We start from the raw sequence: 55804 nt of genomic DNA on the forward strand, positions 1-55804 counted from the left end.
TGAGCGGATCCGCAGATCGCAGCGTTTTCCGCCGACAGAACCAGGCAGGTGCCATGACCGACCCGTTCGCACCCCCTTCGCCCCAGGAGCCGCGAGGACCTCGCGAGACCCCGGAGCAGCCCACCGAGAAGGTCGACTACGAGCAGCCGACCACCCCGCTGCCCTACACCACCGGGTCCGCGCCCGAGACGCCGAGCACGTACCCGGCGGCGCCTCCACCGGCCGGCGCCTACGCGGCCGCCCAGTACCAGGCCACGCCCGCCGGCCCCACCGACGCGCGCGGCTGGGTCATCGCGGCCTTCCTGCTCTTCTGGCCGCTGGGCATCGCCGCGCTCTTCCCCTCCTTGCGGGCTTCCCGAGCGATCGGCGCGGGCGACCTGCGGACGGCGGCGGCCGAGGCCACGACGGCGAAGAAGCGCGGCATCATCGCGATCATCGTCTTCGCGGCGGCGTCCGTGCTCTCGATCCTCCTGTGGATCGTGGTCTTCGCCGCCCTGTACTCCCAGGTCGGCGACCTGGACGACGCGTTCTCCGGCTCGGACCCCTTCGCGTCCGAAGAGGCCGTCGATGACTTCACCGAGGAGGAGCCGGTCCTGACCGGGGACCCGGTGAGCCTCGAGGAGCTCGCCCTCGGCGACTGCCTCACCACCGTCCACAGCTTGATGGACCCTGAGACCGTGCGCGTTCCCTGTGACGAGTCGCACACCGGCGAGGTCTACGCGTCCTTCCCCGTGAGCAGCACGGATTTCGAGAACGAAGTCGCGATGGAGATCGCCATCAACGAGCGCTGCTACGACGAGTTCAGCACGTTCGTGGGGCTGGACTTCTACGACTCGGAGCTCGACTACTGGGTCGCCCCGGGCGCGACCTCGGGTGACGTCACCACCGTCGGGTGCATCGTCAGCACGACCCGGGGCGACACCATCAACGGCACCCTGCAGGGCGCCAACTACTGACCGCCGGTCGGGCGGGTCCGGGGCGAGGTCACGTGCCTCTCACCCGGACCCGCTACGATCGCGGCCCATGATCCTGGCCGTCGCGCTCGCGCCGACCTACGTCACGCCCGGCATGGTCCACCGCGCCGAGGGTACCTCCCTCCGCTGATCGAAGCCGTGACCGGCGTGCGCGTGGGGGGCGCGGAGGACCCGGTGCTCGCCGACCCGGACGAGCCGACGGCGGACACCGAGGGCAAGAAGAAGGCCTGAGCCACCTCGCTCCCGCCGGTCGACGGCCCCGCACGGACCACGGTCCGGATGGGGCCGTCGCCGTCCGCAGGAGGAGTGTCGGTAGTCGCTGCTATACATGAGCCATTGCGTGTGACGCCCGGCACATGACCTGAGCGGATCCGCAGATCGCAGCGTTTTCCGCCGACAGAACCAGGCAGGTGCCATGACCGACCCGTTCGCACCCCCTTCGCCCCAGGAGCCGCGAGGACCTCGCGAGACCCCGGAGCAGCCCACCGAGAAGGTCGACTACGAGCAGCCGACCACCCCGCTGCCCTACACCACCGGGTCCGCGCCCGAGACGCCGAGCACGTACCCGGCCGGCGGCGAACCTGTGCCGCCCGCGGGCCCGCCGTACGGGACCACGCCGTACGGGACCGCGCCGTACGGCGCCGGACCGTACCAGGCCACACCCGCCAGCCCCACCGACGGCCGCGGCTGGGTCATCGCGGCCTTCCTGCTCTTCTGGCCGCTGGGCATCGCCGCGCTCTTCCCCTCCTTGCGAGCGTCGCGCGCGATCGGCGCGGGCGACCTGCGGACGGCGGCGGCCGAGGCCACGACGGCGAAGAAGCGCGGCATCATCGCGATCATCGTCTTCGCGGCGGCGTCCGTGCTCTCCGTCTTCCTGTGGGTCGTGGTCTTCGCGGCCCTGTACTCCCAGGTCGGTGACTTGGAGGACGCGTTCTCGGACCCCTATGCGACCGAAGACACCGCCGATGACACCTTCACCGAGGAGGAGCCGGTCGTGACCGGGGACCCGGTGAGCCTCGAGGAGCTCGCTCTCGGCGACTGCCTCACGGGCGTCAGCCTCTGGTTCGAGGTTCCCGAGACCGTCGGCCGTGTTCCCTGCGACGAGCCGCACAGCGGCGAGGTCTACGCATCCTTCCCTGTGAGCAGCGCGGAGTACGAGAGCGAGGACGCGATGGACACCGCCATCGACGAGCGCTGCTACGCCGAGTTCAACACGTTCGTGGGGATGGACTACTACGACTCGGAGCTCGACTACTGGGTCGCCCCGGGCGCGATCTCTGGTGACGTCACCACCGTCGGGTGCATCGTCGGCTCGTACTCGGGCGACACCATCACCGGCACCCTGCAGGGCGCCAACTACTGACCGCCGGTCGGGCGGGTCCGGGGGGCGAGGTTCACCGGCCTCTCACCCGGACCCGCTACGATCGCGGCCCATGGCCCCCACCGAGCGCACGTCCCCGGACCCCGACGACACCGCCGGCACGGAGGAAGTGGCCACGCACGCGGAGGGGACCGTGCAGGCGGAGGGGACAGAAGCCGGGTCCCCGTCGCCCGTGCGTACGGGGTGGGTGGTCGCCGCCTTCCTGCTCTTCTGGCCGCTGGCGATCCCGGCCTTGCGGGCGTCGGTGCGCACGGCTCAGGCCAACGGCTCGGGCCACCACAAGGATGCTCGCCGGTCTTCGCAGCGCACCCTGGACTGGTCGCTGGGGGCCGTGTGCACCGGTGCCTTCGGGCTGCTCGCGGTGGTCCTGGCGGTCGCGCTCGCGCCGACCTACGTCACGCCCGGCATGGTCCACCGCGCGGAGGCGTACGTCCCGCCGCTGGTCGAAGCCGTGACCGGCGTGCGCGTGGGCGGCACGGAGGCCCCGGTGCTCGCCGACCCGGACGAGACGACCGACCAGGACGACCGCGACGCCGTCGGGCAGGACGACGAGGTAGCCGGCGGCTTGGACGCCGATCGCGGCGACGACGGCGGCGCGGGCGACCCTGACGCGACCCTGCCCGGCGGGCCGGAGGCCGACGGGACCGAGATCCGTGACCTGGCGGTCGGCGACTGCTTCGACACGACGGGGCTGCTCGGTCAGACCGTCCTGTACACGGTGCCGGTCGTACCGTGCGCCGAGCCGCACGGCGGCGAGGTGTTCGCGGAGACCGAGCTGGGCGACGAGGCGGGCGAGGGCGGCGCGCTCGCCGACGGCGGCGCGCTCCTCGACGCGGCGAACGCGTTCTGCCTGGAGCAGTTCAAGACGTTCGTCGGGGTCCCGTACGGCGACTCCGAGCTGCTGTACTGGCCGATCGGGCCGTCGGAGCAGAGCTGGGCGGAGGGCGACCGCCGCATCGCGTGCGTCGTCGAGTCCCCCGTGGACGTCACGGGCACGCTGGAAGCCGCGGGGCGCTGAGGTCACCGTCCCCGTCCAAAGCTGGCCATTGACCCGATGTTAACGTTGCCATAGCCTCGGCATGCCCTTTATGGGCGGTCTGCGCGCACCGGCGCGCGCAGGCGAGATCTGCACTAAGGAGTGTGGTCCCATGAGGCGCGCGTACGCGTTCGTCCTGGCCCTGTGCTGTGCCGTCCTGTCGCCGCTCGTCGCCACGAGCAGCGCCCAGGCCGCCCCGCAGACGATCCCCAACGGCACCCAGTTCACCGATACCTCCGGCAACCCCGTCCACGCGCACGGCGGCGGAGTGATCAAGGTCGGCAGCTACTACTACTGGTTCGGCGAGCACCGCAACGAGGACAACACGTTCCGTTACGTCGACTGCTACCGCTCGACGGACCTGAAGAACTGGGAGTTCCGCAACCACGTGCTCACCGAGTCGAGCGCGGCAGAGCTGGGGACCGCCAACATCGAGCGCCCCAAGGTGATGTACAACGCGTCCACCGGCCAGTTCGTCATGTGGATGCACAAGGAGAACGGCAGCGACTACAGCGAGGCCCGCGCCGCCGTCGCCGTGTCCAGCACGGTCGACGGGAACTACACGTACCAGGGCAGCTTCCGGCCGCTCGGCCAGCACATGTCGCGCGACATCGGCGTCTTCGTCGACACCGACGGCACGGGGTACATGTACTCCGCCGCGAACGAGAACTACGACCTGCACATCTACCGGCTGAACGCCTCGTACACGGGGATCGAGTCGCTCGCGGCGAACCCGTGGGCGGGCGGTCACCGGGAGGCGCCGGCCCTCTTCAAGCGCGGGAACGTCTACTTCATGCTCACGTCCGGCGCCACGGGCTGGAACCCCAACCAGCAGAAGTACGCGACGGCCACGAGCATCTCCGGCCCGTGGTCGGCCATGCAGAACGTCGGCGACTCGACGGCGTACGGCTCGCAGACCACGTTCGTGCTGCCGGTGCAGGGCACGTCGGGCACCAGCTACCTCTACATGGGCGACCGGTGGGGCAACTCCATCGGCTCCAACGTGAACGGGTCGAGGTACGTCTGGGCGCCGATCACCTTCCCGTCGAGCACGTCGATGAGCTTCTCCTACTACCCCGAGCTCGTCATCGATACGGCGGCCGGCACGATCACCGGCCAGGGCGGGCCGTTCCAGTCGCTCACCGCGCGGCACAGCGGCAAGTGCGCCGACGTGCCGAGCCACTCCGCGGCCGCGGGCGTCGCCATCACGCAGTACACGTGCAACGGCGGCGGCAACCAGAAGTGGTGGTTCAAGGACGTCGGCAGCGGGTACTACCAGCTCGTCGGCCTGGAGAGCGGGCTGTGCCTGCGGGAGAATGCCACCAACGTGACGCAGGAGGCCTGCGGGTCGGCCACGAACCAGCAGTGGTCCGTGACGACCTCCGGCTCCTACGTGAACGTCAGGGCGCGTGCCACCGGCGAGTGCCTCGACGTGAACGGCGCCTCCACCGCGAACTCGGCGGCGATCATCACCTACACGTGCAACGGCGGCCAGAACCAGCAGTGGACGCGGAGCTGACCGGCTGACTCACAGGCTGTCGGACGCTCCTCGGGGGGCGTCCGACAGCCCGGTGACGAGAGGCAGGGTCAGACGCCGGGGGCACTCACGCCCAGCACGAAGATCGCCGTCGCGAGGCTGGCGAACATCACCACGTCGAGCACGCGGCCGCGGATCACGATGCCCACGGGTCCCGGCCCGGAGACCACGGCCCGCGCCACGCCGCACGCGGCGAGCGTCGCGCTGACGCCGAGCACTCCCGCCCGGGAGCCGACGAGGACCCCGAGAAGGACGGACGCCACGACTCCGGCGAGGACCAGCCAGATCGCGAGGTTGCTGCGTGGCGCCGGAGCCGGCGTGCTGGACTGCGCGGCACCGGCGTCGTCCTGCGACGCCCAGCCCTCCTCGTCCCGCTGGTCGCGCTGCCCGCCGGGTTCCCCGGCACGAGCCTCGCCCACGTGGGGCCGGTCGGGCGCGAGCAGGGTGGCGGTCCCGCCTGTGGCGGGCTCTGTCCGGTCGTCGGTGCGCGTCGCGCGGAGATCCACGATCCGACTGTACCGCCGAAACGTCACGAGCCCGTGAACGGTGACCTCCTCGAAACCCAGGCCTGTCGGGCGTCACATTTCCGGCCGCGCCGGACGGCGGCTACCGTGAGGACCATGCCGTCGCAGCCGCTCCCCGAGCCGTCCGGCGTGGTCGTCGTGGGTGCCGGCCTCGCCGGCGCGCAGAGCGTCGCGGCGCTGCGACGGCACGGCTTCACCGGCCGCCTGACGCTCCTGGGCGCCGAGGGCCTGCCGCCCTACGACCGCCCCCCGCTGTCGAAGGAGCTGCTCAAGCGCACCGAGCCGGTGTGGCTCTCCGACGATCTCGGGATCGACCTCGCCGTGGCGGACGACGTCCGCCTCGACGACCCGGCCACCGGCCTCGAGGTGGACCGCACCGGCGTGACGGTCCGCACCCTGTCGGGCAGCGACGTGGCGGCCGACGCCGTGATCCTCGCGTGCGGCGCGCAGCCGGTCCGGCCGGTCGGCTGGGAGACGGCGGCCGTGCTCCACACGGCCGCCGACGCCGACGTCCTGCGGGCCGCGCTCGTCCCCGGCATGCGCCTGGTCATCGTGGGCGCGGGCTGGATCGGCGCCGAGGTGGCCGGTGTCGCCGCGGGTGCAGGCGTCCGCGTCACGGTCGTCGAGGCCGCGCCGACGCCGCTGGAGCGACAGCTCGGCGCCTTCGTCGGCGCCCGCCTCGCGCCGTGGTACGCCGACGCCGGGGTCACCCTGGTCACGGGCGTCGCCGTGAGCGACGTGCGGCCCGACGGCGTCTCGCTCGCGGACGGTCGGCACCTTCCCGCCGACCTCGTGCTCGCCGCCGTGGGCGCGCATCCGGCGTCGGGCTGGCTGCGCGGCACGCTGCCGCTGGACTCCCGCGGCGGGCTTCGCGTGAACCGCGCCGGCCGTCTCATGGGCCTGGCCTCCCCCACCGACCCGGCGGGCAGGCTGCACCTCGACGCGCTGCGACGCGTGTGGGCGGTCGGCGATGTGGCGACGCGAGAGCACCCGGTGTTCGGGCCGGTTCCCGGCGGGCACTGGTCCGCCGCCCTGCACGACCCGGACGTGACGGTGCGCGCGCTGCTCGGGATCGACGAGCGTGCCGCCGATCCGGAGCACGTGCGGGCCCGTCTCGGCCTGGAGCCGGTCCCCGTGCACGCGCCGTACGTGTTCTCGCAGCAGCTCGGGCACGACCTGGCGCTGTTCGGCGTGCCGTCGCCCTTCGACGAGGTGGTGGTCCGGGGCGATGAGGAGGTGCGCCCGGGTGAGCGGCCGGCGTCGGGCGGCAGGCCCTGGGCAGCGCTCTACCTCGAGAGCGCGCTCGACAGGCACCACCGCACCACCGCGGACGGTCACCGCGTGGCGACCGTCCGGGCGGCCCTGGTCGTCGACTCGCCGCGCGAGGTCGGCGCGGTGCGGCGCCTCATGAACCGCGCCGCACCGCTCGAGATCGACCTGGACGTCGCCCTCGAACCGGGCTCCCGCCTCAAGGACGCGGCCCTGTAAGGCCCCGCCCTACTTCTTCCGTTTGGGCGGGAACGTCACGACGTGCTCCAGCGCCCGGGCGGCCCAGCGGGCCCGCTCGTCGTCGGCCAGCCCGTCCGGGATCGACAGGTACCCGCTCATGGGCCGCTCCTCCGGGCCGAACGGTCCGCCACCCAGCGCGGCGAGCTCCTCCGCGGCGTCGGCGTCCAGCTTGAGACCCACCGAGCTGCCGAAGAGCCCGGCGAACATGTTCCCGTTCACGAACGCGCCGAGCTGGCCGAACATCGGCTTCACCTCGGCGCCCGGCAGGTCCGCGACGAGGTCGCGGAACGCCTCCTTGTCGGCCTCCGTGGCCTGCGGCATCTTCATCCGGACATCGTCGCCCCGTGCGGCACGGCCGGCGACCGGACTTCGCGGGAGGTCAGTGGGCGAAGTGGCGCGTGCCCGTCAGGTACATGGTGACGCCGGCTGCCTCGGCGGCCGCGATCACCTCCTCGTCGCGGATCGAGCCGCCGGGCTGGACGACGGCGGTGACGCCGGCGTCGAGCAGGACCTGCAGGCCGTCCGCGAACGGGAAGAACGCGTCCGACGCCGCGGCCGCGCCCCGGGCACGCTCCACACCCTCGGCGAGCGTGTTGGCGCGCTCGACCGCGAGACGGCAGGAGTCGACCCGGTTCACCTGGCCCATCCCGACGCCCACCGCAGCGCCGTCCTTCGCGAGGAGGATCGCGTTCGACTTGGCCGCTCGCACGGCGCGCCAGGCGAAGACGAGGTCGGCGAGGACCTCGGGCGACGCGGCCTGCCCCGAGGCGAGAGTCCACGAGGCGGGGTCGTCGCCGTCGGCGTGGAAGCGGTCGACCTCCTGGACGAGCAGGCCGCCCGACACCGGACGGGTCTCCACCCGGGACTGCGGCGCCGTCGGCACGACGAGGAGGCGCAGGTTCTTCTTCGCCTGCAGCACCTCGAGTGCGTCGTCGTCGAAGCCCGGCGCGACGACCACCTCGGTGAACACCGGCGCGATCTGCTCGGCCGCGGCCTTCGTGATCGGGCGGTTGGCCGCGATCACCCCGCCGTACGCCGAGACCGGATCGGTCGCGTGCGCCCGGGCGTGCGCCTCGGCCACGTCGGCGCCGACGGCGATGCCGCACGGGTTCGCGTGCTTGATGATCGCGACCGCCGGGTCCTGGTGGTCCCACGCCGCGCGCCACGCTGCGTCGGCGTCCACGTAGTTGTTGTAGCTCATGGCCTTGCCGTGGAGCTGGGTCGCCTGGGCCAGGCCCGTCACACCGTCGCCCCGCGTGTACAACGCTGCCTTCTGGTGCGGGTTCTCGCCGTAGCGCAGCACGTCCGCGCGGTCCCACGTGCCGCCGATCCAGGCGGGGAAGCCGGAGTGGCGCGCCTCGCCGTCGACCACCACCTCGTCCGTGGGCGACACGACGCTGCTCATCCACGAGGCGACGGCGACGTCGTACGTGGCGGTGTGCACGAACGCCTGGACGGCGAGCGCCTTGCGCTGCGCGTACGTGAAGCCGCCGGCGCGGACGGCGTCGGCCACCGCGGAATAGGCGCCCGGGTCGACGACGACCGCCACGCTCGGGTGGTTCTTCGCGGCCGCACGCACCATCGAGGGACCACCGATGTCGATCTGCTCGACGACTGCGTCCGCGCCTGCACCGCTCGCCACCGTCTGCGCGAACGGGTACAGGTTCACGACGACGAGCTCGAACGGGCGGATGTCGAGGTCCTCGAGCTGTGCGAGGTGGTCGGCCTTGCGCGAGTCCGCGAGGATGCCGGCGTGCACGCGCGGGTGCAGCGTCTTCACGCGGCCGTCGAGGCACTCGGGGAAGCCGGTCAGGTCCTCGACGCGGGTCACCGGGATGCCCGCGTCCGCGACCGTCGACGCGGTGGAGCCCGTCGACACGAGCTCGACGCCCGCGGCGTGCAGTGCCGTGGCGAGCTCGACGAGGCCGGTCTTGTCGTAGACGCTCAGCAGAGCGCGGCGCACGGGACGCTGAGAGTCATCAGAAAGCTGGACGACTGGGTCGGTCGAGGTGGCGGACGGTGCTCCGGACACGGGGTTCCTCCTGGAGATGGGCACGGGTCGGTCGTGTCACCCGGGCGCCCAGGCGGACGACGCACCAGCAGGTCCTTCGGGTCGCTCCCCGGTGGTTCACCACCCTCGCCAGTCGCGGCCCCGCGCCAGTCTATCGGCGCCCGACGGCGGCCCGCCCGGCCGCGGCGTGTGGTCCTGGTCTCCCCATGATCTGGTAGAAATCGTCCGCACCCTGGCACGCGGTGCGCACGCACCGAACCGAGGACCACCCATGTCAGACCCCGAGCTCGCCCCGTTCGCCCCACCCTCCGGAAGCTCGCCGATCCCGGTGCCGGTGCCGGTACCTGTGTCCGTGCCGGTGCCGGAGCGCCGGGGCGGATACCTGTGGGCGCTCATCGCCGGCGCGATCATCCTGACGACGGTCATCGTCGGCGGTGTCGTCTGGAGTGCGTGGACCCTCGCGCAGCACGTCGTGGCGGAGGGTCTGCTACCACTCGCGGACGACGTCGTCTCGGAGGACGACGAGGACGACGAGGACGTTCCCGTCCTGCGGACCGTCTACCCCGTGGAGCTCCGGGTCGAGGACTGCTTCGACTCGCGGGGCATGGACTTCGACGCCGAGAGCTACACCATCGACATCGTCGCCTGCGCGAACCCGCACACGAGCGACGTGTACGCCGACGTGACCCTGCCGGAGGGCGAGTTCCCCGGCGACCGCGCTCTCGATCTGCTCGCGGAGGACTACTGCACCGAGGAGCTCGACGCGCTGGAGGCCTACTACGGCGGGGACATGGAGGTCTCCGCGTGGTGGTACTGGCCGCTCGAGGAGTCCTGGACGTTCGACGCCGACCGCGTCATCACGTGCGTCGCCGAGACGGACTACGAGTTCATCGAAGGACCGCTCTACTACCCCGGCATCCTGGACGAGATGACGTCGTACGCTGCGCTGCGGCCGGGCGACTGCTTCGACTCCGACGAGCAGGAGCCGTCGGGCGCCTCGGCTGTGCTCGTGCCGGTCCGCCCGTGCGAGCGGTTCCACCTGAGCGAGGCGTTCGCGCAGGTGCCTCTGCCGTCCGAGGAGTTCCCGGGCGACGCGCGCAAGGAGCTCCTCGGGGACGAGGCCTGCCGCGCCGAGTACGAACGCCTCGGGCTGGGAGCGGGTGACGGCACCCTCGTGGTGGGCTCGATCTCGCCGGGCCGGGACCAGTGGGGAAGGTCGAGCTTCGACGTCGTCGCGTGCTATGTGGAGTCGAGCGAGACCCTGCTGCAAGGCAGCATCGTGGACGGCAGCCAGGTCTGAACCCGGCCGCCGGCGCCTACGGCAGGCGGACCTCGATGCCCAGGAGCTCCCAGGCTCGCGACGCGACCGCGACGCGCTCGTCCTCGGCCACGTGCGTCACGGCGGTGGCCACCATCGACACCGCGAGCAGCAGGTCACGCTCCGAGAGCTCCTGGCGCACCTCGCCCGCCGCGAGCGCCGCCGGCAGGTGCGTGGCGAGAGCCGCGGCGACCCGCGTGCCGAAGGCCCGGAGGCGGGCGTCCGGCGCGGTGGAGGAGCGGACGAGGTCGACGAACGCGGTGGAATCGATGGCGTTCCGGGTGACGATCCCCAGCAGGTCCGCAAGGCGGGCGCCCCGGTCCGCGGCGACGGCCTCGACGGCCTCCACCTGCTCCTCGAACACGGCGACGACGAGGTCGATCCGGTCGGGGAAGTGCCGGTAGAGGCTGCCCTGACCGACGCCGGCGCGCCGGGACACGGCGCTGAGCGGCGCGCGGATCCCGTCCTGGGCGAAGATCTCGCGAGCGGCGGCGAGGAGCGCAGCACGGTTGCCGGCTGCCGCCCGGGGGCCGAGGTTGCGGCCCGGGCGTGTCGTCGTTGGGCCCATTGGCGTACCCTACAACCGGACACAGATGTCCGGTCGGTCGAGGCTGTCCGGCCAAACCCGGCCCAACCCGGCGCGGCCGGGACCGCACCCCGCACAGAACCAAGGAGCACCTCATGGCACTGTCCGCCGCCTCGACCGTCGGGGAGTGGCTCGACCACCCCGTCGGCGGCCCCGTCTTCCGGAGCATCCTCGAGCGGGCCGGCACCTCCGCAGACAGCCTCACCCCTGCTCGCAGCGTGCCGCTGCAGCAGCTCGTCGCCCTCTCGCAGGGCAAGTTCCCGGCCGAGCTGGTCGACGCGCTCGTCGCCGCGTACCAGGCCGCGGCGCCCGCCGACGACGAGACCGCCGAGACCGCCACCGCCCCCGTCCGCTGGGCGGAGGACGTCACGCCGGGCCGCTTCGCCGGCCAGACCGTCATCGTCACCGGCGCCGCGTCGGGCATCGGCCGCGCCGTCGCCTCCCGCGTCGCGCGCGAGGGCGGCCGGGTCGTCGCCGTCGACCTCACCGCGGACAAGCTGGCCGACCTCGCGGCATCCCTCCCGGGCGCCGACGTCGTCACCGTCGCCGGTGACATCACGTCCGAGGACTCCGTCGCCGAGATCGTCCGCGCGGCCGGCGGCCAGATCCACGCTCTGGCCAACGTCGCGGGAATCGCCGACGACAACTCGGCGGTCCACGAGGTCAGCGACGCCCTGTGGGAGCGGGTGATGCGTGTCAACGTCGAGGGCGCCATGCGCCTGACCCGCGCCGTCGTGCCCGGCATGCTGGAGGCCCGGGAGGGCCGCATCGTCAACGTCGCGTCCGAGGCGGGCCTGCGCGGCTCCGCGGCAGGGGCCGCCTACACGGCCTCGAAGCACGCGGTCGTCGGCCTCACGAGGTCGTCGGCCGTCATGTACGCCGGCACGGGCGTGCGCGTGAACGCCGTCGCTCCCGGCGGCGTCCTCACCGGCATCCACATCCCGGGCAACGCCGAGTTCGGCGGCCCGCGCCTGGCCGCCTACCGCGGCAACATCCCCGGCCTCGCCACGGCCGAGGAGCTCGCCGCCTCGATCACCTTCCTCCTGTCGAAGGACTCGGTGAACATCACCGGCACGATCGTCGCGTCGGACGCCGGCTGGTCGGCGGTGTGACCATCCCGGCTGCTGGGTGGCAGCCGACGCGGCACTTCCCCGAGACTCGGCTCGCCGCTACGCTCGCCCGAGCGGACAACATTGTCCGGTTGCGCGAGTCGAGGAGGACCCGATGACGACATGGGACGAGGAGGTCGACGTCCTGGTCGCCGGCACCGGCGCCGCCGGCCTGAGCGCGGCGATCGCCGCCGCCGGCGCCGGTGCGAAGGTGCTGGTCGTGGAGGCGGACGAACGCTGGGGCGGCACCACCATGCGCTCCGGTGGCGGACTGTGGATGCCGGCCAACCCGGTGATGGCCCGCAAGGGCCTCGCCGACTCGGCGGCCGAGGCCCTGACCTACATGGACGAGGTGATCGCCGACGTCGGCCCGGCGAGCTCGCCGGAGCGGCGGCGCGCGTATGTCGCCGCCGTGCCCGAGGTCGTGACCACGCTGGAGCGGCTCGGGATCCGCTGGGCGGTCGCGTCGAAGTATCCCGACTACTACCCCGAGCGGCCGGGCGGCAAGACGGGCCGCAGCATCGAGCCCGAGCCGTTCGACACGCGCCGCCTCGGCGACTGGATGAAGCAGTTCCGGGTCAAGGACGGCCTGCCGTTGCCCGTGAAGAACGACGACTTCTACCTGCTCGGACGCGCCTGGTCCTCCCCCGACGGCTTCGTGCGCGGCGCGCAGCTCGTGTTCCGGACCCTGTGGGGTCTGGTCAGCGGCAAGAAGTACGTGGGCATGGGCACGTCGCTCGCCTGCTCCCTGATGATGATCGTGCGGGAGCAGGGCACGCCGATCTGGCTGTGGTCGCCCGTGGCCGAGCTCGTGGTGGAGGACGGCACGGTCGTGGGCGTGGTCGTCGGTGGGCCGGAGGGTCCGCGCCGCGTGCGGGCCCGCGGCGGCGTCGTGCTGGGCGCAGGAGGGTTCGCGCGCCGGACCGAGTGGCGCGAGAAGTACCACGGCATCCCCGGCTGGAGCGCTGCGGCCGACGGCGACCAGGGCACCGCGATCGAGGCGGGCGCCGCGGCGGGCGGCGCTCTCGCGCTCATGGACGACGCCTGGTGGGGCGCCGGCGTCGAGCTGGGCGACGGGCACAACTCGTTCGTCCTGAACGAGCGATCCATGCCCTACTCGATCGTGGTGGACCAGGCGGGCGACCGGTTCGTCAACGAGTCCACGAGCTACATCGACTTCGGCCACGCGATCCTCGAGCACGACAAGGTCACGCCCACCATCCCCGCCTGGCTGATCCTGGACGCCCGCGCCCGACGCCGGTACCTGTTCACCATCGGCCTCGTCGGCGGGAAGACGATGCGGGAGAACGGCACGATCGTCGAGGCGCCGACGCTCGCCGAGCTGGCCACCCGGACCGGCGTCGACCCCGACGGGCTGCGGGCCACTGTCCAGCGGTTCAACGGGTTCACCCGGACCGGGAAGGACGAGGACTTCGGCCGCGGCGACTCCGCCTACGACCGGTACTACTCCGACCCCGGCGTGAAGCCCAACCCCAACCTCGGCCCCATCGAGAAGGGTCCGTTCACGGCGGTCAGGATCGTCCCCGGCGACCTCGGCACCAAGGGCGGGCTCCTCACCGACGAGCACGGGCGGGTCGTGCGCGAGGACCTGTCGGTCATCGACGGGCTGTACGCGGCGGGGAACACCACCGCTACCGTCATGGGGCGCACGTACCCCGGCCCCGGTTCGACGATCGGCCCGGCGGTCGTGTTCGGCTTCCTGGCGGCGAAGCACGCCGCGGCCCGGGGGTCCGTGCTCGTGTGATCGGCAGCTTGTCGAGTGATCGGCAGCCCGGGCTGCCGATCACGCGACGAACTACCGGTCAAACGCGGCTGGGGGCGGCCACTCGATCGCGTCGCCGTCCCAGGTGTCGGGCAGGCCGATCCGCCACAGCGATCGCACCAGGAACATCGCCGCGAACAGCACGACCCATCCCGCGGCGAACACCCACATCGCGCTCCCGATGCCCAGGCCCTGCAGCAGGAAGCTGCCCACCAGCGGCGTCGTCGGCCCCGCCAGGACCGAGCCCGCCAGGATCCCGACGCCCATGTCCGAGGAGATCGTCGCGGTCATGGAGCGGTCGGCCGACGCCGGCGTCGCCGACGCCAAGGAGCACCCGAAGGCGCCCGACCGCCTGATCGACCGGATGGTCTACGCGCTGGGACCCTCGCAGTCGGCGCCCGTGGACGCGGGCGTCAGCCGATCGTGACCTGGCGGCCCGCCACGTAGAGGCCCTCGCGGGCGATGCGCCCGACGGTCTCGACGAGGAGTGCCCGCTCGGCGATCTTGATGCGCTCGTGCAGCATGCCCTCGTCGTCGCCGTCGAGCACGGGGACGGCGGACTGGGCGATGATCGGGCCGGTGTCGACACCCTCGTCGACCAGGTGCACCGTGCAGCCGGTGACCTTCACGCCGTGGGCGAGCGCGTCGCGCACGCCGTGCGCTCCCGGGAACGACGGCAGCAGCGCCGGGTGCGTGTTGACCAGCCGACCCTCGTAGCGCCGGACGAACGACGGCGCGAGGATCCGCATGAAGCCCGCGAGCACCACGTAGTCCGGCAGGAAGACGGCGACGGCCTCGGAGATCCCGTCGTTCCACGCGGAGCGGTCGTGGAAGTCCTTCGGCGAGACGACGACGGACGCGACCCCCGCGTCATGCGCCAGATCGAGGGCGCCCGCGGCGGGGTTGTCGGTCACGACGCCCACGACGCGCGCGCCGTACGCCGCGTCGTCGTGCGCGGCGAGCAGCGCGGCGAGGTTCGAGCCACCCCCCGAGGCGAGCACGACGAGGCGCTTGGCGGAGGTGGACTCGACGGGGTGACCGGACGGCGTCTGCACGGCGCCCAGCCTACGTGGACGGGGGGCCGTCCTGCGGGGGCGCCGGAGTGGCGTCCGGCTCCGGGAGGGTGGCGGCCGGTTCTGCCTCAGCCGGTTCGACCTCGGCCACCGCGCGGCGGTCCCGGCGGTCCGCCAGCCAGCCCGCGAGGTCGCGGCGCCGCGCGGCCAGGTCTAGCCGTGACCCGATGATGACCGCTCCCGCTCCCCCGCCCACCTCGGCGGCGACGAGCGCCCCGGTGAGCAGCGGGTCCGCCCCGACGTCGGCGAGGCGTCCCGGCCCGGCCGACCCCCCGGCGATCCACTGCAGCACTCCGACCACCACCCCGGCCGCCCCGGCGACGCCGCAGATGCTCCAGGCGACGTCGGACCAGCGCACCAGGTCGGGGTCGAGGCGGCGCCACACGAACAGGCCGGCGACCACGCCGCACGCCACGACCACCACCGGCGCCCAGGCGGTCACGGGGTTCGCCCAGTCCGGCCCGGGCAGGGCGCCGAGCAGCGGGAGCGCGGGCAGCGGCCCGGACTCGACCCCGAACACGCTGAAGCGCGTCCCGGTGCCGACGGCGAAGCCCGGCCCGGCGAGCCAGCCGACGGCCCACAGGACGAGGTCGGGCAGGACGGCGAGCTGCGCGATCGCGAGCACGACCCCCCCGGCCCAGCCGGGCGCGAGCGCCGTGACGATGTCGGACGACGTCGCCCGGCCGGCCACCGCCCACGCTGCGACGAGAATCCCCGCGGCGCCCACGAGCAGCGCGGTCGCCACCAGGCCACCGCGCGCGCCGAGGCGCAGCACGGCCGGCACGAGGGCGGGCGCGAGCCGCTCCGCCCGCTCGCCGACCTCCGACATCCGCGGCGCCTCCGGCCGGACGAGCACGCCCGCGCCGAACCCCGTCCCGCCGAGCAGGGCGCCGACGAGGGGCGCGAGCAGGACGGCCCACCCGTGCACGGTGCCCGCGAGGAGGGCTGCGGCCATGGTCCCGAGCGTGTAGGTGACGGTCGCGGCGGTCCACGACACCCAGGTGGCTCGCGCGGACCGCTTCGCCGACGCGTAGCAGGCGAACAGCGCGAGCGCGCCGATCCCGAGGGGCACGAACGTGATCGAGACGCCGGACGCGGTCAGCGGGACGCCGTGCCCGAGGAGCCAGAGTCCCGTCGCCACGGCCACGGGACGGCCCCACTGCGGCTCGTCGCCGGTGGTCGAGGCGCCGGTCGCCGCGAGGTAGGCCGTCACCGCGAGGAGGACCACGACGGCGAGGGACAGCACGAGGGCCTGGACCGCGGTCACGACGCCGGTCGCCACGTCGGTCAGGACGAGCGGCTTGCGTGCCAGGAGGCCCCGACGGGGCGCGGGGTCGGTGGTGCGCGGTGCGGGGCCCCGCGGCCGGGTGGTCGTGCTCACGCGGCCATCGTCGCCCGGGAGCGCCGTCGACCGGGGCACGCGACCCGGCGCGTCCCGGGACGACATCTGTGCGGAAAAGCACATCAGTGCCGCAGTCAGCACGAAACCCCCACCCCCGCTGCGGGCGGAGCAAGTGCCGGGTCCGGCCGGTCTGACCCGGCACCTTCTCCGCTCACAGCGGAGACGACGCCGTCCGACGCCGGGGCTCACCTTCCGTCAGGAGGTGGGCTCCGGCGTCGGGCGGCCGAAGGCGGCAGAGCGAGGCGAGGATCTCCCGCATGAGGGCGGCCGTCTCGGACGGCGTCTTGCCGACCTTGACGCCCACGGCCTCCAGGGCCTCCTTCTTGGCGGCCGCGGTGCCGGACGAGCCCGACACGATCGCGCCCGCGTGGCCCATCGTCTTGCCCTCGGGGGCGGTGAAGCCGGCGACGTAGCCGACGACCGGCTTCGTCACGTGCTCCTTGATGTATGCGGCGGCACGCTCTTCGGCGTCGCCGCCGATCTCGCCGATCATCACGATCGCCTTGGTCTCCGGGTCGTTCTCGAAGGCCTCGAGGGCGTCGATGTGCGTGGTGCCGACGATCGGGTCGCCACCGATGCCGATGGCGGTGGAGAAGCCGAGGTCCTTCAGCTCGTACATCATCTGGTAGGTCAGCGTGCCCGACTTCGACACGAGACCGATCGGGCCCTTGCCCGTGATGGTGTGCGGCGTGATGCCGGCCAGCGACTCGCCCGGGGTGATGATGCCGGGGCAGTTCGGCCCGATCATCCGGGTCTCCTTGCCCTGCACGTACGCCCACACCTCGGCCGTGTCCTGCACCGGCACGCCCTCGGTGATGACCACCAGCAGGCCGATGCCCGCGTCGATGGCCTCGAAGCAGGCGTCCTTGGTGAAGGCCGGCGGCACGAAGACGACCGACACGTCGGCGCCGGTCTCGGCCATGGCCTCCTTGACCGTGCCGAAGACCGGGAGGGTGACGTCGTTGCCCTCGTGGTCCTTGTGCGTGACGGTGGTGCCCGCCTTGCGGGCGTTGACGCCGCCGACGATCTGCGCGCCCGAGTCGAGCATCAGGGCGGTGTGCTTGGCACCCATCCCGCCGGTGATGCCCTGGACGATGATCCGCGAGTCCTTGTTCAGGTAGATCGACATGTTCTTCTGTCTCTGCTTTCGGCGATCAGGCGTTGGCCAGCTCGGCAGCCTTGTCGGCGCCGCCGTCCATGGTGTCGGCAAGGGTCACGAGCGGGTGGTTGCGCTCGGTGAGGATCTGGCGGCCCAGCTCGACGTTGTTGCCGTCGAGGCGCACGACCAGCGGCTTCGTGGCGTGGTCACCCAGCAGGTCGAGGGCACCGACGATGCCGTTCGCGACCTCGTCGCACGCCGTGATGCCGCCGAAGACGTTCACGAAGACGGCCTTCACCTGCTCGTCGCCCAGGATGACGTCCAGGCCCGCGGCCATGACCGCCGCGTTGGCGCCGCCGCCGATGTCCAGGAAGTTCGCCGGCTTCACGCCGCCGTGGGCCTCGCCCGCGTACGCCACGACGTCGAGCGTCGACATGACCAGGCCCGCGCCGTTGCCGATGATGCCGACCTCGCCGTCGAGCTTGACGTAGTTGAGGTCGTTCTCCTTGGCCTTGGCCTCGAGCGGGTCCGCCGCGGCCTTGTCCTCGAGCGCCTCGTGGTCGGGGTGACGGAAGGAGGCGTTCTCGTCGAGAGTGACCTTGCCGTCGAGCGCGACGATCGAGCCGTCCTCGGTCTTGACCAGCGGGTTCACCTCGACCAGCGTCGCGTCCTCCTGCTTGAAGACGGTCCAGAGCTGCTGGATCACCTCGGCGACGGAGGCCTTCACGTCGTCCGCGAAGCCGGCCGCGGTGACGATCTCGTCGGCCTTGGCCGCGTCGATGCCGACGGCCGGGTCCACCGCGATGCGCGCCAGCGCCTCGGGACGCTCGACCGCCAGCTGCTCGATCTCCATGCCACCCTCGACGGAGCACATCGCGAGGTAGTTGCGGTTCGAGCGGTCCAGCAGCACCGAGAAGTAGTACTCCTCGGCGATCTTGGCGCCCTGCGCGATCATGACCCGGTGGACGGTGTGGCCCTTGATGTCCATGCCGAGGATCTGCTCCGCCTTCTCGGCGGTCTCCTCCGGCGAGTGAGCCAGCTTCACGCCGCCGGCCTTGCCGCGCCCACCGGTCTTGACCTGGGCCTTCACGACGACGGTCCCGCCGCCCAGCTTCTCGGCGCCCTCGCGAGCTTCCTCGGGCGTCGTCGCGACGACACCGCCCAGCACGGGCACGCCGTGCTTCTCGAAGATGTCGCGCGCCTGGTATTCGAACAGGTCCACCCTGCTGCGTCCTTCCATCGGGATGCGCCCCTGGATCTTCTGGATCGGCAGAGGCCCGGCATGAGCGATGTCTCGACGTCAAGACATCCCGGTACAGGGTAGCCCGCACGCGCTACGGCGCATAAGCAGGCTGGGTGCGGCCCACGTCACGTCCGCACGTCACACTCCTCGGCGGCCTCGTGCCCGCCCGATCGTCAACCGGGGTTGACACATCTCGGAGTCGTCAACCATAGTTGACGCATGACGCAGAACACGCTCGTCGCATCCGCCGCGGGGGACGACCCCACGGAAGGCCTGCGCGCCGTGCGGTCCCTGCGCGAGCTGGCCGACCGGCTCGAGACGCTCCAGGTGGAGCGCGCCCGGGCCCTCGGCTGGTCGTGGCAGGAGGTCGCCGACGCGCTCGGCGTCACCAAGCAGGCGGTCCACAAGAAGCACGGCAGGAGGATCTGATGTTCGAGAAGTTCAGCAAGGAGGCGCGCGCCGCCGTCGTGAAGGCCCAGGAGGTCGCCCGGGACGAGCACTCCGGCGTGATCGACTCGCGGCACGTCCTCGTCGCCCTGATCGAGACGCCCGGCCCGGCCGCGACGGCCGTCGCGGGATCCGGCCTCGACCCGACCGACGTCGTCCGGCGGCTGCGCCGCGAGATCCGCGCCGGTGACGCCCTCGACGCCGACGCGCTCGCCGCGCTCGGCATCGACCTCGGCGCCGTCCGCGAGCGCACCGACGCCGTCTTCGGCGCCGGCGCGCTCGACCGCGCCGGCGCAGCCCGGCACCGCCGCTCCCCCGGCCACATCCCGTTCACCACCGACGCCAAGAAGGCGCTCGAGCTCGCGCTGCGCGAGACCCTCCGGCTCAAGTCGTCGACGATCGACGGCGGGCACCTCCTGCTCGGCATGCTGCGGGACGCACGGAACCCCGCAGCGCGCGCCCTGTCCGACGCCGGAGCGGACCTCGCGCGCATCCGTCACCTCGTGGAGAACCCGGCCGCGTAGCCGTTGTGGGTACGACGGGCGTGGCCTGGCCCTGGCGGGCAAACCGTGCATACCTCGCGGGTCGCTACGATCGGGCGCCATGAAGCATGCGCGTTCCGCCGACGCCGACCTGGTGGTGCGCCTCCTCCACAGCGTGGCCGACGCCGTCGCCGACGGCATGTCCACGACGCAGCGCGTCGTCGCGGGCGCGATCGTGGGGGTCTTCGCCCTCACCCCGTTCGGCGCCTGGGACGAGGTGGTCACCGAACCGGAACCGCTCGTCGCCGGGCAGGAGATCGAGGTGGGGCCGTTCGAGCTCACGGTCGTCAGAGCCGTCGTGACGGACGACATCGGCTTCCTCACACCGCAGGAGGGCAACCGCCTGCTCGCCGTGGTGGTCGACGTGACCAACGTCAGCGACAGGCCCGAGTACGGCGTCCTACTCGCCAAGATCTTCCCAGCGCCCACGGGGGAGGGGATCGCGCCGCGCAGCTCGCCGTTCGGGGAGAGCGCCGGGAGCGAGGAGACCACCGAGGAGCCGCGGCTGCCCGACCCGACGATCCTCTCGGCAGAGGACGGAACGAACCTGGACAGCATCAACCCGGGGATCAGCTACCGCGTCGCGCTCGTCTGGGAGCAGCAGCTGGACCAGGCGCAGGACGAGGTCACCCTCGACCTCGCCGAGCTGACCTGGATCGAGGAGGACACCACGTTCGGCATGGACGACCAGCGGTGGTTTGCATACGGCGAGGTCCTGTACCGAGGACCGGTCACCGTGGAGAAGGGGGCGGACCGTTGAGGCACACCCGACGACGCCTCACCTGGCGCGGCACTGCGTTCCTCGTCGGGGCGTTCGCCGCCGCGTGCACCCTGGTGAACGTCGTGCCGCACGGCACGATCCTGGAGCGGCCGTTCGTGGTCGAAGGCCCGGTGGGTGAGACCCTCGACCTCAGCTACGCAGAGCTCACCGTCACCGAGGTGCGCACCGCCGACACCCTCGAGTCGTCGTTCGAGCAAGCCGTCGCCGGCGGGACGTTCCTCGTCGTCGACGCGACGTGGCGGGCCACCGACGGGTACATCGTTTTCGCGGGCGCCGAGGTGATCGACGCCGAGGGGCGCAGCTTCTGGGCCACGAGCCGAGGCGGGTGCGCGAAGGGGACGAACTCCCAGCCGGGCTACGCCTGGCGCGCCACCTACTGCTTCGACGTGCCCCGCGACGCGCTGGCGGGGGCCACGCTGCGGCTCGCCCGGGGCACGCACGGCGAGGACGACGCGGGCCAGCGGCGCGACGCTGTGGCGGTGGTCGACCTCGGCATCGGGCAGCACGACGTGAACGAGCTGTGGGACGCGACCGAGAAGATCTCGATCGAGATGCCGGGGTTCGCGTCTGCGCCGGCTACCGACGCGGGAGGCGAAGGATGACGACCATGCCCGAGCCCCCGGTCCAGGCACCGCCCGCCGTGGGCTGGTGGCGGCGCAATGCGGTGTGGGTGGCACTGTTGCCGGTGGCGCTGGTGGTCGCCGCCGCTGCGTCGTCGTTCCGCATCTGGGCCTTCTGGTGGCCGAACGGCCTGCACCACGAGGTCCAGCACGTCGGGGCGGGCGAGACCGCCCAGCTCTCCGAGGAGTACTACGACCTGGGCCTGGACGTACCCGAGCGGGCGAACACGTGGGTGGTGCGCGAGATCGAGGTTGCGGTCACGTCCGTGCAACGCGCCGAGGAGCTGCCGGAGCCTGCCTACGGCGACCCGGTCCCGGTCCCCGACGGGTCGGCGGTCTATCTCGTGAGCCTCCGCCTCGCTGCCGAGCCCCGGACGGATCTCTCCCTCTGCCAGATCGTCCTGGTCGCCGACGACGGCACCCGCTACGGCGAGAAGAGCCCCGACATCATGGGCAACGGGAACCGCTGCTCGCCGCCCGACGCCGACGGGTTCCTCAGCACCGAGCCCGAGTGGAGCGTCACCTCCCCGATCCTCGTCGACGAGGAGGCCTTGATCAGCGAGGTGCGGGTCGGGTTCGGGGGGCCAGGCTACGTAACGCTCGACCTGCCGTAACCCGGCAGCAGGCCCGCGGGCTGAGCCACCGGGGCGGGCGACGGGACCGGCGGCCGGGGATACCGGACGCGCGTGGCGTCGTCGATCTCGTCCTGCACCTCGTGGGCGGGGCCCTGGTCGGCCGGGCCGTCAGGCCTGGCGACGTCGTCCCCGTCGTCGGGCACGGCCAGGCCACGCTCGACCAGCGCATCCACCGACGCCGCGATCAGCACCGCCGCGAGCGCCAGCGCGATCACGAGCCCGGCGCCGGCCTCCATCACGGAGAACGCGACCCAGGTGTTCGTCTCGACCGGGCCGACGACGGTCCGCACCAGCCAGCCGACCCCTGCGGTCGCTCGCATCGCAAGCAGGTAGGCCAGGACGAACAGGACGATCGGGGCGAGGCCTCCGCGCCCAATGAGCCGCATCCCCTGCCACAGCGCGCTGAACCGGGCCCGAAGGTCCTCCGTGAGGGACTCGAGGACCGACCGCACACCCTGCGGGATCCACGTCAGGCGGTCGAGGATCCCGTGCTCCGTCGACGGCGGCTCCATCAACTTGTGCCCCAGCACGACGGCGCCGATCGCGAGCCAGGCAAGCGGGGCGACGAGGACGATGTCGACGGACTCGATCGCGGTGCCGATCGCCCCGCTCACCGCGTCGACAGCCGCCTCACCGTTGACACCTGCTCGCTGCTCGACGGTGCCGATAGCCGCTGTTGCCGTGGCGACGATCTGGCGTTCCTCGAGGAACGGCTGCAGCTTGATCTCCAGGCGCTCGAGCTGGGCTGCGGCCTGACCGGTCCAGTAGATCTCCATGCACCCGCCCAGGACGGCGAGCCCGAGGAACCGGACCTTGCTCTCAAGAAGCCCGAGGAGCCACCGCAGCACGAACGCCGCCGCCACGATCGCGATGAGCGTCGGCACGTCCAGGACGCCGATGCGGCCACCCGGATCGAACTGTCCCTCCGGGGCGAACAGGTCGTTGAAGAGCTCGTCGGCAGAAACTTCGTTGATGAAACGGTCGCGGTCCGCCTGGAGGTTTCCCTCGACCTCGTAGATCACCAGGAACGGCACGAGGACCGACAGCGCGACGTCGATCAGCCGCCGCTCGCGGCGCTCCGAGGGAAGTACCGGCGCCTGGGCCGCGCGCGCCCGCGCCAGGTTCGGCAGGGAGCGCGAACAGATCAGCAGCATCGCGACCATCGGCACGAGATACCCCAGCGGGACGATGATCAGCAGGATCTGTGCCACGTTCGAGTTCCACTGGCTCAGCTCAACGGCACCCCAGAGGGCCCCGTTGCGTACCGCGACGCCGAGCAGGCCGAGCGTGAGGAGCGCGGGCCAGTGTGCGGCGAACAGCCGGCCGGCTCGGGCGAGGACGGACAGAGAGTCACGCATGCCGCACATGATGCCGTAACGGACACCCACCCCTGCGCTGCCGGTCGACTACTTCGGCGACTGTTGCCCGGCGCGAGGCCGACGTCTCGAATCGGCTCATACCTGGCATGTCGCCGCTACGATCTGCGGCATGACCGCCCCCCGGATCCTGTTCGACCCTGCCAAGGGAGCCCGGCATGCCCGGCGCCGGGCCGGCATCCAGCTGAGCCCCGGGCAGCGGTCTGCTGCCGCGGGCGCGGCCCTGGCACTGGCGCTGGTGCCGACCGGGGCCTACCAGAGGGACGAGCCCGAGCCGGAGCCGCTGGTCACGGGCGAGACCGTGCTGGTGGGGCCGTTCGAGGTGACGATCCGGCAGGTCGCGGTGATCCCGGAGCTCGGGTACCTGATCGAGCCCGAGGGTGGCAACCGCGTGCTCGCCGTCGTCGCCGACGTGACGAACACGAGCGACGTACCGGAGGGGAGCGCAACCCTCACCGACGCGATGCCCGCACCCGCCGACGGAGCGGTCGCGCCCCCGGATACCTTCACACGGGTGGACGAGGAGGACCGTCCCGTTCCCTGGCTCGTGCGGGCTGTCGACGGCACCGACCCCAGCCCCTTCTCCCCGGGGTTGACGCACCGCGTCGTGCTTGCCTGGGAGCAGGAGGCCGGCTGGGACGGCAGCACCATCACGCTGGAGATCGACGTCGTGGAGTGGATCGAGGAGGGCGCGCTCCGGCTCGACAACGAGTTCTGGCTGGAGACCGGCGACGGCGCCTACTCCGGGGTGTTCCCCGTCGAGGATCTGACCCAGGACGCGGAGGTCCGGTCGTGACGCGCGCCCGCGTCGCTGTGGCGCGGGCGACGGCCGTGGCAGCGGCCGTCGCCGCGGGCACGGCGATCACGGTCCTCGCTCCGCCGGACCTGGCTGTGGACGCTCCGTTCGTGAGCGAGGGCGTCGTCGGCGCGACGGTCAGCCTTGACTACGCCGACGTCACGGTGCGGCAGGTCCGCGCCGCCGACAGCATCGTGGCCTTCGGCGACGTCGCCGCCGCCGCCGGCACCTTCCTCGTCGTGGACGTCACGGCGCGCCCGACCCGTGAGACGACCCAGTTCCTCGGGGTCGAGGTCGTCGACGGCGAGGGCCGCCTGTACGAGCCCGCGGACCGGGCAGAGTGCTCGTCGTCGAGCGATGCGCCCGCCGGCGTGGACCTGGACGCCGTCTACTGCTTCGACCTGCCCAAGGACGCGCTCGAGGGCGCCCGCTTCCGGATTGGCCGCGGAGTTGCCCACAGCGATCACTCCGGGCAGCGCCGCGACGCGGTGGCCCTCGTGGACCTCGGTCTCGACCCTGCCACGGCGGGCCGGCTCTGGGACGCGGAGGACGTACTCGAGCTCCAGTACGGCGAAGGTGCCAGCACGGTCCTTGTCCCTTCCGGTCCCGCGACCCCGGTACCGCTGCCCGTGGACCTGGGCGGAACCGACGACGAGGAGGCCGGCTCATGACCTGGTGGCGACGGAACGGCCTGTGGCTGGTGGCCCTGCCCTGCGCGGTCGCGGCGATGCTCGCAGCCTCGTCGAGTCGCGTCGAGACGTTCTGGTGGCAGAGCGGGCTGCACCACGAGCTCGACCACGCCGCCCCGGGCGGCGCGGCGACCTACCGGGACACGTTCACGGACATCGACGGCGTCGTGATCTCCCAGGAGGCGACCCTGCGTGTGCTCGACATCGCCCCGGCGGACAACACGATCGACGGGAATCTCGTGCCGACCGGTAGCGCCGCCTACCAGGTGGACCTGGAGCTGTCCGCCCCGCCGGACACAGACCTGGTGGGCTGCGACGTGATCCTCGTGACCGAGGACGGCGTGCGGTACGGGGACGGAATCGCCGACCCGTGCGTGCCGGAGGACGACGACACCGCCACCACCCGCCCGCCGTCGGACACCTGGGAGGCGTCCACCGTGGTGCTGACCGACGCCGAGGCCGAGCCGGTCGAGGTGTGGGTCGCGTTCATCGGCTGGTCGTACGTCCGTCTGGATCTCCGGCACTGAAGGGCCGGTAGGCGACGTGCGTCTGGTCGTCGAGCGCGTCGTCCACGGGTGCGTACCCGACGGGCGCGTACCCCGCCGGCGCATACCCATACCCGACCGGTGCTTGCTGCACGGGCGCGTGCCCGGCCGGTGCGTACCCATACCCGACCGGTGCTTGCTGCACGGGCGCGTGCCCGGCCGGTGCGTACCCGTAGCCGACGGGCGCGTATCCGACCGGGGCATCCTCCACGGGTGAGTCCGCTACCGGTGCGTCCTCGACCGCCTCGGCCGGGAGCACTCCGCTGGCGACCAGGCGGTCGGTCATCGCCGCAAGCAGGGGGGCGAGCAGTGCGAACGCCAGCGCCAGCCCCGCGGAGCCTTCCCAGGGCGAGAACGCGAGCCAGGTGCTCGTCGGCCTCGGGCCGACGACCGCCCGCACGACCCAGGACAGCGCCAGGTCCACCCGGAGCACGACGAGCACGGCCAGGCAGCACAGGAGCATCGGCACGAGCCCCGCCCCGCTCAGCATGCGCAGGCCCTCGCGGAACGCGGACCACCGGGAGCGCAGGTCGGCGGTGAGTGACCGGAGGGCCGAGCGGGCCGGCCCTGGCACCCTGCTCATCGCTCCGGTCCAGGTGGCGGCCTCGGGCTCGCCCATGGTCTGGTGGCCGAGCACCACGGCGCTGATCGTGAGCAGACCGAGGGGGATGACGATGACGACGTCGGCCGAGCCGATCATGGCGCCGAGCAGGCCGCCCACGGCGGCGACGCCGTCGGCCAGCGGGCCGGCGGCCTCGATGGCCGACTCGTAGGCCGCGACGGCCCACGACGCGCCGCGCCGTTCCTCGGTCCATCCTGTGACGTCGTACTGCAGCGCGCCGGCGTAGGCCGCGAGCTGGCCGGTCCACAGGACCTCGACGAGCGACCCGACCAGGGCGAACAGCACGAATCCCCACCGGCGGTCCGCGAGACCGAGCAGCCACCTGACCACCCAGGCCCCTGCCACGATCCCGACGATCACGGGGACGGAGTAGAAGCCGAGGCGGGAGTCGTAGTCGATGTCGACGTTGGTGCCGAACTGGTTGAACTCCGCGTACGCCGCCTCGTTGAGGAACGTCTCCCGGTCCCCGTCGAGCAGACCGAGCCCCGCGTAGACGAACAGGAACGGCACGATGAGGCTGATCGACACGTCGAGCAGGCGGCGCGGCCGGCCCTCGGTCGCCGACGTCGGAGCCGTGACCTGCGAGGCTGCCGCGACGTGCTCGAGCGAGCGCCCGCACACCCGCAGCATCGCGACGAGGGCGACGAGGAACGCGATCGGCTGCAGCACGAGGAGCGCCTGCGCCGCGAACGAGTTCTGGTTGCTGAGGACGACGGCCGCCCAGTGCGCCCCGCCGCGCACTGCCGCCCCGCAACATGCGAGCGTGAGCAGGGCCGGCCAGTGCGCGCCGAAGACGCGACCGGCACGGGCGAGGATGGACAGGAAGTCACGCATGGCGCGAATCATGCCGTATCCGGGCGTTCCGCCCGTGCCCTATCCGGGCGTTCTGCCGTGTTCGGTCCGCCCGCTCTGCGTGAGGCCGCGGCCGACCAGGACGTGCGCGCCCTCGTTGAAGTAGAGGTTGATGCCCTTCACGTCGCCGAGCAGGGCCCGGCAGTCCGGTGAAGGAAACGACCAAAGATCCAGCCCAGGCGAGGCCGGAGGAGGACTCCTCGACCGGACGCTACGGCGTCACAGCTTGGTGACCACCGTGTACTTCAGGGCGATGCGCTTCGTCCCGGCCGCGCCGAAGTCGATCTTCACGACGGCGTTCGGCTCGACGTCGACGACGGTGCCGAGCCCGTATGCGTCGTGCGTGACCCGGTCGCCGACCGCCAGGCTCGGGACGTCCTTCTGGACGTCGACCGATCCGAAGCGCGGGCCGCCGCCCGAGACTCCGGCACCGGCTCCCGTTCCCGGCCGCCCCGCAGCGCGGACACCGGAGCCCCCGCCGGACCCGTACGAGCCGGAGCCGGACGCCCCCGACCCGTACCCACCAGACGATGCGCGCCGGCCGGAGGACGAACCCCCACCGGAGCCCGACCACGAGGACCCGCCGCGACCGCCACCCCAGACGGACCCGCCCGACCGGATCGCCTGCGTGGAGGACTCGCGCCGCCGCCAGTCCCACAGCTCGTCGGGGATCTCGTCGAGGAACCGGCTCGGCGGGAACTCGTTCGCCATGCCCCAGGCGGCGCGCACGGCAGACCGCGACACGTACAGCCGCTCGCGTGCCCGGGTGATGCCGACGTAGGCGAGGCGGCGCTCTTCGGCGAGCTCGCCGTCGTCGTGCAGCGAGCGCATGTGCGGGAAGGTGCCGTCCTCCATGCCGGTGAGGAAGACCACCGGGAACTCCAGGCCCTTCGCGGTGTGCAGGGTCATGAGCGTGACGACGCCCTGCTCCTCCTTGTGCTCCTCGGCAGCGCCGTCGGCGACGTCCTCGTCGGGGATCTGGTCGCTGTCCGCGACGAGCGAGACCCGCTCGAGGAAGTCCGCGAGGTCGCCCTCGGGGTCGAGGTCGCTGAACTCGGTGGCGACGGCGTGGAGCTCGGCGAGGTTCTCCACGCGCGACGCGTCCTGCGGGTCGTCGCTCGCCCGCAGCTCCGCCAGGTACCCCGTCCGGTCGAGGACCGCGCTGAGGATCACGGCCGGGGCGGCGCCCTCGTCGACGAGCGCCCGCAGGTCCGTCATCATCTCGCGGAAGACGAGGAGCGGCTTCAGCGTGCGCGTCGTCATGCCGGGCACCTCCTCCGCGCGCTCCAGGGCGGCGCCGAACGAGGTGCGCTCCCGGTCGGCGAGCGCCGCGACGAGCGCCTCGGCCCGGTCGCCCAGGCCGCGCTTGGGAACGTTGAGCACCCGGCGGAGGTTCACGTCGTCGTCCACGTTCGCGAGGGCGCGCAGGTAGGCGATGGCGTCCTTGATCTCGCGGCGCTCGTAGAAGCGGGTGCCGCCCACGACCTTGTACGGCAGGCCGACGCGGACCAGCACCTCCTCGAGCGCACGGGACTGCGCGTTGGTGCGGTAGAAGATCGCGACGTCGCCCGGTCGCACGCGCTCGGCGTCACCCAGCCGGTCGATCTCCTCGGCGACGAAGCGGGCCTCCTGGTGCTCGTCGTCCGCGACGTAGCCGATGATCTTGGCGCCGGCCCCCGCGTCCGTCCACAGGCGCTTGGGCTTGCGATCACGGTTGCGCGAGATGACGGCGTTCGCCGCCGTGAGGATGTTCTGCGTGGAGCGGTAGTTCTGCTCGAGCATGACGGTGGTCGCGGCCGGGTAGTCGGCCTCGAACTCGAGGATGTTGCGGATCGTGGCGCCGCGGAACGCGTAGATCGACTGGTCTGCGTCGCCCACCACCGTGAGCTCCGCAGGGTCGAGCGCGATCGCCTGCGGGTCCTCCCCCGCACGGGCCGCGGCGGACTCCGCCGTCACCCCCGCCAGCTCCCGCACCAGCACGTACTGCGCGTGGTTCGTGTCCTGGTACTCGTCCACCATGATGTGGCGGAACCGGCGGCGATAGTGCTCCGCCACGTTCGGGAACGCCTGCAGCAGGTTCACGGTCGTCATGATGATGTCGTCGAAGTCCAGGGCGTGCGCCTGGGAGAGCCGCGCCTGGTAGCGCGCGTACACGTCCGCCAGGACCTGGTCGAACTCCGGGACCTTCGCGCCGCGCGCCGCGAGCCCCTCCTCCGTGGCGTGCGCGCCCGTCTCCTGGGCGTACGTCTCCGGATCCACGAGCTCGTTCTTGAGGTCGCTGATCTTGTTCGCGAGACCCCGCGCGGGGTACTTCTTCGGGTCGAGGTTCAGCTCGCGCGTCACCATCGTGATGAGACGCTGGCTGTCCGCCGCGTCGTAGATGCTGAAGCTGGACTTCAGGCCAAGGTTCGACGCCTCCCGCCGCAGGATCCGCACGCACGCCGAGTGGAACGTGGAGACCCACATGCGCCCCGCCGAGGGCCCCACGAGGTTCTCGACGCGCTCGCGCATCTCCGCCGCGGCCTTGTTCGTGAACGTGATCGCGAGGATCTCGCCCGCCCGGGCCCGGCCCGTCGCCAGCAGGTAGGCGATGCGGTGCGTGAGCACGCGCGTCTTGCCCGAACCGGCCCCCGCCACGATCAGCAGCTGCCCGCCCTCGTGCACCACCGCCACGCGCTGCTGCGGGTTGAGGCCCTCCAGCAGCTCGTCCGGGTCGAGGTGCGCGTACGCGCCGCGGGCACGCGGCGCCTCCTCCTGGTGCGGCAGGCCGGCCAGCCAGTCGGGTTCGTCCGGCGCAGGGGCGGGCTCCCCGCCCTCGTCCCAGCGGGGTGCGGTGCGCGGCAGGCGCGACTCGTCACCCGGCGGAACGGGAAGGTTCAGGCCGGGAAGAGGCAGGGAGTCGAAGAGCGAGGTCATCGGGACCAAGCCTAGGCGTCACCACCGACACGAATGCGCTCACCCCGCCTTCTCCCACACCGAGACGTGATCGGTGCTGTCCGCGGTGAACGGGGACCGGTTCCAGTCGGCCCAGCGGTGCGACAGGTGCAAACCCGCGATGCGGGCCATGAGGTCCATCTCGGCGGGCCATGCGTACCGGAACGAGATGCTCCGGAACTCCCCGCGGCCGTCCGGCGTGACCGTGACGTGGTTCGACGTGAACTCCTGCGTCACGACGTCGTACCGGTCGAAGCCCACGTAGCCGCCGCCCTCCTCGTCCGGGGCCACGGTGAACGGCACGGTGTCCTGCCCGGGCGGCATGCGCCGGAGGTCGGGCACCGCGACCTCGATCAGGAAGCACCCGCCGGGCCGCAGGTGCGCCGCGGCGTTGCGGAAGACGTCGACCTGGCCGTCCTGCGTGGTGACGTTCGAGATGGTGTTGAACACCAGGTAGACGAGGGAGAACTCGCCCGGCACGCGCGTGGTCGTCATGTCGCCGATCGTCACGCCGATCTGCTCGGCGCCCGGCTTGCCCGCGATCCGCGCGGCCATCGCCCGGCTCAGCTCGATGCCGTGCACCGGCACACCGCGCTGCGCCAGCGGCGCGGCGATGCGCCCGGTGCCGATCGCGAGCTCGAGCGCGGGCCCGTCGCCCGCGAGGTCCGCGAGGAGATCCACGGTCCGCGCGATCTCGGCGGGGTCGTTCGCGCCGCCGCGGCCGACGTCGTACCGTGCCGCCACGGTCTCGGGGAACCAGCCGTCGGCCGGGTCGTCGATGACTTCGTCCATGCCTGCGACGCTAGCCCGCGCAACCAGGTCGGGTCAGGGTCTTTTCCTCGCTAGCGGCGCAGCCGCATCGGCGTGTGCGGGATGCCGTCCTCCAGGAACTCGTCGCCGTCAGCCTCAAAGCCGTGCTTGGCGTACCAGCCGGCGAGCGGCGACTGCGCGTCCAGCACCACGTCGCGGTCGCCCGTGAGGCCCAGCGCGGCGCGCATCACGTCGTCGGCGAGGCCGCGCCCGCGCACCGACGGGTCGAGCACGACGCGGCCCACGCGCCACACGTCGCGGTCGTCCAGCACCCGCGCACACCCGACGACGGCCCCGCCGTCGAGCAGCACCACGTGCCGCGTCGCAGGCTCGACGTCCCGGCCGTCCAGGTCGGGATACGGGCACTGCTGCTCGACGACGAACACCCGCTCGCGCAGCTGCCACATCCGGTAGGCGGTGACAGGAGCCAGCTCCTCGAACGACGCGACGACGATCTCCACGCGGGGATCGTCGCACGACGAGGCGTCAGCCCACCGGCAGGTACCTCGCCCACCAGTCGAGGATGATCTCGAACCGCTGCACCCGGTGGCGCGGGCGGCCCGACCGGGACAGCTCGTGGTTCTCACCGGGGAAGATGACGAGCTCCGTCTCGACACCGTTGCGCTTGAGCGTCGCGTAGTACCGCTCCGCCTGTGACAGCGGGCAGCGAAGGTCCTGCTCGGAGTGCAGCACGAGCGCCGGGGTCTTCACCGAAGCGGCGACCGCCTGCGGGCTCTGCGCCGCCACCAGCTCGGGCGACAGGCCCACGTACTCGTGCCCGAAGAACCAGCCGATGTCGCTCGTCCCGAAGAACGTGTCGGGGTCGAGGAAGCCGCGCTCGACGATCGCTCCGGCGAACCGGTGCTCGTGCGCGATCGTCCAGGCGGTGAGGTACCCGCCGTAGGACCCGCCGAGCACGCCCGTCCGTGTCGCGTCCAGCCGCGGGTCGGCGGCCAGGGCGCCGTCGAGGAAGTCGAGGACGTCGTGCAGGTCGACGGTGCCCATCGCCTGCCGGATCGCCCGGCCGTGCTCCTGCCCGTAACCGGCAGAGCCGCGCGGGTTGCAGTACACGACCGCGTAGCCGGCGTCCACGAGCACCTGCGTCTCGTCGAACAGCGCGGGGCCGTACGAGGCGAACGGCCCGCCGTGGATCATCAGCAGGGTCGGGTGCGGGCCGTCCCCCTCCGGCACGGCGACCCACCCGTGGACGGCGTAGCCGTCGCGCCCGCTCACGGTCAGCTCGGTCGGCAGCACCAGGCCCGCCTTGCGGAGCGCCGCGGAGAAGTCCGTCCGACGGCGGAGCTCGCCTCCCTCGACGAGGACCGCGACGTCGCCATGCGTCTGCGGGTCGGCGTAGCTCACGGCCACCACGCCGCCGCCGGCGCCGATCCCCGACACCTGCACGGGGCCGCTGGTCAGCGGGGTGACGGCGCCGTCGTCGGACACCTTGACCACCTGGGTGGTGCCGCGCTCGAGGGAGGTGACCAGGACACCGTCGGGCACGGCGACGACCGCGCCACCCAGGTCGTGGGCCGCGTCCGTGAGGCGCCGCGCCCGGCCGCCCTCGACGAGGAAGAGGCCGGTGTTGCGCGCGACGAAGTCGCGCCCGTCCGGGCCGACCTCCGACGCGAGCACGTACAGCCGACCTTCGAGGTCGAAGCCCACCCCGGAGACCGACAGGTCCGTGACCACCCCGTCCGGGCCGGCGAGCGCGTCCGCCGCGTCGAACGGGCCCTCCGACGGGACCTCCGCGACGTCGAAGAGCAGGACCGTTGATCGCAGGTCCTCGTCCGCGCCCGGGTGGACGGCCGCGACCACCGCGAGCGACGCGGCGTCGGGCGAGAAGGCGATCGACCCGTGGTCCGTCACGACCTCCGTGACCCGGCGCGGCTCCGTCACGACCGGGCGCTTCTCCGCGGGGCCCTCCGCTGTCGCGACGGGCTGGACCACCGGTTCGGCCCACACGTCCGGGGTGTCCACGAGGAACACGTGCTGCGGCCGGTCGAGGTGGTAACCCAGGCCGTTGCGGGTGTACTGCCAGGTGGTGACCCGCCGCGGCGCCTCGGCACCGCCGTCGATGCCCTCGACGGAGCCGTACCGGCCAGGCTCGGGCTCGCGGCTCGTGAACGCGAGACGCGCACCGTCGGGCGACCAGCGGAACTCGCCGACGCCGAGCTTGCGGTCCGTCACCTGCACCGGCTCGCCGCCGGTAGCGGGCATCACGAAGAGCTGGGGTGCGCCCTTCGGCTCGGCGCGGAGGAACGCGAGGAGGTCGCCGTCGGGCGAGACCTGGGGCTCGGTGTCGCGGAAGCCGCGCGTCAGGCGGCGCGGGGCCGAGGTGTCGTCACCCAGCGGGACGGTCCAGAGCTGGCCGACGTACGCGTCGGCGTCGAGGTCGGGCCGGGTCGCGGCGACGACGGCGAACGCCCCCGAGGGGTGCACGGTGGGCGACGAGACCGTGGTGATGAGAGGCAGGTCTGCAGGCTGCATGGGGGCGAGGTTACCCGCGGGCCACCCGGACATGCCGGTGGCTGGCCGGTTGTCCACAGGCCGGCCGGGCTGCCGAGCGGGATCGCTGGTCACTCCCTATCCTGGCGAGGCCTGATAGAGGACCGAGGTGTCCCGGCAAAAGGCGAAACCCCGGCGGCATAACGCCTGAGCGTCAGAGGCGACCGGGGTCCCTGATGACGTGGCTCGACGCCGACATGGCTGCGTGGCGGCGGGATCGATGCCCTGTCGACCACGTGCTCGCCAACCCACCAGCCCCGATCGGACTCCCGGACACCCCCGCGACATGACGCGCGAGTGTCAGGGCGACCGGTCTTCGTGGAATAGCGTCACCCCATGACGTTTCCCGCCGTGCCCCCGAGCTGGGGCGAGCCCAGCACCCGCACCGTCACCTGGTACGACCCCGAGCGCAGCGCCGCCATGGGCCTGGAGCTCGCGGGGATCGACTACCTGCGCGCCGTGCTCGACGGCGAGCTGCCGCCGCCCCCGATCTCCGACCTGATGAAGATGGAGTTCGTCGAGGTCGAGGAGGGGCGCGTCGTGTTCACGTGCGAGCCCGACCGGTCCGCCTACAACCCGATCGGCACCGTGCACGGCGGACTCGTGTGCACGCTGCTCGACTCCGTGGCCGGCTGCGCCATCCACAGCACGCTGCCGCAGGGCAAGGGATACACGTCGGTCGAGATCAAGGTCAGCTACCTGCGGCCGGTGCTCGCGTCGTCGGGCACGCTGACCGCGACGGGGACCGTGATCAAGACCGGGTCACGCGTCGGGTTCACCGAAGGCGTCGTGACCGACGCCGCAGGCAACCTGGTCGCGACGGCGACCAGCACGCTGCTGGTGTTCGACCTCCCGCCCGGCCGCTGACGGCCGTCACGGTCACGTGACGAAGAGGCCGACCACCCAGGTCCCCGCGGCGAAGAGGCCACCGAGGAGCTGAACGCCGATCGTGATGAGCGTCGCCTGCAGGGCCGCCTTCGTCGCCTCCCACGCGGCGCGGCGGTCCTTGCGGCGCGCGAGCTCCACCAGGAAGATCGCGCCCGCGAAGAACAGGAACAAGCCGACGACGGGGATCACGAAGAACCCGACGATGCCCGCGATGCCCGCTAGCGCGAGCGTCGTCCACGGCACCTCCGCGCGACGCATGTGCTTGCCGGCGAGGATCCACTGCCCCACCTCGGCGGCGACGATCGCCGCGGCCGCGATGCCGAACACCACCCAGGCACCCGGGCCGCCCGTCAGGATCGCCCAGACGAGGATCGCGGACCCCACCAGGATGTTCCCCGGTAGCACCTGGACGACGGTGCCGATCAGGCCCACGAAGATGGCAATGCCGACGAGAAGCTCGCCCCACCAGCTCACTGTTCAGTTCTCCGTTCGGTAGTCCGCGCGTGCGTCAGGGTGCTACGGCGTGCCGTCAGTGCCAGAAGACCGCAACCAGGATGTTCACGAGGGTGAGTCCCAGGACGGCACCCTTGAGGCCGGTCGAGACGTTCTCGCCCTTGCGCACCGCGAGCGTCGCGAGGACCGCCACGACGACGGCGACGGCGAGCTTGACGCCGATCTTCGCCATCGGCGTCCCGTCCAGGGCAGGCAGGTCCGCCATCTCCGCGATGCCGACCATGATCACGCCCGCGCCGACCGCGCCCCACGCGCCGTGCATGACCGCCTTGTAGAGCGCCTTGGTGCGCATCGAGGCGATGGTCCCGCCGAAGACGAGGGCCCAGCTCGCGAAGTGCGCAAACACGAAGACGTCATAGAGGAACTCCATGCCGGGCAGCCTATCGGCTGCCGGTGACACGCACCCTCATCGGGACGGCCCCGCGCCCCCGCCGTCGGCGGCCGGCCGATCAGGAGTTCACCCGATCGACCCACGAGCACCCCGCAGGGCCCCCTCGCGGGTCGGGCCGACGCGCCGATCAGCGCGGATCCACCGTGGGCGGCACCGCCGTCGTCGGCCGGCCGGCCGCCGCGACTCATAGGCCGTCTCAATATTAGGCATCAACATCCACTATGTGGACAGGCTGTTCCGGGGTACCCCCACCCCGGGATACCGTCTCCCACATGACCGGGCTTCTGATGTGTAGCGCGCGCTGCTGTCTGTCGGCGCGCGCCGTCGGAGACCGGCCAAGCGGGGTTCAACCCGGGTAGCCGATCCTCGGTCGTCGTGCGCCGCCCCGCTCCGGAACGACGACGACGAGGATCCCCATGGTCACCCCCCGGCCCGCGACCACCGCCGCCCCCGCAGAACCTCACCGCGCCACCGCGACGGTCCGCCCGCCGCGCGCCACGAAGCCCAACGGCCAGTGGAAGGTCGACGGCACTGCGCCGTTGAACCACAACGAGGAGTTCAAGCAGGAGAGCGACCCCCTCGAGGTCCGGGCGCGCATCGAGCAGACCTATGCGCGGGAGGGCTTCGACTCCATCCCGGGTGACGACCTGCACGGCCGGTTCCGCTGGTGGGGCCTGTACACGCAGCGCAAGCCGGGGATCGACGGCGGCCGCACGGCGACGCTGGAGCCGCACGAGCTCGAGGACCGCTACTTCATGCTGCGCGTCCGTATCGACGGCGGCGCCCTGACCACGGAGCAGCTGCGCACGATCGCCGGCATCAGCCGGGACTTCGGCAGGGGCTCCGCGGACCTGACGGACCGGCAGAACATCCAGCTCCACTGGATCCAGGTCGAGGACGTGCCGGAGATCTGGCGCCGCCTCGAGTCGGTCGGGCTCAGCACCACGGAGGCCTGCGGCGACGTCCCCCGCGTGATCCTGGGCAGCCCGGTCGCCGGCGTCGCGAAGGACGAGCTCATCGACCCGACGCCGATCATCAACGAGATCCAGGAACGATGGATCGGCGACCCGGAGCTGTCGAACCTCCCCCGCAAGTTCAAGAGCGCGATCACTGGCCACCCGAGCCAGGACGTGGTGCACGAGATCAACGACATCTCGTTCGTCGCGGTGCAGCACCCCGAGCTCGGGATCGGCTACGACCTCTGGGTGGGCGGCGGCCTGTCGACGGCGCCGCGCCTCGCGGAGCGGCTGGGTGTGTTCGTCACCCCGGAGGACGCCCCCGAGGTCTGGTACGGCGTCGTCCGCATCTTCCGCGACTACGGCTACCGCCGGCTGCGCAACAAGGCGCGCCTGAAGTTCCTTCTCGCGGACTGGGGTCCGGCGAAGTTCCGGCAGATTCTCGAGGACGAGTACCTGGGCCGTGCCCTGCCGGACGGCCCGGCAGCGCCGGTCCCCGACCAGCAGGGCGACCACGTGGGTGTGCACGAGCAGAAGGACGGGCGCTTCTACGTGGGAGTCGCGCCGACGGTGGGCCGCGTGTCGGGCGACATCCTCGCCTCCGTCGCCGACGTCGCCGAGGCGCACGGCTCCCTCCGGGTCCGCCTCACCCCGCACCAGAAGCTCGTGGTCCTGGACGTGGCCGCCGAGAAGGTCGAGTCCCTGGTCACGGAGCTCGACGCCCTCGGCCTGCAGGCGAACCCGAGCCAGTTCCGCCGCCGCACCATCGCCTGCACCGGCATCGAGTACTGCAAGCTCGCGATCGTCGAGACCAAGGCGACCGCCGCGACGGCGATCACGCAGCTGGAGGAGCGACTGGGCGACGTGTCGGCGCTCAAGCCGATCAGCCTGCACGTCAACGGCTGCCCCAACTCGTGCGCACGCATCCAGACGGCCGACATCGGCCTCAAGGGCCAGCTCGTCACGGACGACGACGGCAGCCAGGTGCCCGGCTTCCAGGTGCACCTGGGCGGCGGCCTCGCCTCGCAGGACCGCGAGGAGGCCGGCCTGGGCCGGACCGTCCGCGGTCTGAAGGTCACGGCCGACGGCATCGCTGACTACGTGGAGCGCGTCGTGACCCGCTTCGAGAAGGACCGCGACGGCGACGAGACGTTCGCGCAGTGGGCACACCGGGCCGACGAGGAGTCGTTGCGATGACCGCCGAGACGACGTCGGACAACCGGCTGGCGCAGCTCCGCGCCCGCGCGCAGGCGCGCCAGGCGGCGCGCACCGCAGCCCGCGAGGCCTACGAGGCGCAGCGCGCCGGGGGCTCCCGACGACGGCGGAGCCTCGACGAGCTGCGCGCCATCGCCGCGCGTGGTCAGGCGGAGCTGCACGGCGCCGGCTTCCCCGGTGCCGCACCGGACGCCACCGCGGAGGCGACGGCCGAGCAGGTCGTCGCGTGGGCGGTGCGCGAGTTCGGTCCGGGGCTGGCCGTGGCGTCCTCGATGCAGGACACGGTGCTGGCGCACCTCGTCTCGCAGCAGCTCCCGTGGGTGGACGTGCTGTTCGGCGACACCGGGTACCACTTCGCGGAGACGCTCGGCACGCGGGGCGCCGTCGAGCTGGACCTCGACGTGCACGTCGTGGACGTGAAGCCGAGGCTGTCGGTGGAACAGCAGGACGCCGCCCACGGCAAGGACCTGTTCGCGCGTGACCCGGAGGCCTGCTGCGCGATGCGCAAGGTCGCCCCGATGCACGACGCCCTGCAGGGTTACGAGGCGTGGGCGACGGGGCTCCGGCGCGGCGAGTCCGCGTCGCGGGCCACGGCACCGCTCGTGACGTTCGACGAGAAGAACGGCGTCGTGAAGATCAACCCGCTCGCGGGCTGGTCCGACGACCAGGTGGCCGACTACGTGCGGCAGCACGGCCTGATCGTCAACCCGCTGCTGTCGGAGGGCTACCCGTCGATCGGGTGCGAGCCGTGCACGCGGCGCGTGGAGGCCGGGGCGGACTCCCGCTCGGGCCGCTGGGCCGGGCTCGACAAGACCGAGTGCGGGTTGCACGTATGAGCACCGCACGACCGAGAAAGAGGAGCGAGATGAGCGTTCGACCGGTGAACCCGGCGCGAACCGCGGGCATGGCAGTCGGGACGACCACGGCGTGCGTGCGATGTCGGCGCGCGCCTCGACCCTGACCCTCTCCCCCCGACTCATCCGAGTCAGACTCCGAAGGACCACCATGACCAAGCAGTCCCCCGCCCGCGCCCCCTACGCACACCGGATCGCGGCCGCCGTCGCCGCCCTCCCCCTGGTGCTCGGGCTCGCCGCCTGCGGCGGGAGCTCCGCGGCCGACTCCGACTCCGACGCCGGTGCCTCGACCGGCCCGGCGGCCGAGCTGCGGCTCGGCTACTTCGCGAACGTCACCCATGCGCCCGCCCTCGTGGGCGTCGCGGGCGGCCACTTCGAGGACGCCCTGGGCGAGACGAAGCTCACCACGCAGGTGTTCAACGCCGGCCCGGCCGCGATCGAGGCACTCAACGCGGGCGCCATCGACGCGACCTTCATCGGCCCGAACCCGGCCATCAACGCGTACGTGAAGTCGAACGGCGAGTCGGTGCGGATCGTCTCCGGCTCGACGTCGGGCGGCGCCCAGCTCGTCGTCCGCGAGGGGATCGACTCGCCGGAGGACCTCAAGGGCACGGCGATCGCGACGCCGCAGCTCGGCGGCACGCAGGACGTCGCTCTCCGCGCCTGGCTCAGCGAGCAGGGCCTCGCGAACGACCTCCAGGGCGGCGGCGACGTCGCGGTCACCCCGACCGAGAACGCGCAGACGCTCACGCTCTTCCAGAACGGCGAGATCGACGGCGCCTGGGTCCCCGAGCCCTGGGCCTCCCGCCTGGTGCTCGACGCCGGAGCGCACGTCCTGGTCGACGAGGCCGACCTGTGGGACGACGGCGAGTTCCTCACCACTCACCTCATCGTCGCCACGGAGTACCTGGAGCAGCACCCTGAGACCGTCGAGGCGCTGATCCGGGGCGAGCTCGCCGCGATCGACGCCATCGAGGCCGACACCGAGCAGGCCAAGGTGCTGGTCAACGGCGAGATCGAGAAGGAGTCGGGCAAGCCGCTCTCGGACGCGGTGCTCGACCGGGCCTTCGAGAACATCTCGTTCACGGTCGACCCGCTCGCCGGCACCCTGGACCAGCTCCTCGCCGACGGCGTCACCGCCGGCACCACCCAGGAGGCCGACCTGAACGGCATCTACGACCTGTCGATCCTCAACAGCGTGCTCGCTGACGAGGGTCGTGACCCGGTCTCCGCGGCCGGCCTCGGCAAGGAGTAGTCCGCATGACCACCACCACGTTCCCCGCGTCGGGTACCGGCACCGCCGTCGAGACCGCGCCCGCCGTCCGGCTCCGCGGCCTGACCAAGCGGTTCGCCCCCGACGGCCCGCCCGTCCTGGACGGGATCGACCTCGACATCGCGCCGGGCGAGTTCGTGTGCCTGCTCGGCGCGTCCGGGTGCGGCAAGTCCACGCTGCTCAACATCGTGGCCGGGCTCGAGGCACCCACCGCGGGGGACGTGGAGGTGGGCGGGGCGGCCCCCGGTAAGGGCGCCGCCCTGATGTTCCAGGACTCGGCCCTGTTCCCGTGGCTCACCGCGGGCCGCAACATCGAGCTGGCGCTCAAGCTCCGTGGCGTGCCGCGAGCGGAGCGCGAGCAGCGCGTCGAGGAGCTGCTCGCCCTGGTGCGCCTCGACGGCGCCGCCGGCAAGCGCGTCCACGAGCTGTCGGGCGGCATGCGCCAGCGCGTCGCCCTCGCGCGGGCCCTCGCCCAGGAGCGGGACGTCCTGCTCATGGACGAGCCGTTCGCCGCGCTCGACGCCATCACCCGCGACCTGCTGCACGACGAGCTGGAGCGCATCTGGACGACCACCGGTCGCACCGTCGTCTTCATCACCCACAACGTCCGCGAGGCGGTCCGGCTGGGGCAGCGGGTGCTGCTCATGTCGTCCCGCCCGGGACGGATCGTGCGGGAGTGGCCCGTGACCCCTGCCGGTGAGCACGAGAAGCGCCGGATCGAGTCGCCGCAGGTCTCCGCCCTGTCCATCGAGATCACGGACCACCTGCGTGAGGAGATCCGCCGCCATGCTCGCTGAGGAAGAGATCACGCCGGCCCGCCCGGCCGGCGCCCGGGGCGACTCGGTGCGCCCGGGCGACCAGCCGGCGTCGGGCTCGACGACCGACCTGGCCGACGTCGAGGCCGGCCGCGACGTCCTCCAGACCGCGACGGCCCCGGTCCGACGCCGGGGCGCCGCCGCGCTGCGGGCCGTCTACCCGCCCGTGCTGGCGGTCGTGCTGCTGCTCGCCGTGTGGCAGGTCGTCGTGTGGCTCGAGGTGCAGCCCATCTGGAACCTGCCCGGCCCGCGCGAGGTGGCCGAGGCGCTCGCCCGCGCGACCGCGTCCGGCACGATGTGGGAGGCGCTCGGCACGTCGCTCTCGCGCGGCGTGCTCGGGTTCCTGGCGGCGGTGGCCATCGGGACGCCGCTGGGCATCATCGTGGCGCGGGTGCGCTGGGTGCGTGTCACGTTCGGGCCGATCATCACCGGCCTGCAGGTGCTGCCGTCCGTCGCGTGGGTGCCGGCGGCGATCATCTGGTTCGGGCTCTCGGACGCGACCGTGTACTTCGTGGTGCTCATGGGCGCCGTGCCGTCCGTCGTGAACGGGCTGGTCGCCGGGGTGGATCAGGTGCCGCCGCTGTTCCGGCGGGTCGGGCGCGTGCTCGGCGCCGGACCGGTCGCGCTGGTCAAGGACGTGATCCTGCCCGCCGCGCTACCCGGCTACCTGGCCGGGCTCAAGCAGGGCTGGGCGTTCTCCTGGCGCTCCCTCATGGCGGCGGAGATCATCGCGGTCGGCGGGTCGATCGGGTTCGGCCTGGGCGCTCTGCTCCAGCAGGGGCGCGAGCTCGCCGACATGTCGATCGTGTTCGTCGCCATCATCCTGATCCTTGTGGTGGGCATCGTGATCGAGCTCGTGTTCTTCGCGCCCATCGAACGCACCATCCTGCGCCGCCGCGGGCTGGCCACCGATGCCTGAGCAGCGCCTCCCGCAGGGTCCAGGCGTCCCCCGGCCGGGCGGAAGCCCAGGAAGCCCTGACGTCTACCCCTTGGGGCTGCGCGTCACCGGCCGGCTCGTCGTCGTGGTGGGCGGCGGGCCGGTCGCGGCGCGCCGCGTGCGCGGTCTCGTCGCAGCCGGGGCGCAGGTCCGGGTCGTGGCGCCCGCGGCGGTTCCGGAGATCGCGGAGGCGGACGTCGAGCTGGTCCTGCGCGACTACCGCGCCGGCGACCTCGACGGCGCCTGGCTGGTGCACACCGCGACGGGCGACGCCGCGGTGGATGCACGGGTGGCGGCGGACGCGGAGGCGTCGCGCACGTTCTGCATCACCGCGGGCGACGCCGAGCTCGGCACGGCGTGGGTCCCGGCAGTCGCTCGGACGGGCTCGGACCGCGAGGAGGTGACCGTCGCCGTGTCGGCCGGGCGCGACCCGCGGCGGGCGCAGCGCATCCGCGACGCGGTCGCCGCGCAGCTCGAGTCGGGGGCGCTGCCGCTGCGGCGGGTCCGGCCGACGACGTCGGCGGGCACGCCCGGGCGCGTGGCGCTCGTCGGGGGCGGGCCGGGCGACCCGGGCCTGATCACGGCCCGGGGCCGCACGCTGCTCGCGCAGGCGGACGTCGTCGTGGTCGACCGGCTCGGGCCGCGCTCCCTCCTGGAGACTCTCGCGCCCGACGTCGAGGTGGTCGACGTCGGCAAGACGTCCGGCAACCACCCCGTGCCGCAGGACGAGATCAACGCCCTGCTGGTGCAGCACGCCCTCGCGGGCCGCGACGTCGTGCGCCTCAAGGGCGGCGACCCGTACGTGCTGGGCCGCGGCGGGGAGGAGCTGGCCGCGTGCCGTGCCCACGGCATCGAGGTCGAGGTCGTCCCGGGCGTCACGTCGGCGGTGGCGGTGCCCGCCGCTGCCGGCATCCCGGTGACGCACCGCGGCGTCGCGCGCGGGTTCAGCGTCTTGACCGGGCACGACGGCGCCGCGTCGGTCCCCGGCGGGCCCGACCACACGCTCGTGCTCCTCATGGGTGTCTCGCGGCTCGCGGACACCGCGGCCGCGCTCGTCACGGCCGAGCGGCCCGCCGAGACGCCGGTCGCGGTCGTGGAGGACGGCGGACGCCGCACCACCGTCGGGACCCTCGCGACGATCGCAGCCCGCGCGGCCGAGGCGGGCGTACGGCCGCCGGCGGTCGTGGTTGTGGGCGACGTCGTCCGGCTGCGCCCCGAGCCCCGGTAGCCACCACCAGCGTTCAGGGTCACAGGAGCCGGCGCGCCGCCGCCCACCGCGTGAGCTCGTGCCGCGACGAGAGCTGCAGCTTGCGCAGCACCGCCGACACGTGGCTCTCCACCGTCTTGATCGAGATGAACAGCTCCGAGGCGACCTCGCGGTACGAGTAGCCACGCGCGATGAGCCGCATGACCTCCTGCTCGCGCTTGGAGAGCCGGTCGAGCTCGTCGTCGGCCACGGCGATGTCGCTCGCCCCCGTGCCGAACGCGTCCAGCACGAAGCCGGCCAGGCGCGGAGAGAAGACCGCGTCGCCCCCGGCGACCTGCAGCACCGACGACGACAGCTCCGGACCCGAGATGTTCTTCGTGACATACCCGCGCGCGCCGGCGCGGATCACGGCCACGACGTCCTCGGCGGCGTCGGACACGGACAGCGCGAGGAACTTCACGTGGTCGCGCACGTCGGCGCAGCGCTGCACGACCTCTGCGCCGCCGCCCCCGTTCCCACCAGGCAGGTGCACGTCGAGCAGCACCACGGGCGGCTGGAACCGGTGCACGACGGCCACGGCCTGGTCCACGTCCGCCGCCTCGCCCACCACGATCACGCGCTCGTCGAGGCTCGCCCGGACCCCGGTCCGGAAGAGGTGGTGGTCGTCCACGAGCACCACGGGCACGGGGCCGGTGGCACCCGTGTCGCCCGACGGCGGGGCGGTCGCTTCGGTCGGCTCGGTCATGATGTCGCACCTTCCGTCGTCGACCCGTTGGTCGAGCTGGTCGAGACCCGCCGCGCCGCGCCGTTGGTCGCCGGGACCTCGGCGTAGAGCGGCATCCGCAGCCGCACCTCCGTACCCCAGCCGGGGCGGCTCTCCACCTCGGCCGAGCCGCCGCGCCGGCGCACCCGCCCGAGGATGGACTCCCGCACGCCGAAGCGGTCCTGCGCGATGTCGTCGAGGTCGAACCCGTCGCCGCGGTCGCGGACGAAGACCTCCGCCGCGTCCGGCGCGACCTCCAGGTAGACGGAGACCGGCGGGCGGCCGTGCGCCACCGCGTTGACCAGCGCCTCGCGCGTCGCCTGGAGCAGGGCAGCGGTGCCGTCGGTCGGCACGCAGTCCCCGACGACCACGGCGTCGATCGTCGTGGGCGCGGCCGAGTCCTCGACGTCACCCACGAGCCCGCGCAGCTCGGCGGCGAGCGACGTGCCGGGCGCCTTCCTGTCGTCGTAGAGCCACTCGCGCAGCTCGCGCTCCTGCGCGCGGGCCATGCGCGAGACCGTGTCCGGGTCGTCGGCCCGGGCGCGGATGAGCGCGAGGGTCTGCAGCACCGAGTCGTGAAGGTGGGCAGCGATGTCGGCGCGCTCCGCCTCGCGGGCGCGGGCCGCGCGCTCGTCGCCCAGCTCCCGGACGAGCCGCAACCAGACGGGCGCCAGCACGAGCGCGACGCCGGCCAGCACCGCGACCGACGACACCGTCGCCATGACGAGCGCGCCCAGCGGCGCCTCCTGGCCCACCAGGAAGAGCACGCCGACCACGACGAGCAGGATGCCCCCCACCAGGCGCAGCACCCCGGCACGAGTCCGGACGCCGATGCCGTCGCCCGGCATCCCGAGCCACTGCCCGCGCTGCCGCGCGTCGAGCTGGCTCCAGGCGAGCGCCAGGCCGCCGAGCGCGATGAAGGCCGGCAGGGTCCAGGACGCCGCGGGGTCCCAGCCCGCCCGCACCGCGAGAAGGAGCGCCGCGCCGGACAGCAGGACCACGCCGATCGTGATGTCGCGGAGCGGGAGGCGCGTCACCGGCCCGGACAGCCGCACGCGGCCCACCACCGAGTCGGGCGCGAACCGGGTCGAGGGTCGTGCGTACCCGCCCGGGGCCCCTGCAGGGCCGACGCCGGGTCCCGCGCCCGCCTCGGTCGCCACCCCCGCCGCGGCGGCCGTGTCCAGACGGGGCGCGAGCCGCTGCCGGGCCGTCGGGACCGCGTCCGGCGCGAACGGATCCCCCGAGGGGACCGTGACCCACCAGAACACGTACACGATGGCGCCGCCGCCGCCCGCGAGCGTCAGCAGGACCAGCATGAGCCGCACCAGCCCGACCGGTGCACCCAGGTGAGCGGCCAGACCCGCAGCGACCCCGCCCAGCACACGGCCCCGCCGCGGCCGCAGGAACGGCGGCCGGACGGTCGGTGCGGCGGGCGCCTCCGCGGGCGCCGGGATCGGCATCGTCACCCCCCGATCGTGGCACGTCCTGGGTCCCCGGAGCGCACCCCTGCCGGGATTTCAGGGTCCCGGGGGAGGCGAACCAGGGTCGGTTCAGGGCAGGCACCCATGTTGTTCGCGCGCGACGTCGACCAGCATGGATGTCATGACCCCCCATGACGAACCGCAGCCCGGCACCGGCCGGCCGGAGCCGGACGAGCCCCGGCCGGGCGCGGCCCCGGCCGGCGAGCCCGTGCCGGCTCCTGCCGAGAGCGCGGCCGACGCCGCCCCCGCGCAGACCTCCCCCACGCAACCGCTGGGCCCGGCGACTCCCGACCCGTCGACCGTGACAGAACCGCTGCCCGTCGGCGCCCCCGCCCCCGCGGCGGCGCACGAGCAGGCTCCGGCCTGGGGCACGCCCGCAGCGGGCGGCTCGGGCGGCCCCGGCGCTCCGACGCCTGGCGCCCCCGGCACGGCCGGCACGCCCGCCGGACCCGCCGCCCCCGGCGGCTCCGGCACCGACGGCTTCTTCGACCGCATCCGTCGTGGCGGCCTGTTCCGTTCCGACGACCGCTGGGTGGGCGGCGTCGCCGGTGGCTTCGCGGAGCGCTTCGGCCTCGACCCGCTGCTCGTCCGCGGGCTCCTGGTGCTCAGCTTCTTCCTGACGGGCGTGGGCCTCGTGCTGTACGGCCTCGGCTGGGCGTTGCTGCCCGAGCGCCGTGACGGGCGCATCCACCTGCAGGAGACGTTCCGCGGACACTTCGACGTCGCGATGGTGGGCGCGGTCGCCGCGTTCCTCATCGGCATCGCGTGGGGCGGCCCCTGGTCCTGGTGGGACGACTCCGGCGTGGGCTGGCTCGGCACCCTCTTCTGGCTCGCCGCGATCGGCCTCGCCGTCTACCTCGTCGTGCAGCGCACGGGCCGACGCGGGAGCGTGCCGCCGTCCGGCGCAGCGCCCTCCGGCCCGGTCGCTGCGGGACCGGTCCCGTCGGGTCCGGCGCCGGTCCCCGGTCCGGTCACGCCCGCCGACGGCTCCGCGCCGTTCACCACCGGTCCGGCCCCGTCCGGCGTCGGATACACGGGTGTCGTGGCGCCCTACCAGCCCGCCCCCTCCGCGCCGTCCGCGCCGTCGGCTCCGGCCGCGCCCCGCCCGCCCAAAGGGCGCAGCGGCGGGGTAGGCATCGTCTTCGGCCTGATCCTGCTGGCCGGCGCCCTGCTGCTCCTGCAGGACCGGGTGAGCGACCTGTTCGGCACCGACCTGCCGTTCTGGCCCACCTGGCTCGGCGTGAGCGTCGTGCTCCTCGGGCTCGGGATCGTGGTCGCGGGGCTCCGGGGCCGTACCGGCGGCGCGCTGACTGCGTGGGCGATCGTCGCGCTCGTGTTCGGCACCCCGTGGCTCGTGTGGGATCAGGAGGGCGCCGACCTCGCCGAGATGGTGCCCCCGCCGGTCCCGGGCGCCCAGCTCATCACCGACGGGTCCATCTCCGTCGGCTCGATCAGCGAGGCGGAGGACGGTTTCGAGATCCGCTTCGGCGACCCGGAGATCGACCTGACCGACCTCGACCTCTCCGGCGTGACGCCCGGCGAACCCGTCGTCGTCCCGATCACGATGGGTGCGGGTGACGCGAAGATCGTCGTCCCCGAGGGCGTGGCGGTCGAGTCGGACGTCCAGGTCGGCGTGGGCACCGTCCGCTGGGAGGTCGACGACGAGGACCGGGAGATCACCGACGTCATGGGCTCGTCCATCCACCTCGAGAGCGACGAGGTGACCGACGCCGGAGCCGTGCTCCACCTCACCATCCAGGTGGGCGCCGGCGACATCACCATCGAGGAGAACTGATGAGCGACAACCAGCGACCGTTCCCCGGCGCTCCCGACGACCCGGACCGCACCGAGCAGCTTCCGGCGGGTGCCTCGCAGGAGACGCCGGCCGCACCGCAGGACGAGCCCACGCGGCCGGAGCCCCTGCTCACGGAGCCGGTCGCGGCGGTCGCCGCACCGTCGGCGACGCAGCCGGTGACGCCCGCCCCCGTGACGCCGGCCCCGGCCCCGGCCCCGGCCCACGCGACCGTCCTGCCAACCGTCCCGCCGGTGACCGAGCCGCGCCGCGGCCCGCGCGTCGGCGCGGTCGTCTGGGGTCTCGTGGTGGTCGTGCTGGGGATCGGGATCCTCGTCTCGATCGCCGGCTTCCGCATCGACACCGGGCTCGCGGCGATCCTGGTGCTCGGCGCCGCGGGCCTGGCCCTCGTCGTCGGCTCGCTCGTGACGAGCCTGCGCCGCCGCCCCTGACGACCGATCCACCGACGAAAGGGCTCCGCCGGGCTCACATGCCCGGCGGAGCCTGGGTCGCGACGGCGAGACGTCGCAGCGCCCCACCGATCAGCACGAACAGGAGCCCGAGCCCGATCACCAGGGCAGACATCCCGAACGACACCACGGACGTGAACAGCGACGCCCGCAGGAACGACGCGGTCATCACGACCTGCCGCACCGGGTCGTCCTGCCCGAGCTCGGCGTACGTCTTGCCGCCGGACGCCTCGAGGGCGTGGTCGTTGATCACCTCGGCCTGCGCATAGGCCGTGAACGGGTCACGCACCGTCTGCCCGGCGAACATCGCGGCGTCGTCGGACACGGTGATCTTCTCGGCGGAGAGCTGGGTCGCGACCAGGATCGCCACCACGATGCCGGCGACGACGAGGACCACGCCCGCGATGATCGAGGTCGTCCCGACGCCCCTGACGCCGCGGACGGGACGGAATGCAACGGTGCTCGACATGCTGCGCCTCCTGACCGGCCCGCGTTCCTGCGGGCCTCCTGCTCGCACGCTAGGTCGACCCGGCGTCCGGCGCCTGCGGAACGCCCCGGCGGAACGCTCAGGCCGGCACGACCGACGACCGGGCCCCGGACCGGCAGAGATGGGAGGATGACGCCGTGCGCATCACCCACGTCTCGGACTGCTACCTGCCGATGCTCGGCGGGATCGAGGCTCAGGTGAGCCGCCTCGCCGCACAGCAGGTGGCTGCCGGGCACGAGGTCGAGGTGATCACCACGACCCCTGCCGCACCGGGCGGGCACGGTGTCAGCACCGCCGTCGAGAACGGCGTGACCGTCCACCGGATCGCGGCGCGCATCCCGTTCGGCGCGCCGATCCACCCCCGATCCACGACGCACGTGATGCGCCGCCTCGCCGAGGCGGTGCAGGCGGGGGCCGCACCCGACGTCGTGCACCTGCACTTCGGGGTCCTCGCGCCGACGGTACAGGCCGCGCTGCGTCCCATCACCCGCCTGGGCCTGCCGACGATGGTCACCGTGCACAGCGTCTGGGGCGGGACCGAGCGTGCGTTCGGCGCGCTCGACCGGGTGGTTCGGTGGGGCAGCCTGCCGGTGCTGTGGTCCGCGGTGAGCGAGCTGACGGCGGCGCCCCTGCGCCGGGTCGTGGGCGACCGCGGCGGGGTCGTGGTCGTGCCGAACGGCCTCGACCTCGACGCCTGGCGCGTCCCCCGGACGGAACGGGCAGGCCGAGCGGAGGGCGCGGCGGTCCACGTGGTCTCGGCGGCGCGCTTCGCGCCGCGCAAGCGCATGCTCCACCTGCTCGACGCCGTGTCCGACGCCGTGTCCGACGTCGGCGCGCGCCACGGTTCCTCGGCCCTCTTCGTGACCCTGGTCGGCGAGGGGCTGGAGCTCTCGCGGGCGCGCCGCATCGTGGCGGAGCGCGGGCTGCAGGACGTCGTGGCACTGCCGGGGCGCCTGACCCCGACCGAGCTCAAGCGGCTCTACGCCCGGGCGGACGTGTTCGTGGCGCCCGCCGTGCAGGAGGCGTTCGGGATCGCGGCGCTCGAGGCGCAGGCGGCCGGGCTCACCGTGGTGACGCGGGCCAGGTCCGGCGTCGCGGAGCGGCTGACCGACGGCGTCGACGGGCTCGTCGCGACGTCCGACGCCGGGATCGCCGACGCGCTCGTCCGGCTCGCGACCGAGGACGGCCTGCTGGACCGGCTGCTCGCCGCCGCGAGCGGGCCCGCGGCGGCGTCCGACTGGTCGCACGTGCTGGCGGCGACCGAGAAGGCGTACGAGCGCGCCGCGGCGCTGGTGGCGCCGCGGCAGTCGCCGTGAGCGGTCAGGCCAGCTGGACGTCCAGCACCACGAACGCGCCCGGCGGCACGGTGAGGGTCAGGCTGGCGCCCGACGTCTCGAACGCGTGGAAGTCGCGGGGCTCGACCGCCGTCGGCGCGTCGAACGTGTTGTGGTCCGCGACGTCGTCGCTCGCGAGGACCTGCCCGGTGACGGACGTGACGGCCCTGCCGCGCAGGTCGAGCTCCACGCGGGCGGGCGCGTCGGGGTCCAGGTTGGTCACCGACACGGTCGCCCGGCCGTCCTTGACCGACGCCGACGCGGAGACCGTGGGGATGTCGGACCCGTCGACCTCGCGGACGGCCTGCTCGCCGCGCGGCCGGACCGCGAGCGCCTGCGCGTCGTGGTGCCCGCGGTTCATCGCGAAGACGTGGAACGTCGGGGTGAGGACGAGGCGGTCCTCGTCGGTCAGGACCATGGCCTGCAGCACGTTGACGGTCTGGGCGATGTTCGCCAGGCGCAGCCGGTCGGCGTGGTCGTGGAAGGCGTCGAAGTGGACGGCCGCGACGAGCGCGTCCCGCATGGCGTTCTGCTGGTACAGGAAGCCGGGGTTGGTGCCGGGCTCGACGTCCCACCAGGTGCCCCACTCGTCGAGCGCGAGGCCGATCTTCTTGGTCGGGTCGTAGGCGTCCATGACGGCGGCGTGCCCGGCGATGTACCGGCGGACGCGCAGGGCGCGGCTCATCGTCGTCCAGTACTCGTCGCGCGTGAACCGGGTGGCCGACCCCTTCTCCGACCACACCCCGCCGAACGTGTAGTAGTGGAACGACACCGCCTGGTAGAGCTCCCGCGGGGCCGGGTCGCCGAGGCGGCTCGTGATCTCCCGCATCAGGGTGGCGGTCCAGTGGTAGTCGTCGTCCGCGGCTCCCGCCGCGATGCGGTACAGCTGGTTGTCGCCGTGGTTGCGCGCATAGGTCGCGTGCTGGCGGGCCAGGGGCGCGAACTGCTCCACGCGAAGGTTGCCGCCGCAGCCCCAGGGCTCGTTCCCGACGCCCCAGAAGCGCACCTTCCACGGCTCGTCGCGGCCGTTCTCCCGGCGCAGCCGCGCCATCGGGGAGTCGCCGTCGCGGGTCAGGTACTCGACCCACTCGCTCGTCTCGTGCACCGATCCGGAGCCGACGTTCGAGGACACGTACGGCTCGGTGCCGAGCAGCTCGCACAGCGCCATGAACTCGTGGGTGCCGAAGTGGTTGTTCTCCTCGACGTCGCCCCAGTGGGTGTTCACCATGCGCGGCCGCTCGTCGCGGGGGCCGATGCCGTCGGTCCAGTGGTACTCGTCGGCGAAGCAGCCGCCGGGCCAGCGCAGGTTGGGGATGCTGAGCTTGCGCAGCGCCTCGACGACGTCGCGGCGGATGCCGCCCTCGTTCGGGACCGAAGAGTCCTCGCCGACCCAGAACCCGCCGTAGATGCACCGGCCCAGGTGCTCGGCGAAGTGGCCGTACAGGTGGCGGGAGATCACGGGGCCGGGAAGGTCCAGGTCGATCACGGCGGAGAGGGCGGCGGTGCCGTCGGTCATGACGTCGACTCCTCGTCGGTGAGGTAGGTGTTCCTTGTGAGCGCTCACACTGCGCACGACAGTATTGCCCACGACCGGTCCGCCAGGCGACACGCGTCCGGCGCGCGGGGCAGCATCACACGCATCAAGAGACACCATCGGACATCGATGCCTAGGATCGCACGATGCCCACCCTTTCCCTCGGACGGACGACGACCGAGCTCCTGCCCCACCGCCGAGCCGTCGCCGTCGCCGTCGGGCCGGCTGTCGCCTGGGCTGTGTGGGCGAGCGGGCCCGGTGCGCTCACGCCGGCCCTCGTCGTGCTCGCGGCGGCCGGCGCGGCCCTGTGGGTGATCGACGCCCGGACCCACCGGCTCCCGGACGCGATCACCGCGCCGGCGACGACCCTGACCGCCGCGCTCCTCCTGCTCGCCGCCGCGGCGACCGGCGACTGGGCGGCGGCCGGGCGCGCGGCGCTCGGCGGGGCCGGCCTGCTCGCGGCCTACCTCCTGCTGCACCTGATGAACCGCCGCGGCCTCGGGCTCGGTGACGTCAAGCTCGCCGCCTCGCTGGGCGCCGTCGCGGCCTGGTCCGGGTGGGACGCGCTCATGCTCGCGGCGGCCGCGCCGTTCCTGCTCGGCGGGCTCGTCGCGCTCGCCCTGATCGCGGCCCGCCGGGCAGGCCGCGACACCGCGATCCCGTTCGGCCCGTTCATGCTCGCCGGTACGGGCCTGGCGCTGACGCTGGCCCGGCTCGGCGCCTGAGGGCCCGGGCGGCGGCCCGGCGAACGCGCGAGACCACCTCCAGGTCGCTCAAGGTGCCGCAAGGGCTACCTGGGGGCGGTCTCGCGCGTTCGCCGCACTCCGGCCTCGGGAGAGATGCCGGAGCCCGCCTCCCTCAGGAAGGCGGGCTCCGGCGTCGTGCACCCGAGGGTGCTACTCCCACTCGATGGTGCCCGGCGGCTTGCTCGTGACGTCGAGGACGACGCGGTTCACGTCGCGCACCTCGTTGGTGATGCGCGTGGAGATCACGGACAGCACGTCGTAGGGCAGGCGCGTCCAGTCCGCCGTCATGGCGTCCTCGGACGAGACCGGGCGAAGGACGATCGGGTGACCGTAGGTGCGGCCGTCGCCCTGCACGCCGACGCTCCGTACGTCCGCGAGGAGCACGACCGGGCACTGCCAGATCTCGCGGTCCAGCCCTGCCTTCGTGAGCTCCTCGCGGGCGATCGCGTCAGCCTGGCGCAGGATCTCGAGGCGCTCGCCCGTCACCTCGCCGACGATGCGGATGCCCAGGCCCGGGCCGGGGAACGGCTGACGCCAGACGATCGGCTCCGGGACGCCGAGCTCCAGGCCGACGGCGCGCACCTCGTCCTTGAAGAGGGTGCGCAGCGGCTCGACGAGGGAGAACTGCAGGTCGTCCGGCAGCCCGCCGACGTTGTGGTGCGACTTGATGTTCGCCGCGCCCTCACCGCCGCCCGACTCCACGACGTCCGGGTACAGCGTTCCCTGCACGAGGAACTTGACCTCCTCGCCGTGCTCGCCCGCCTCGGCGACGATGTCGCGCGCAGCGTCCTCGAACACGCGGATGAACTCGCGACCGATGATCTTGCGCTTCGTCTCCGGGTCGCTGTGGCCGGCGAGGGCCTGGAGGAACCGCTCACGCTCGTCGCGCACGACGAGGCGGACGCCGGTGGCGGCGACGAAGTCGCGCTCGACCTGCTCCGCCTCGCCCGCGCGCAGGAGGCCGTGGTCGACGAAGACGCAGGTCAGCTGGTCGCCCACGGCGGCCTGGACGAGGGCCGCCGCCACCGAGGAGTCCACGCCCCCGGACAGGCCGCAGACGACGCGGGCCTTGCCCACCTGCGCACGGATCGCCTCGACCTGCTCGGCGATGACGTTGCCGGGCGTCCAGTCGGGGGCGAGCCCGGCGCCGTCGTACAGGAAATGCTCCAGGACCGTCTGGCCGTGCGCGGAGTGCTTCACCTCGGGGTGCCACTGCACGCCGTAGAGGCGGCGCCCCTTGTCCTCGAACGCCGCGACCGGCGAGCCGGCGGACGTCGCAAGCACCTCGAAGCCCTCCGGGGCGCGGTGCACCGCGTCACCGTGGCTCATCCACGTGGTCTGGTGGTCGGGCGTGTCCGCGAGCAGGACGCCCGCAGCGCACACCTCGACCTCGGTGCCGCCGTACTCGCGCAGGCCGGTCTGGGCCACCTCGCCGCCGAGCGCACGCGCCATCGCCTGGAAGCCGTAGCAGATGCCCAGGACCGGCACGCCCGCGTCGAACAGCTTCGGGTCCACGAACGGCGCACCGGCCGCGTACACCGACGACGGCCCGCCCGACAGGATGATCGCCGCCGGGTCCTTCTCGAGCATCTGCTCGACGGACCACGTGTGCGGCACGATCTCCGAGTAGACCTTCGCCTCGCGCACGCGGCGGGCGATCAGCTGCGCGTACTGCGCGCCGAAGTCGACGACCAGGACGGGCCGGTGCTGCTGGGGCGTGGAGACCGGGACACTGGGGGTGGCGGTGGCGGGTGACGTCACGCCCCAAGTCTAGGTGCCCGACGCCGGGTGGTCGTCCCCGTCCGGCCCGGTGCCGCGGGTGCGACGCGCCACAGCATGACCCTGCACGTGGCCCGGGCCGTGCCCCGGGCCACGCGCTGGTGGTGCCGGCCCCGCGGTCGCGCCCGTGCGCGCGCCGCGGAGCCGGCGGCTATTCGTGCTGCCAGCTGTGCCACAGGCGGGCATAGTCCCCGCCCGCGGCGACGAGCTCCTCGTGCGGGCCGATCTCCGTGATCCGGCCGCCGTCCACGACGGCGACCCGGTCCGCGTCGTGGGCCGTGTGCAGGCGGTGCGCGATCGCCACGACCGTGCGCCCCTCCAGGACCGCGTTGAGCGACCGCTCGAGGTGCCGGGCAGCCCGGGGGTCCAGCAACGAGGTGGCCTCGTCGAGGACCAGCGTGTGCGGGTCGAGCAGCACGAGCCGCGCGAGCGCGACCTGCTGCGCCTGCGCCGCGGTGAGCGGGTGCCCGCCCGAGCCGACCTCGGTGGCCAGCCCGTCCGGCAGCGCCTCCGCCCACTCGTGCGCGTCGACCGCCCGGAGGGCTGCCAGCAGCTCCTCCTCGGTGGCGCCGACCCGCGCGAGCCGGAGGTTGTCCGCGAGCGTGCCGACGAAGACGTGGTGCTCCTGCGTCACGAGCGCGACATGGCCACGCAGGTCCTCGAGCGGCAGCTCGACGAGCGGCACGCCGCCCACCGTGACGGACCCGCCGGTGGTCGGGTGGATGCCCGCGAGCATCCGCCCGAGCGTCGACTTGCCCGCGCCGGACGGGCCCACGACGGCCAGCCGCTCCCCCACCCGCAGGTCGAGGTCGATGCCGTGCAGCACGTCGTGGCCCTCGCGGTACGCGTACCGGACGCCGCGGGCGACCACGCGCTCGTCCTCGGGACGCTCCGTCCCGGCCTGCCGGTCAGGCTCGACCAGGCCGACGCCGATCACGCGCGCGAGCGCCACGCCGGCGACCTGCAGCTCGTCGAGCCAGAAGATCAGGTCGAACACCGGCCCGCCCATCTGGTAGGCGAAGGCGGCGACCGTCGTCACCGCGCCGATCGTCGTGTGACCGTTCGCCAGGAGCCAGCCGCCCCACAGGAGCACGGCGACCGGCGCGATCGAGAGGGCCCCGTCGAGCGACGGGATGAGCCGGTTGCGCAGGCCCAGGGTGTACGTCTCCGCCGCGAACGCCTCCCGCAGGTCGTCGTTCACCCGGCGCCGGATCCGCGCACCGAGGTGCAGCGCGTCCGCCGTCCGGGCGCCCTCGACCGCCTCGGTGATGGTGCCGTTCAGCGTCGCGTACGCGGCTGACTCCCGCAGGTACCCGGCCGTCGCGCGCTTGAGGTACCAGCGGGCGGCCACCACGATGACCGGCACGCCCACGAGGAGGCCGAGCGCCACGAGCGGGTCGGCGAAGAACGACGCCACGAGCGTCATGCCGAGCGTGACGACGCACCAGAGCACGCGCGGTACGCCCATCCGGATGGCGTTCTGCAGCTTGTTCACATCGTTGGTGGTGCGCGCCACGAGGTCGCCCGTGCCCGCCCGCTCGACCGTCGACAGCGGGAGCCGCGTCACCGTGCTCATGAACTCCTCGCGCAGATCGGCAAACACCATCTCGCCGAACACGAGCGAGTAGCGCTGCGCGAACCGCGTCACGACCGCCTGCACGACCACCGCACCCACCAGCACCAGCGCGAGCATGTTGATGTGCGAGACCGTGGTGCCGTGCTGCACGTCGTCCACGATGCGGCCGAGCAGGAACGGGCCGGCGAGGCCGGCCACGGCCGCGAGGGTGTGCGCGCCGGCGACCCGGACCAGGTCGCTGCGGTGCTTGCGGAACAGCACGCCGACGGCGCGGTTGACCTCGGTCCGGTCGGCGATGGGCAGCTTGCCCGACGCCGGCGCCGGTGTCGTCGTGCTCATGCCGCTCCTCCTACGGTCTCGTTCTCGTTCACCGACGCCTCGTCGGCGTCCTCCTCGCTCATGCTGCGGCCGACCACGGCCCGGTACCGCTCACCCACGAGGTCGTCGCGCTCCACGAGGCCGCCGTGGGTACCGCTCGCGACCACCTGGCCGCCCTCCAGCAGGAACACCTCCTCGAGGTGGTCGAGGACCAGCGGGCTGGCGGTGACCACGAGCGTCGTCCGGCCGCGCCGTGCCGCCGCGACCCGCTCCGCGATCCGCGCCTCCGTGTGCGCGTCCACGGCGCTCGTCGGCTCGACGAGCACGAGGATCTCCGGCTCCGTGAGCAGCGCCCGGGCGAGCGTGACCCGCTGCCGCTGGCCACCCGAGAGCGACCGCCCCTTCTCCGGCAGCTCGCCCGCCAGGCCGCCCGGCACGCTGTCGAGCACGTCGTGCGCGTCGGCGGTGAGCATCGCCGCGACCAGCTCGGCCTCCACGCGACGGCCGCGCGGGTCGATCTCCTCGCCGAGCACGCCCGAGAACACGGTCGGCGTCGCCTCCGAGACGACGACCCGGTGACGCAGCTCCTCCTTGTCGAGGTCGCGCAGCAGCACGCCGCCGAGCCGGACGGGCGTGGCCGACTCCAGCCCGTCGTCGAGCCGCCCGAGACGGGTGGCGACGCGAGCCGACTCGTCCGGGTCGGCGCTGACGAGACCGACCACGCGGCCGGGCACCAGGGTCAGGCCGCTCGCCTCGTCCACGAGCTCCGCACCGACGGGCGGCACGGCCACCGGCTCGGCGACGACCGGCGTGGCGGACTCCACCCGGAGGACCCCGAGAATCTTCCCGGCGGACACGTGGCCGCGCACGACCTGCTGCACCATCTGCGTGGCGAGCTGCACCGGCCACGACAGGAACGCCGAGTAGCCGTAGAACGTGACGAGCTGGCCGGGCGTGATCTCGCCGGTGACCGCCGCGCGGGCGCCGAGCCACAGGACGAGCGCGACCAGGAGGCCGGGCAGGAGCACCTGCAGGCCGTCGAGCACCGACTGGATCGTCGCCACCCGCACACCCTCCTGCCGCACGCGCTGCGACTGGGCGGCGTACCGGCCGGCGAACACCTCCTCGCCGCCGATACCGCGCAGGATGCGCAGGCCGGACACCGTGTCGGCACCGAGCGTCGTCAGCCGGCCCGTCGCCTCGCGCTGCGCGGCCTGCCGCGACTGCAGCGGGCGCACGAGCAGGCCCAGCACGACCCCGACCACGGGGATGCCGAGCGCGACCACGAGCCCCAGCGTGAAGTTCTGGGTCAGCATGATGGCGGCCACGACCACGTAGGAGACGACCGAGCCGACGAAGCGCCCCATGTGCGCGTAGATCTCGCCGACGCGCAGAGCGTCGTTCGCGACGGCCGACACGACCTCCCCCGTGGGCAGCGTCTTGGTGATCGCGTGCCCCGTGCGCGAGGCCTTGTGCCCGACGAGCTGGGAGAACGAGAACGCCGCCCGGATCCAGTTCTCGACGTCCCACGTGTGGTCGAGGATGCCCGCGACCGTGATGACCGCGGCGTTGAGGGCCAGGGCCCCGCACCAGAAGAACAGGCCGGGACCGAAGCCGCCGGTCAGGCCTTCGTCGATCGCGCGGCCCAGCAGGAACGGGCCGATCGCCGAGGCGAGCATGGTGACCGTCCCCATGAGGAGGCTCAGCGCCAGGACGCCACGCTGCTGGCCCGC

52 protein-coding genes and 1 riboswitch (1 of these 53 cut by a window edge) are annotated in these 55804 nt (G+C 73.0%); of the genes, 28 read left to right on the plus strand and 24 right to left on the minus strand.

Annotated elements, in window-relative coordinates:
• The first annotated feature begins 53 nt into the window (after nucleotides 1-53).
• From L1785_RS16815 to L1785_RS16830, 4 genes are all read left to right on the plus strand, one after another.
• A complete protein-coding gene (locus tag L1785_RS16815) occupies nucleotides 54-956 on the plus strand; it encodes a CD225/dispanin family protein (protein WP_236090441.1) in 903 nt (300 codons plus the stop codon).
• A gap of 433 nt (nucleotides 957-1389) precedes the next feature.
• Entirely contained in the window at nucleotides 1390-2337 is a 948-nt protein-coding gene (locus tag L1785_RS16820; RefSeq protein WP_236090442.1) for a CD225/dispanin family protein, read from the plus strand.
• Between the two features lie 70 nt (nucleotides 2338-2407).
• Nucleotides 2408-3373, plus strand: a complete 966-nt coding sequence (locus L1785_RS16825; protein ID WP_236090443.1) for a septum formation family protein — start codon at nucleotides 2408-2410, stop codon at nucleotides 3371-3373.
• Nucleotides 3374-3503: 130 nt separating this feature from the next.
• A complete protein-coding gene (locus L1785_RS16830; protein ID WP_236090444.1) occupies nucleotides 3504-4910 on the plus strand; it encodes an RICIN domain-containing protein in 1407 nt (468 codons plus the stop codon).
• Nucleotides 4911-4978: 68 nt separating this feature from the next.
• Here the strand turns inward: L1785_RS16830 and L1785_RS23275 are convergent, their stop codons facing one another.
• On the minus strand, nucleotides 4979-5434 hold the full coding sequence (locus L1785_RS23275) for a DUF3017 domain-containing protein (RefSeq protein WP_236090445.1): 456 nt from the start codon (nucleotides 5432-5434) through the stop codon (nucleotides 4979-4981).
• Nucleotides 5435-5548: 114 nt separating this feature from the next.
• On the opposite strand from L1785_RS23275, the gene L1785_RS16840 reads away from it, so the two are divergent.
• Nucleotides 5549-6940, plus strand: coding sequence for an NAD(P)/FAD-dependent oxidoreductase (locus L1785_RS16840; RefSeq protein ID WP_236090446.1), 1392 nt, complete (start codon nucleotides 5549-5551; stop codon nucleotides 6938-6940).
• A 9-nt stretch (nucleotides 6941-6949) separates the two neighbouring features.
• On the opposite strand, the gene L1785_RS16845 is transcribed toward L1785_RS16840, so the two are convergent.
• Entirely contained in the window at nucleotides 6950-7288 is a 339-nt protein-coding gene (locus L1785_RS16845; protein WP_236090447.1) for a TfoX/Sxy family protein, read from the minus strand.
• Nucleotides 7289-7340: 52 nt separating this feature from the next.
• Nucleotides 7341-8993, minus strand: a complete 1653-nt coding sequence (gene purH, locus L1785_RS16850) for a bifunctional phosphoribosylaminoimidazolecarboxamide formyltransferase/IMP cyclohydrolase (RefSeq protein WP_236090448.1) — start codon at nucleotides 8991-8993, stop codon at nucleotides 7341-7343.
• 39 nt (nucleotides 8994-9032) lie between these two features.
• A riboswitch (ZMP/ZTP riboswitch) is annotated at nucleotides 9033-9119 on the minus strand.
• Between the two features lie 124 nt (nucleotides 9120-9243).
• Here purH and L1785_RS16855 point away from each other — a divergent pair.
• On the plus strand, nucleotides 9244-10272 hold the full coding sequence (locus L1785_RS16855) for a septum formation family protein (protein WP_236090449.1): 1029 nt from the start codon (nucleotides 9244-9246) through the stop codon (nucleotides 10270-10272).
• A gap of 16 nt (nucleotides 10273-10288) precedes the next feature.
• Here L1785_RS16855 and L1785_RS16860 read toward each other — a convergent pair whose 3' ends face one another.
• Complete coding sequence (locus L1785_RS16860; RefSeq protein WP_236090450.1) at nucleotides 10289-10858, minus strand: TetR family transcriptional regulator; 570 nt, start codon at nucleotides 10856-10858, stop codon at nucleotides 10289-10291.
• 113 nt (nucleotides 10859-10971) lie between these two features.
• On the opposite strand from L1785_RS16860, the gene L1785_RS16865 reads away from it, so the two are divergent.
• Nucleotides 10972-11988 (plus strand): SDR family NAD(P)-dependent oxidoreductase, encoded by a 1017-nt coding sequence (locus tag L1785_RS16865; RefSeq protein ID WP_236090451.1) that lies wholly within the window; start codon nucleotides 10972-10974, stop codon nucleotides 11986-11988.
• A 112-nt stretch (nucleotides 11989-12100) separates the two neighbouring features.
• Complete coding sequence (locus tag L1785_RS16870) at nucleotides 12101-13750, plus strand: FAD-dependent oxidoreductase (protein ID WP_236090452.1); 1650 nt, start codon at nucleotides 12101-12103, stop codon at nucleotides 13748-13750.
• Nucleotides 13751-13801: 51 nt separating this feature from the next.
• On the opposite strand, the gene L1785_RS16875 is transcribed toward L1785_RS16870, so the two are convergent.
• Nucleotides 13802-14035 (minus strand): hypothetical protein, encoded by a 234-nt coding sequence (locus tag L1785_RS16875; RefSeq protein ID WP_236090453.1) that lies wholly within the window; start codon nucleotides 14033-14035, stop codon nucleotides 13802-13804.
• On the opposite strand from L1785_RS16875, the gene L1785_RS16880 reads away from it, so the two are divergent.
• Nucleotides 14034-14195, plus strand: coding sequence for a hypothetical protein (locus L1785_RS16880; RefSeq protein WP_236090454.1), 162 nt, complete (start codon nucleotides 14034-14036; stop codon nucleotides 14193-14195). The two genes, L1785_RS16875 and L1785_RS16880, sit on opposite strands and share 2 nt — an antisense overlap.
• On the opposite strand, the gene purN is transcribed toward L1785_RS16880, so the two are convergent.
• The 4 genes from purN to sucC all read right to left on the minus strand — a co-directional run bounded on the left by purN (nucleotide 14182) and on the right by sucC (nucleotide 18564).
• Nucleotides 14182-14823 (minus strand): phosphoribosylglycinamide formyltransferase, encoded by a 642-nt coding sequence (purN, locus tag L1785_RS16885; protein WP_236090455.1) that lies wholly within the window; start codon nucleotides 14821-14823, stop codon nucleotides 14182-14184. The two genes, L1785_RS16880 and purN, sit on opposite strands and share 14 nt — an antisense overlap.
• 10 nt (nucleotides 14824-14833) lie before the next feature.
• Complete coding sequence (locus tag L1785_RS16890) at nucleotides 14834-16222, minus strand: cell division protein PerM (protein ID WP_236090456.1); 1389 nt, start codon at nucleotides 16220-16222, stop codon at nucleotides 14834-14836.
• Nucleotides 16223-16394: 172 nt separating this feature from the next.
• Nucleotides 16395-17372, minus strand: a complete 978-nt coding sequence (gene sucD / locus L1785_RS16895) for a succinate--CoA ligase subunit alpha (protein WP_236090457.1) — start codon at nucleotides 17370-17372, stop codon at nucleotides 16395-16397.
• Nucleotides 17373-17397: 25 nt separating this feature from the next.
• Nucleotides 17398-18564 carry an ADP-forming succinate--CoA ligase subunit beta gene (gene sucC, locus L1785_RS16900; protein WP_236090458.1) on the minus strand — a complete coding sequence of 389 codons (1167 nt, stop codon included), beginning with the start codon at nucleotides 18562-18564 and terminating at the stop codon, nucleotides 17398-17400.
• Between the two features lie 240 nt (nucleotides 18565-18804).
• On the opposite strand from sucC, the gene L1785_RS16905 reads away from it, so the two are divergent.
• The 5 genes from L1785_RS16905 (at nucleotide 18805) to L1785_RS16925 (ending at nucleotide 21589) form a co-directional block, all read left to right on the plus strand.
• Nucleotides 18805-19014 (plus strand): RNA polymerase subunit sigma-70, encoded by a 210-nt coding sequence (locus L1785_RS16905; protein WP_236090459.1) that lies wholly within the window; start codon nucleotides 18805-18807, stop codon nucleotides 19012-19014.
• Complete coding sequence (locus L1785_RS16910) at nucleotides 19014-19556, plus strand: Clp protease N-terminal domain-containing protein (RefSeq protein WP_236090460.1); 543 nt, start codon at nucleotides 19014-19016, stop codon at nucleotides 19554-19556. The genes L1785_RS16905 and L1785_RS16910 overlap by 1 nt, the downstream gene beginning before the upstream one ends.
• A 79-nt stretch (nucleotides 19557-19635) precedes the next feature.
• Nucleotides 19636-20334 carry a hypothetical protein gene (locus L1785_RS16915; protein WP_236090461.1) on the plus strand — a complete coding sequence of 233 codons (699 nt, stop codon included), beginning with the start codon at nucleotides 19636-19638 and terminating at the stop codon, nucleotides 20332-20334.
• Entirely contained in the window at nucleotides 20331-20957 is a 627-nt protein-coding gene (locus L1785_RS16920) for a DUF4352 domain-containing protein (protein ID WP_236090462.1), read from the plus strand. Before L1785_RS16915 ends, L1785_RS16920 begins: the two co-directional genes overlap by 4 nt.
• Before the next feature lie 5 nt (nucleotides 20958-20962).
• Nucleotides 20963-21589 carry a hypothetical protein gene (locus L1785_RS16925; protein WP_236090463.1) on the plus strand — a complete coding sequence of 209 codons (627 nt, stop codon included), beginning with the start codon at nucleotides 20963-20965 and terminating at the stop codon, nucleotides 21587-21589.
• Here L1785_RS16925 and L1785_RS16930 read toward each other — a convergent pair.
• Nucleotides 21565-22968, minus strand: a complete 1404-nt coding sequence (locus tag L1785_RS16930; RefSeq protein ID WP_236090464.1) for a hypothetical protein — start codon at nucleotides 22966-22968, stop codon at nucleotides 21565-21567. The genes L1785_RS16925 and L1785_RS16930 overlap by 25 nt on opposite strands.
• A 130-nt stretch (nucleotides 22969-23098) precedes the next feature.
• Here L1785_RS16930 and L1785_RS16935 point away from each other — a divergent pair, with 130 nt between their 5' ends.
• The 3 genes from L1785_RS16935 to L1785_RS16945 are packed head-to-tail and all read left to right on the plus strand — an operon-like array spanning nucleotide 23099 to nucleotide 24998.
• Nucleotides 23099-23782 (plus strand): hypothetical protein, encoded by a 684-nt coding sequence (locus L1785_RS16935; protein WP_236090465.1) that lies wholly within the window; start codon nucleotides 23099-23101, stop codon nucleotides 23780-23782.
• Complete coding sequence (locus L1785_RS16940) at nucleotides 23779-24453, plus strand: DUF4352 domain-containing protein (RefSeq protein WP_236090466.1); 675 nt, start codon at nucleotides 23779-23781, stop codon at nucleotides 24451-24453. Before L1785_RS16935 ends, L1785_RS16940 begins: the two co-directional genes overlap by 4 nt.
• On the plus strand, nucleotides 24450-24998 hold the full coding sequence (locus L1785_RS16945) for a hypothetical protein (RefSeq protein WP_236090467.1): 549 nt from the start codon (nucleotides 24450-24452) through the stop codon (nucleotides 24996-24998). The genes L1785_RS16940 and L1785_RS16945 overlap by 4 nt, the downstream gene beginning before the upstream one ends.
• Here the strand turns inward: L1785_RS16945 and L1785_RS16950 are convergent.
• From L1785_RS16950 to L1785_RS16970, 5 genes are all read right to left on the minus strand, one after another.
• Entirely contained in the window at nucleotides 24958-26472 is a 1515-nt protein-coding gene (locus L1785_RS16950; RefSeq protein WP_236090468.1) for a hypothetical protein, read from the minus strand. The genes L1785_RS16945 and L1785_RS16950 overlap by 41 nt on opposite strands.
• Nucleotides 26473-26709: 237 nt before the next feature.
• The gene (gene pcrA, locus L1785_RS16955; protein WP_236090469.1) at nucleotides 26710-29406 is read right to left on the minus strand and encodes a DNA helicase PcrA; all 2697 of its coding nucleotides are present in this window, start codon (nucleotides 29404-29406) and stop codon (nucleotides 26710-26712) included.
• 39 nt (nucleotides 29407-29445) lie between these two features.
• Entirely contained in the window at nucleotides 29446-30216 is a 771-nt protein-coding gene (locus tag L1785_RS16960; protein WP_236090470.1) for a class I SAM-dependent DNA methyltransferase, read from the minus strand.
• A gap of 50 nt (nucleotides 30217-30266) precedes the next feature.
• On the minus strand, nucleotides 30267-30695 hold the full coding sequence (locus tag L1785_RS16965; RefSeq protein ID WP_236090471.1) for a GNAT family N-acetyltransferase: 429 nt from the start codon (nucleotides 30693-30695) through the stop codon (nucleotides 30267-30269).
• A 25-nt stretch (nucleotides 30696-30720) separates the two neighbouring features.
• The gene (locus tag L1785_RS16970) at nucleotides 30721-32724 is read right to left on the minus strand and encodes a S9 family peptidase (RefSeq protein ID WP_236090472.1); all 2004 of its coding nucleotides are present in this window, start codon (nucleotides 32722-32724) and stop codon (nucleotides 30721-30723) included.
• 354 nt (nucleotides 32725-33078) lie between these two features.
• Between L1785_RS16970 and L1785_RS16975 the strand changes: the two genes are divergently transcribed.
• Entirely contained in the window at nucleotides 33079-33609 is a 531-nt protein-coding gene (locus L1785_RS16975) for a PaaI family thioesterase (RefSeq protein ID WP_236090473.1), read from the plus strand.
• A 12-nt stretch (nucleotides 33610-33621) separates the two neighbouring features.
• On the opposite strand, the gene L1785_RS16980 is transcribed toward L1785_RS16975, so the two are convergent.
• On the minus strand, nucleotides 33622-34104 hold the full coding sequence (locus tag L1785_RS16980) for a DUF456 domain-containing protein (protein ID WP_236090474.1): 483 nt from the start codon (nucleotides 34102-34104) through the stop codon (nucleotides 33622-33624).
• A 55-nt stretch (nucleotides 34105-34159) separates the two neighbouring features.
• Nucleotides 34160-34513 (minus strand): hypothetical protein, encoded by a 354-nt coding sequence (locus L1785_RS16985; RefSeq protein WP_236090475.1) that lies wholly within the window; start codon nucleotides 34511-34513, stop codon nucleotides 34160-34162.
• A 437-nt stretch (nucleotides 34514-34950) separates the two neighbouring features.
• Here L1785_RS16985 and L1785_RS16990 point away from each other — a divergent pair, with 437 nt between their 5' ends.
• The 6 genes from L1785_RS16990 (at nucleotide 34951) to cobA (ending at nucleotide 41812) form a co-directional block, all read left to right on the plus strand.
• Nucleotides 34951-36687 carry a nitrite/sulfite reductase gene (locus L1785_RS16990; RefSeq protein WP_236090476.1) on the plus strand — a complete coding sequence of 579 codons (1737 nt, stop codon included), beginning with the start codon at nucleotides 34951-34953 and terminating at the stop codon, nucleotides 36685-36687.
• Nucleotides 36684-37541: a phosphoadenylyl-sulfate reductase gene (locus L1785_RS16995; protein WP_236090477.1), complete on the plus strand. Its 858-nt coding sequence runs from the start codon at nucleotides 36684-36686 to the stop codon at nucleotides 37539-37541. The genes L1785_RS16990 and L1785_RS16995 overlap by 4 nt, the downstream gene beginning before the upstream one ends.
• Nucleotides 37542-37710: 169 nt before the next feature.
• Nucleotides 37711-38814, plus strand: a complete 1104-nt coding sequence (locus tag L1785_RS17000) for an ABC transporter substrate-binding protein (protein ID WP_236090478.1) — start codon at nucleotides 37711-37713, stop codon at nucleotides 38812-38814.
• Nucleotides 38815-38819: 5 nt separating this feature from the next.
• A complete protein-coding gene (locus L1785_RS17005; protein WP_236090479.1) occupies nucleotides 38820-39629 on the plus strand; it encodes an ABC transporter ATP-binding protein in 810 nt (269 codons plus the stop codon).
• Nucleotides 39619-40566: an ABC transporter permease gene (locus L1785_RS17010; protein WP_236090480.1), complete on the plus strand. Its 948-nt coding sequence runs from the start codon at nucleotides 39619-39621 to the stop codon at nucleotides 40564-40566. The genes L1785_RS17005 and L1785_RS17010 overlap by 11 nt, the downstream gene beginning before the upstream one ends.
• Nucleotides 40559-41812, plus strand: a complete 1254-nt coding sequence (gene cobA, locus L1785_RS17015) for a uroporphyrinogen-III C-methyltransferase (RefSeq protein WP_236090481.1) — start codon at nucleotides 40559-40561, stop codon at nucleotides 41810-41812. The genes L1785_RS17010 and cobA overlap by 8 nt, the downstream gene beginning before the upstream one ends.
• Nucleotides 41813-41831: 19 nt before the next feature.
• On the opposite strand, the gene L1785_RS17020 is transcribed toward cobA, so the two are convergent.
• Together L1785_RS17020 and L1785_RS17025 are read right to left on the minus strand one after the other, a co-directional pair.
• Complete coding sequence (locus L1785_RS17020; protein ID WP_236090482.1) at nucleotides 41832-42536, minus strand: response regulator; 705 nt, start codon at nucleotides 42534-42536, stop codon at nucleotides 41832-41834.
• The gene (locus L1785_RS17025) at nucleotides 42533-44014 is read right to left on the minus strand and encodes an ATP-binding protein (RefSeq protein ID WP_236090563.1); all 1482 of its coding nucleotides are present in this window, start codon (nucleotides 44012-44014) and stop codon (nucleotides 42533-42535) included. Before L1785_RS17025 ends, L1785_RS17020 begins: the two co-directional genes overlap by 4 nt.
• 142 nt (nucleotides 44015-44156) lie before the next feature.
• Between L1785_RS17025 and L1785_RS17030 the strand changes: the two genes are divergently transcribed.
• Nucleotides 44157-45830 (plus strand): PspC domain-containing protein, encoded by a 1674-nt coding sequence (locus L1785_RS17030; RefSeq protein WP_236090483.1) that lies wholly within the window; start codon nucleotides 44157-44159, stop codon nucleotides 45828-45830.
• Nucleotides 45830-46279, plus strand: coding sequence for a hypothetical protein (locus L1785_RS17035; RefSeq protein ID WP_236090484.1), 450 nt, complete (start codon nucleotides 45830-45832; stop codon nucleotides 46277-46279). The genes L1785_RS17030 and L1785_RS17035 overlap by 1 nt, the downstream gene beginning before the upstream one ends.
• Before the next feature lie 34 nt (nucleotides 46280-46313).
• On the opposite strand, the gene L1785_RS17040 is transcribed toward L1785_RS17035, so the two are convergent.
• A complete protein-coding gene (locus tag L1785_RS17040) occupies nucleotides 46314-46766 on the minus strand; it encodes an aromatic ring-opening dioxygenase LigA (RefSeq protein ID WP_236090485.1) in 453 nt (150 codons plus the stop codon).
• Nucleotides 46767-46921: 155 nt separating this feature from the next.
• On the opposite strand from L1785_RS17040, the gene L1785_RS17045 reads away from it, so the two are divergent.
• A complete protein-coding gene (locus L1785_RS17045; protein ID WP_236090486.1) occupies nucleotides 46922-48100 on the plus strand; it encodes a glycosyltransferase family 4 protein in 1179 nt (392 codons plus the stop codon).
• Nucleotides 48101-48104: 4 nt separating this feature from the next.
• Here the strand turns inward: L1785_RS17045 and L1785_RS17050 are convergent, their stop codons facing one another.
• Nucleotides 48105-49634: an alpha-N-arabinofuranosidase gene (locus L1785_RS17050; protein WP_236090487.1), complete on the minus strand. Its 1530-nt coding sequence runs from the start codon at nucleotides 49632-49634 to the stop codon at nucleotides 48105-48107.
• Nucleotides 49635-49798: 164 nt separating this feature from the next.
• Here L1785_RS17050 and L1785_RS17055 point away from each other — a divergent pair, with 164 nt between their 5' ends.
• Entirely contained in the window at nucleotides 49799-50377 is a 579-nt protein-coding gene (locus tag L1785_RS17055; protein ID WP_236090488.1) for a prepilin peptidase, read from the plus strand.
• A 171-nt stretch (nucleotides 50378-50548) separates the two neighbouring features.
• Here L1785_RS17055 and guaA read toward each other — a convergent pair whose 3' ends face one another.
• From guaA to L1785_RS17070, 3 genes are all read right to left on the minus strand, one after another.
• On the minus strand, nucleotides 50549-52159 hold the full coding sequence (gene guaA / locus L1785_RS17060; protein ID WP_236090489.1) for a glutamine-hydrolyzing GMP synthase: 1611 nt from the start codon (nucleotides 52157-52159) through the stop codon (nucleotides 50549-50551).
• 169 nt (nucleotides 52160-52328) lie between these two features.
• On the minus strand, nucleotides 52329-54092 hold the full coding sequence (locus L1785_RS17065) for an ABC transporter ATP-binding protein (RefSeq protein ID WP_236090490.1): 1764 nt from the start codon (nucleotides 54090-54092) through the stop codon (nucleotides 52329-52331).
• Nucleotides 54089-55804 carry the 3' portion of an ABC transporter ATP-binding protein gene (locus tag L1785_RS17070; protein ID WP_236090491.1) on the minus strand. Its footprint extends 72 nt past the window's final position, so the window shows 1716 of its 1788 coding nt (coding positions 73-1788); the start codon falls outside the window, past its right edge; the stop codon is at nucleotides 54089-54091. Before L1785_RS17070 ends, L1785_RS17065 begins: the two co-directional genes overlap by 4 nt.

The organism is Antribacter soli, from assembly GCF_021568775.1.
Classification (GTDB): Bacteria; Actinomycetota; Actinomycetes; order Actinomycetales; family Cellulomonadaceae; genus Antribacter; species Antribacter soli.

What these genes read in the sequence shown, in the direction of transcription:
- L1785_RS16935 (WP_236090465.1), top strand. Translation starts at nt 23,099, where the DNA reads ATGACCGCCCCCCGGATCCTGTTCGACCCTGCCAAGGGAGCCCGGCAT.
- L1785_RS16875 (WP_236090453.1), bottom strand. Translation starts at nt 14,035, where the DNA reads ATGGGCGTCGGGATCCTGGCGGGCTCGGTCCTGGCGGGGCCGACGACG.
- L1785_RS16915 (WP_236090461.1), top strand. Translation starts at nt 19,636, where the DNA reads ATGAAGCATGCGCGTTCCGCCGACGCCGACCTGGTGGTGCGCCTCCTC.
- L1785_RS17000 (WP_236090478.1), top strand. Translation starts at nt 37,711, where the DNA reads ATGACCAAGCAGTCCCCCGCCCGCGCCCCCTACGCACACCGGATCGCG.
- L1785_RS16840 (WP_236090446.1), top strand. Translation starts at nt 5,549, where the DNA reads ATGCCGTCGCAGCCGCTCCCCGAGCCGTCCGGCGTGGTCGTCGTGGGT.
- L1785_RS16985 (WP_236090475.1), bottom strand. Translation starts at nt 34,513, where the DNA reads ATGGAGTTCCTCTATGACGTCTTCGTGTTTGCGCACTTCGCGAGCTGG.
- L1785_RS17065 (WP_236090490.1), bottom strand. Translation starts at nt 54,092, where the DNA reads ATGAGCACGACGACACCGGCGCCGGCGTCGGGCAAGCTGCCCATCGCC.
- L1785_RS17050 (WP_236090487.1), bottom strand. Translation starts at nt 49,634, where the DNA reads ATGACCGACGGCACCGCCGCCCTCTCCGCCGTGATCGACCTGGACCTT.
- L1785_RS16820 (WP_236090442.1), top strand. Translation starts at nt 1,390, where the DNA reads ATGACCGACCCGTTCGCACCCCCTTCGCCCCAGGAGCCGCGAGGACCT.
- L1785_RS16910 (WP_236090460.1), top strand. Translation starts at nt 19,014, where the DNA reads ATGTTCGAGAAGTTCAGCAAGGAGGCGCGCGCCGCCGTCGTGAAGGCC.
- L1785_RS16960 (WP_236090470.1), bottom strand. Translation starts at nt 30,216, where the DNA reads ATGGACGAAGTCATCGACGACCCGGCCGACGGCTGGTTCCCCGAGACC.
- L1785_RS17025 (WP_236090563.1), bottom strand. Translation starts at nt 44,014, where the DNA reads ATGCCGATCCCGGCGCCCGCGGAGGCGCCCGCCGCACCGACCGTCCGG.
- L1785_RS16945 (WP_236090467.1), top strand. Translation starts at nt 24,450, where the DNA reads ATGACCTGGTGGCGACGGAACGGCCTGTGGCTGGTGGCCCTGCCCTGC.
- L1785_RS16845 (WP_236090447.1), bottom strand. Translation starts at nt 7,288, where the DNA reads ATGAAGATGCCGCAGGCCACGGAGGCCGACAAGGAGGCGTTCCGCGAC.
- L1785_RS16925 (WP_236090463.1), top strand. Translation starts at nt 20,963, where the DNA reads ATGCCCGAGCCCCCGGTCCAGGCACCGCCCGCCGTGGGCTGGTGGCGG.
- L1785_RS16970 (WP_236090472.1), bottom strand. Translation starts at nt 32,724, where the DNA reads ATGCAGCCTGCAGACCTGCCTCTCATCACCACGGTCTCGTCGCCCACC.
- L1785_RS16880 (WP_236090454.1), top strand. Translation starts at nt 14,034, where the DNA reads ATGTCCGAGGAGATCGTCGCGGTCATGGAGCGGTCGGCCGACGCCGGC.
- L1785_RS16950 (WP_236090468.1), bottom strand. Translation starts at nt 26,472, where the DNA reads ATGCGTGACTTCCTGTCCATCCTCGCCCGTGCCGGTCGCGTCTTCGGC.
- L1785_RS16905 (WP_236090459.1), top strand. Translation starts at nt 18,805, where the DNA reads ATGACGCAGAACACGCTCGTCGCATCCGCCGCGGGGGACGACCCCACG.
- L1785_RS16825 (WP_236090443.1), top strand. Translation starts at nt 2,408, where the DNA reads ATGGCCCCCACCGAGCGCACGTCCCCGGACCCCGACGACACCGCCGGC.
- L1785_RS16855 (WP_236090449.1), top strand. Translation starts at nt 9,244, where the DNA reads ATGTCAGACCCCGAGCTCGCCCCGTTCGCCCCACCCTCCGGAAGCTCG.
- L1785_RS16815 (WP_236090441.1), top strand. Translation starts at nt 54, where the DNA reads ATGACCGACCCGTTCGCACCCCCTTCGCCCCAGGAGCCGCGAGGACCT.
- cobA (WP_236090481.1), top strand. Translation starts at nt 40,559, where the DNA reads ATGCCTGAGCAGCGCCTCCCGCAGGGTCCAGGCGTCCCCCGGCCGGGC.
- sucD (WP_236090457.1), bottom strand. Translation starts at nt 17,372, where the DNA reads ATGTCGATCTACCTGAACAAGGACTCGCGGATCATCGTCCAGGGCATC.
- L1785_RS17005 (WP_236090479.1), top strand. Translation starts at nt 38,820, where the DNA reads ATGACCACCACCACGTTCCCCGCGTCGGGTACCGGCACCGCCGTCGAG.
- L1785_RS16865 (WP_236090451.1), top strand. Translation starts at nt 10,972, where the DNA reads ATGGCACTGTCCGCCGCCTCGACCGTCGGGGAGTGGCTCGACCACCCC.
- L1785_RS16995 (WP_236090477.1), top strand. Translation starts at nt 36,684, where the DNA reads ATGACCGCCGAGACGACGTCGGACAACCGGCTGGCGCAGCTCCGCGCC.
- L1785_RS17020 (WP_236090482.1), bottom strand. Translation starts at nt 42,536, where the DNA reads ATGACCGAGCCGACCGAAGCGACCGCCCCGCCGTCGGGCGACACGGGT.
- L1785_RS16930 (WP_236090464.1), bottom strand. Translation starts at nt 22,968, where the DNA reads ATGCGTGACTCTCTGTCCGTCCTCGCCCGAGCCGGCCGGCTGTTCGCC.
- L1785_RS16870 (WP_236090452.1), top strand. Translation starts at nt 12,101, where the DNA reads ATGACGACATGGGACGAGGAGGTCGACGTCCTGGTCGCCGGCACCGGC.
- L1785_RS17055 (WP_236090488.1), top strand. Translation starts at nt 49,799, where the DNA reads ATGCCCACCCTTTCCCTCGGACGGACGACGACCGAGCTCCTGCCCCAC.
- L1785_RS17040 (WP_236090485.1), bottom strand. Translation starts at nt 46,766, where the DNA reads ATGTCGAGCACCGTTGCATTCCGTCCCGTCCGCGGCGTCAGGGGCGTC.
- L1785_RS17030 (WP_236090483.1), top strand. Translation starts at nt 44,157, where the DNA reads ATGACCCCCCATGACGAACCGCAGCCCGGCACCGGCCGGCCGGAGCCG.
- L1785_RS16990 (WP_236090476.1), top strand. Translation starts at nt 34,951, where the DNA reads ATGGTCACCCCCCGGCCCGCGACCACCGCCGCCCCCGCAGAACCTCAC.
- pcrA (WP_236090469.1), bottom strand. Translation starts at nt 29,406, where the DNA reads ATGACCTCGCTCTTCGACTCCCTGCCTCTTCCCGGCCTGAACCTTCCC.
- L1785_RS16975 (WP_236090473.1), top strand. Translation starts at nt 33,079, where the DNA reads ATGACGTTTCCCGCCGTGCCCCCGAGCTGGGGCGAGCCCAGCACCCGC.
- L1785_RS17035 (WP_236090484.1), top strand. Translation starts at nt 45,830, where the DNA reads ATGAGCGACAACCAGCGACCGTTCCCCGGCGCTCCCGACGACCCGGAC.
- L1785_RS16860 (WP_236090450.1), bottom strand. Translation starts at nt 10,858, where the DNA reads ATGGGCCCAACGACGACACGCCCGGGCCGCAACCTCGGCCCCCGGGCG.
- L1785_RS16830 (WP_236090444.1), top strand. Translation starts at nt 3,504, where the DNA reads ATGAGGCGCGCGTACGCGTTCGTCCTGGCCCTGTGCTGTGCCGTCCTG.
- L1785_RS17010 (WP_236090480.1), top strand. Translation starts at nt 39,619, where the DNA reads ATGCTCGCTGAGGAAGAGATCACGCCGGCCCGCCCGGCCGGCGCCCGG.